52 protein-coding genes and 4 tRNA genes (1 of these 56 running past the window's edge) are annotated in these 56171 nt (G+C 71.3%); 21 read left to right on the forward strand and 35 right to left on the reverse strand.

What is annotated here, in order from left to right:
• Window positions 1-198 precede the first annotated feature (198 nt).
• Window positions 199-1479, reverse strand: a complete 1281-nt coding sequence (clpX, locus tag PIJ49_RS04350) for an ATP-dependent Clp protease ATP-binding subunit ClpX (RefSeq protein ID WP_066653131.1) — start codon at window positions 1477-1479, stop codon at window positions 199-201.
• Window positions 1480-1675: 196 nt separating this feature from the next.
• Here clpX and PIJ49_RS04355 point away from each other — a divergent pair, with 196 nt between their 5' ends.
• Together PIJ49_RS04355 and PIJ49_RS04360 are read left to right on the forward strand one after the other, a co-directional pair.
• On the forward strand, window positions 1676-2395 hold the full coding sequence (locus PIJ49_RS04355) for a YcnI family copper-binding membrane protein (RefSeq protein ID WP_271825938.1): 720 nt from the start codon (window positions 1676-1678) through the stop codon (window positions 2393-2395).
• Window positions 2396-2460: 65 nt separating this feature from the next.
• Window positions 2461-3084, forward strand: a complete 624-nt coding sequence (locus tag PIJ49_RS04360) for a copper resistance CopC family protein (protein WP_066653127.1) — start codon at window positions 2461-2463, stop codon at window positions 3082-3084.
• A 114-nt stretch (window positions 3085-3198) separates the two neighbouring features.
• On the opposite strand, the gene PIJ49_RS04365 is transcribed toward PIJ49_RS04360, so the two are convergent.
• From PIJ49_RS04365 to PIJ49_RS04385, 5 genes are all read right to left on the reverse strand, one after another.
• Window positions 3199-3858, reverse strand: coding sequence for an ATP-dependent Clp protease proteolytic subunit (locus PIJ49_RS04365; protein ID WP_066653125.1), 660 nt, complete (start codon window positions 3856-3858; stop codon window positions 3199-3201).
• Window positions 3859-3884: 26 nt separating this feature from the next.
• Window positions 3885-4511, reverse strand: coding sequence for an ATP-dependent Clp protease proteolytic subunit (locus tag PIJ49_RS04370; protein ID WP_066653123.1), 627 nt, complete (start codon window positions 4509-4511; stop codon window positions 3885-3887).
• A 158-nt stretch (window positions 4512-4669) separates the two neighbouring features.
• On the reverse strand, window positions 4670-6013 hold the full coding sequence (gene tig, locus PIJ49_RS04375; RefSeq protein ID WP_066653120.1) for a trigger factor: 1344 nt from the start codon (window positions 6011-6013) through the stop codon (window positions 4670-4672).
• A 36-nt stretch (window positions 6014-6049) separates the two neighbouring features.
• Window positions 6050-6126 (reverse strand) — tRNA-Pro (locus PIJ49_RS04380).
• A gap of 53 nt (window positions 6127-6179) precedes the next feature.
• Window positions 6180-6503 (reverse strand): hypothetical protein, encoded by a 324-nt coding sequence (locus PIJ49_RS04385; protein ID WP_271825939.1) that lies wholly within the window; start codon window positions 6501-6503, stop codon window positions 6180-6182.
• A 55-nt stretch (window positions 6504-6558) separates the two neighbouring features.
• Between PIJ49_RS04385 and PIJ49_RS04390 the strand changes: the two genes are divergently transcribed.
• A tRNA-Gly gene (locus tag PIJ49_RS04390) sits at window positions 6559-6632 on the forward strand.
• A gap of 84 nt (window positions 6633-6716) precedes the next feature.
• Here PIJ49_RS04390 and PIJ49_RS04395 read toward each other — a convergent pair.
• The 9 genes from PIJ49_RS04395 to PIJ49_RS04435 all read right to left on the reverse strand — a co-directional run bounded on the left by PIJ49_RS04395 (window position 6717) and on the right by PIJ49_RS04435 (window position 21588).
• Window positions 6717-8429: a glycosyltransferase gene (locus PIJ49_RS04395; RefSeq protein WP_251159818.1), complete on the reverse strand. Its 1713-nt coding sequence runs from the start codon at window positions 8427-8429 to the stop codon at window positions 6717-6719.
• Complete coding sequence (locus PIJ49_RS04400) at window positions 8426-9592, reverse strand: hypothetical protein (protein ID WP_271825940.1); 1167 nt, start codon at window positions 9590-9592, stop codon at window positions 8426-8428. Before PIJ49_RS04400 ends, PIJ49_RS04395 begins: the two co-directional genes overlap by 4 nt.
• Before the next feature lie 137 nt (window positions 9593-9729).
• Window positions 9730-12921: a GH92 family glycosyl hydrolase gene (locus PIJ49_RS04405; RefSeq protein ID WP_271825941.1), complete on the reverse strand. Its 3192-nt coding sequence runs from the start codon at window positions 12919-12921 to the stop codon at window positions 9730-9732.
• A gap of 13 nt (window positions 12922-12934) precedes the next feature.
• Window positions 12935-13897 (reverse strand): endo-beta-N-acetylglucosaminidase H, encoded by a 963-nt coding sequence (locus PIJ49_RS04410; protein ID WP_066653112.1) that lies wholly within the window; start codon window positions 13895-13897, stop codon window positions 12935-12937.
• An 86-nt stretch (window positions 13898-13983) separates the two neighbouring features.
• A complete protein-coding gene (locus PIJ49_RS04415) occupies window positions 13984-17013 on the reverse strand; it encodes an alpha-mannosidase (protein WP_271825942.1) in 3030 nt (1009 codons plus the stop codon).
• Window positions 17014-17079: 66 nt separating this feature from the next.
• Window positions 17080-18459 (reverse strand): glycoside hydrolase 5 family protein, encoded by a 1380-nt coding sequence (locus PIJ49_RS04420; protein WP_066653108.1) that lies wholly within the window; start codon window positions 18457-18459, stop codon window positions 17080-17082.
• Entirely contained in the window at window positions 18459-19424 is a 966-nt protein-coding gene (locus PIJ49_RS04425) for a carbohydrate ABC transporter permease (protein WP_271825943.1), read from the reverse strand. Before PIJ49_RS04425 ends, PIJ49_RS04420 begins: the two co-directional genes overlap by 1 nt.
• Window positions 19421-20293, reverse strand: a complete 873-nt coding sequence (locus PIJ49_RS04430) for a carbohydrate ABC transporter permease (RefSeq protein WP_058727596.1) — start codon at window positions 20291-20293, stop codon at window positions 19421-19423. Before PIJ49_RS04430 ends, PIJ49_RS04425 begins: the two co-directional genes overlap by 4 nt.
• A complete protein-coding gene (locus tag PIJ49_RS04435; protein ID WP_271825944.1) occupies window positions 20293-21588 on the reverse strand; it encodes an ABC transporter substrate-binding protein in 1296 nt (431 codons plus the stop codon). The genes PIJ49_RS04430 and PIJ49_RS04435 overlap by 1 nt, the downstream gene beginning before the upstream one ends.
• A 103-nt stretch (window positions 21589-21691) precedes the next feature.
• Between PIJ49_RS04435 and PIJ49_RS04440 the strand changes: the two genes are divergently transcribed.
• The 3 genes from PIJ49_RS04440 to PIJ49_RS04450 all read left to right on the forward strand — a co-directional run bounded on the left by PIJ49_RS04440 (window position 21692) and on the right by PIJ49_RS04450 (window position 23369).
• A complete protein-coding gene (locus PIJ49_RS04440; protein WP_251159824.1) occupies window positions 21692-22750 on the forward strand; it encodes a LacI family DNA-binding transcriptional regulator in 1059 nt (352 codons plus the stop codon).
• Between the two features lie 48 nt (window positions 22751-22798).
• Entirely contained in the window at window positions 22799-23116 is a 318-nt protein-coding gene (locus PIJ49_RS04445) for a hypothetical protein (RefSeq protein WP_271825945.1), read from the forward strand.
• A 100-nt stretch (window positions 23117-23216) separates the two neighbouring features.
• Window positions 23217-23369: a hypothetical protein gene (locus tag PIJ49_RS04450; protein ID WP_158407736.1), complete on the forward strand. Its 153-nt coding sequence runs from the start codon at window positions 23217-23219 to the stop codon at window positions 23367-23369.
• Window positions 23370-23405: 36 nt separating this feature from the next.
• Here the strand turns inward: PIJ49_RS04450 and PIJ49_RS04455 are convergent, their stop codons facing one another.
• The 4 genes from PIJ49_RS04455 to PIJ49_RS04470 all read right to left on the reverse strand — a co-directional run bounded on the left by PIJ49_RS04455 (window position 23406) and on the right by PIJ49_RS04470 (window position 28156).
• Entirely contained in the window at window positions 23406-24293 is an 888-nt protein-coding gene (locus PIJ49_RS04455; RefSeq protein WP_081984730.1) for an EamA family transporter, read from the reverse strand.
• A 22-nt stretch (window positions 24294-24315) separates the two neighbouring features.
• Complete coding sequence (locus PIJ49_RS04460) at window positions 24316-24978, reverse strand: response regulator transcription factor (protein WP_271825946.1); 663 nt, start codon at window positions 24976-24978, stop codon at window positions 24316-24318.
• 60 nt (window positions 24979-25038) lie between these two features.
• The gene (locus PIJ49_RS04465; protein WP_271825947.1) at window positions 25039-26655 is read right to left on the reverse strand and encodes a sensor histidine kinase; all 1617 of its coding nucleotides are present in this window, start codon (window positions 26653-26655) and stop codon (window positions 25039-25041) included.
• A gap of 94 nt (window positions 26656-26749) precedes the next feature.
• Window positions 26750-28156, reverse strand: coding sequence for a serine hydrolase domain-containing protein (locus tag PIJ49_RS04470; protein ID WP_271825948.1), 1407 nt, complete (start codon window positions 28154-28156; stop codon window positions 26750-26752).
• A gap of 33 nt (window positions 28157-28189) precedes the next feature.
• On the opposite strand from PIJ49_RS04470, the gene PIJ49_RS04475 reads away from it, so the two are divergent.
• Both PIJ49_RS04475 and PIJ49_RS04480 read left to right on the forward strand, forming a co-directional pair.
• Window positions 28190-28843, forward strand: coding sequence for an FMN-binding negative transcriptional regulator (locus PIJ49_RS04475; RefSeq protein ID WP_271825949.1), 654 nt, complete (start codon window positions 28190-28192; stop codon window positions 28841-28843).
• Complete coding sequence (locus tag PIJ49_RS04480) at window positions 28840-30318, forward strand: amidohydrolase (RefSeq protein ID WP_271825950.1); 1479 nt, start codon at window positions 28840-28842, stop codon at window positions 30316-30318. Before PIJ49_RS04475 ends, PIJ49_RS04480 begins: the two co-directional genes overlap by 4 nt.
• 46 nt (window positions 30319-30364) lie before the next feature.
• Here the strand turns inward: PIJ49_RS04480 and PIJ49_RS04485 are convergent, their stop codons facing one another.
• The 3 genes from PIJ49_RS04485 to PIJ49_RS04495 are packed head-to-tail and all read right to left on the reverse strand — an operon-like array spanning window position 30365 to window position 32465.
• Window positions 30365-31294, reverse strand: coding sequence for an Fpg/Nei family DNA glycosylase (locus PIJ49_RS04485; protein ID WP_066653089.1), 930 nt, complete (start codon window positions 31292-31294; stop codon window positions 30365-30367).
• Window positions 31295-31312: 18 nt separating this feature from the next.
• A complete protein-coding gene (locus tag PIJ49_RS04490) occupies window positions 31313-31801 on the reverse strand; it encodes a ribose-5-phosphate isomerase (protein WP_271825951.1) in 489 nt (162 codons plus the stop codon).
• 10 nt (window positions 31802-31811) lie between these two features.
• Window positions 31812-32465 carry a helix-turn-helix domain-containing protein gene (locus PIJ49_RS04495; RefSeq protein ID WP_251154768.1) on the reverse strand — a complete coding sequence of 218 codons (654 nt, stop codon included), beginning with the start codon at window positions 32463-32465 and terminating at the stop codon, window positions 31812-31814.
• On the opposite strand from PIJ49_RS04495, the gene PIJ49_RS04500 reads away from it, so the two are divergent.
• The gene (locus PIJ49_RS04500) at window positions 32464-32991 is read left to right on the forward strand and encodes a GNAT family N-acetyltransferase (protein WP_271825952.1); all 528 of its coding nucleotides are present in this window, start codon (window positions 32464-32466) and stop codon (window positions 32989-32991) included. The genes PIJ49_RS04495 and PIJ49_RS04500 overlap by 2 nt on opposite strands.
• Window positions 32992-33082: 91 nt before the next feature.
• Here the strand turns inward: PIJ49_RS04500 and PIJ49_RS04505 are convergent, their stop codons facing one another.
• Entirely contained in the window at window positions 33083-33727 is a 645-nt protein-coding gene (locus PIJ49_RS04505) for a mycothiol-dependent nitroreductase Rv2466c family protein (RefSeq protein ID WP_334212816.1), read from the reverse strand.
• Window positions 33728-33848: 121 nt separating this feature from the next.
• Between PIJ49_RS04505 and pepN the strand changes: the two genes are divergently transcribed.
• The 3 genes from pepN to PIJ49_RS04520 all read left to right on the forward strand — a co-directional run bounded on the left by pepN (window position 33849) and on the right by PIJ49_RS04520 (window position 38050).
• On the forward strand, window positions 33849-36428 hold the full coding sequence (pepN, locus tag PIJ49_RS04510) for an aminopeptidase N (protein ID WP_271825953.1): 2580 nt from the start codon (window positions 33849-33851) through the stop codon (window positions 36426-36428).
• Between the two features lie 81 nt (window positions 36429-36509).
• Window positions 36510-37595 (forward strand): mechanosensitive ion channel family protein, encoded by a 1086-nt coding sequence (locus PIJ49_RS04515; protein WP_271825954.1) that lies wholly within the window; start codon window positions 36510-36512, stop codon window positions 37593-37595.
• A 44-nt stretch (window positions 37596-37639) separates the two neighbouring features.
• Window positions 37640-38050, forward strand: coding sequence for a globin (locus tag PIJ49_RS04520; RefSeq protein WP_271826007.1), 411 nt, complete (start codon window positions 37640-37642; stop codon window positions 38048-38050).
• A gap of 226 nt (window positions 38051-38276) precedes the next feature.
• On the opposite strand, the gene PIJ49_RS04525 is transcribed toward PIJ49_RS04520, so the two are convergent.
• Window positions 38277-39119, reverse strand: coding sequence for an NAD-dependent epimerase/dehydratase family protein (locus PIJ49_RS04525; protein ID WP_271825955.1), 843 nt, complete (start codon window positions 39117-39119; stop codon window positions 38277-38279).
• 109 nt (window positions 39120-39228) lie between these two features.
• Window positions 39229-39930 (reverse strand): DUF8185 domain-containing protein, encoded by a 702-nt coding sequence (locus PIJ49_RS04530; protein ID WP_271825956.1) that lies wholly within the window; start codon window positions 39928-39930, stop codon window positions 39229-39231.
• A gap of 43 nt (window positions 39931-39973) precedes the next feature.
• Here PIJ49_RS04530 and PIJ49_RS04535 point away from each other — a divergent pair, with 43 nt between their 5' ends.
• Window positions 39974-40831 (forward strand): acyl-CoA thioesterase, encoded by an 858-nt coding sequence (locus tag PIJ49_RS04535; protein WP_209683497.1) that lies wholly within the window; start codon window positions 39974-39976, stop codon window positions 40829-40831.
• Between the two features lie 121 nt (window positions 40832-40952).
• On the opposite strand, the gene PIJ49_RS04540 is transcribed toward PIJ49_RS04535, so the two are convergent.
• The 5 genes from PIJ49_RS04540 to msrA form a co-directional block, all read right to left on the reverse strand.
• The gene (locus tag PIJ49_RS04540; protein ID WP_251154763.1) at window positions 40953-41435 is read right to left on the reverse strand and encodes an acyl-CoA thioesterase; all 483 of its coding nucleotides are present in this window, start codon (window positions 41433-41435) and stop codon (window positions 40953-40955) included.
• A gap of 3 nt (window positions 41436-41438) precedes the next feature.
• On the reverse strand, window positions 41439-43124 hold the full coding sequence (gene ettA, locus PIJ49_RS04545; RefSeq protein ID WP_209683500.1) for an energy-dependent translational throttle protein EttA: 1686 nt from the start codon (window positions 43122-43124) through the stop codon (window positions 41439-41441).
• Between the two features lie 216 nt (window positions 43125-43340).
• The gene (locus PIJ49_RS04550; protein WP_271825957.1) at window positions 43341-44051 is read right to left on the reverse strand and encodes a single-stranded DNA-binding protein; all 711 of its coding nucleotides are present in this window, start codon (window positions 44049-44051) and stop codon (window positions 43341-43343) included.
• 117 nt (window positions 44052-44168) lie between these two features.
• Window positions 44169-44372: a hypothetical protein gene (locus PIJ49_RS04555; protein WP_081984725.1), complete on the reverse strand. Its 204-nt coding sequence runs from the start codon at window positions 44370-44372 to the stop codon at window positions 44169-44171.
• Between the two features lie 37 nt (window positions 44373-44409).
• Window positions 44410-44937: a peptide-methionine (S)-S-oxide reductase MsrA gene (gene msrA / locus PIJ49_RS04560; RefSeq protein ID WP_251159833.1), complete on the reverse strand. Its 528-nt coding sequence runs from the start codon at window positions 44935-44937 to the stop codon at window positions 44410-44412.
• A gap of 173 nt (window positions 44938-45110) precedes the next feature.
• On the opposite strand from msrA, the gene PIJ49_RS04565 reads away from it, so the two are divergent.
• Window positions 45111-45377 carry a hypothetical protein gene (locus tag PIJ49_RS04565; RefSeq protein ID WP_271825958.1) on the forward strand — a complete coding sequence of 89 codons (267 nt, stop codon included), beginning with the start codon at window positions 45111-45113 and terminating at the stop codon, window positions 45375-45377.
• Window positions 45378-45546: 169 nt separating this feature from the next.
• Window positions 45547-46719 carry a hypothetical protein gene (locus tag PIJ49_RS04570; protein WP_271825959.1) on the forward strand — a complete coding sequence of 391 codons (1173 nt, stop codon included), beginning with the start codon at window positions 45547-45549 and terminating at the stop codon, window positions 46717-46719.
• Between the two features lie 59 nt (window positions 46720-46778).
• Here the strand turns inward: PIJ49_RS04570 and PIJ49_RS04575 are convergent.
• The 3 genes from PIJ49_RS04575 to PIJ49_RS04585 all read right to left on the reverse strand — a co-directional run bounded on the left by PIJ49_RS04575 (window position 46779) and on the right by PIJ49_RS04585 (window position 47893).
• Window positions 46779-46851 (reverse strand) — tRNA-Arg (locus PIJ49_RS04575).
• 461 nt (window positions 46852-47312) lie between these two features.
• The gene (locus PIJ49_RS04580; RefSeq protein WP_066653047.1) at window positions 47313-47573 is read right to left on the reverse strand and encodes a thioredoxin family protein; all 261 of its coding nucleotides are present in this window, start codon (window positions 47571-47573) and stop codon (window positions 47313-47315) included.
• 29 nt (window positions 47574-47602) lie between these two features.
• Complete coding sequence (locus PIJ49_RS04585) at window positions 47603-47893, reverse strand: hypothetical protein (protein ID WP_066653044.1); 291 nt, start codon at window positions 47891-47893, stop codon at window positions 47603-47605.
• Between the two features lie 61 nt (window positions 47894-47954).
• On the opposite strand from PIJ49_RS04585, the gene PIJ49_RS04590 reads away from it, so the two are divergent.
• From PIJ49_RS04590 to PIJ49_RS04615, 6 genes are all read left to right on the forward strand, one after another.
• On the forward strand, window positions 47955-48404 hold the full coding sequence (locus tag PIJ49_RS04590) for a MarR family winged helix-turn-helix transcriptional regulator (RefSeq protein WP_251159836.1): 450 nt from the start codon (window positions 47955-47957) through the stop codon (window positions 48402-48404).
• The gene (locus PIJ49_RS04595; RefSeq protein WP_066653039.1) at window positions 48401-49639 is read left to right on the forward strand and encodes an MFS transporter; all 1239 of its coding nucleotides are present in this window, start codon (window positions 48401-48403) and stop codon (window positions 49637-49639) included. Before PIJ49_RS04590 ends, PIJ49_RS04595 begins: the two co-directional genes overlap by 4 nt.
• 818 nt (window positions 49640-50457) lie before the next feature.
• Complete coding sequence (gene orn, locus PIJ49_RS04600; protein WP_066653036.1) at window positions 50458-51096, forward strand: oligoribonuclease; 639 nt, start codon at window positions 50458-50460, stop codon at window positions 51094-51096.
• A gap of 75 nt (window positions 51097-51171) precedes the next feature.
• Window positions 51172-51247, forward strand: a tRNA-His gene (locus PIJ49_RS04605).
• Between the two features lie 105 nt (window positions 51248-51352).
• On the forward strand, window positions 51353-53452 hold the full coding sequence (locus PIJ49_RS04610; protein ID WP_209683513.1) for an acyltransferase family protein: 2100 nt from the start codon (window positions 51353-51355) through the stop codon (window positions 53450-53452).
• Window positions 53453-53496: 44 nt separating this feature from the next.
• Window positions 53497-53841: a metallopeptidase family protein gene (locus PIJ49_RS04615; RefSeq protein ID WP_066653030.1), complete on the forward strand. Its 345-nt coding sequence runs from the start codon at window positions 53497-53499 to the stop codon at window positions 53839-53841.
• A 159-nt stretch (window positions 53842-54000) separates the two neighbouring features.
• Here the strand turns inward: PIJ49_RS04615 and PIJ49_RS04620 are convergent, their stop codons facing one another.
• Both PIJ49_RS04620 and PIJ49_RS04625 read right to left on the reverse strand, forming a co-directional pair.
• Window positions 54001-55323: an acyl-CoA dehydrogenase family protein gene (locus PIJ49_RS04620; protein ID WP_271825960.1), complete on the reverse strand. Its 1323-nt coding sequence runs from the start codon at window positions 55321-55323 to the stop codon at window positions 54001-54003.
• Window positions 55320-56171: the 3' portion of an LLM class flavin-dependent oxidoreductase gene (locus PIJ49_RS04625; RefSeq protein ID WP_066653028.1), read on the reverse strand. The gene runs 576 nt beyond the window's last position; 852 of the gene's 1428 nt are visible here — the last part of the coding sequence; the start codon falls outside the window, past its right edge; the stop codon is at window positions 55320-55322. Before PIJ49_RS04625 ends, PIJ49_RS04620 begins: the two co-directional genes overlap by 4 nt.

Consider the following 56171-nt stretch of genomic DNA (forward strand, 5'->3'; position numbering starts at 1 on the left):
CGTCGCGCCGCGGAAGTCCGCGGCGCGACGTGCTTCCGGTTGTGCAGCGGCACGTCACACCGCGGATCACCCCGGTCCGCCTGCGCACCGCTCCCACGAACGCTCCCACGAACGCACCCGCACCCGCACCCCCTCCCGCACACGGCGACGGCCCGGCCCCACGCGGGGACCGGGCCGTCGGCCTGCGGGCGTCGGACGCTACGCGGACTTCTCCACGCGCTTCGCGCGGGGACGCGGCACGATCGTCGGCGCGGCGTTCTCGAGCACGGACTCGCGGGTGATCACGACGCGCGCGACGTCGTCGTCCGACGGCACGTCGAACATGACCGGGCCGAGGACCTCTTCGAGGATGGCCCGGAGGCCGCGGGCACCGGTCTGGCGCAGCACCGCGAGGTCCGCGATGGCCTCGAGCGCCCCGCGGTCGAAGTCGAGCTCGACACCGTCGATCGCGAACATCCGCTGGTACTGCTTCACGAGCGCGTTCTTCGGCTCGGTCAGGATCTGCATGAGCGCCGCCTGGTCGAGCTGCGACACCGTCGTGACGACGGGCAGACGACCGATGAACTCGGGGATGAGCCCGAACTTGTGCAGGTCCTCGGGCAGGACGTCGGCGAACAGGTCCTGCTGGTCGAGCGGGCTGTGCAGCGGAGCGCCGAACCCGATCCCGCGCTTGCCGACGCGCGACGACACGATGTCCTCGAGTCCCGCGAACGCCCCCGCCACGATGAACAGCACGTTCGTCGTGTCGATCTGGATGAACTCCTGGTGCGGGTGCTTCCGACCGCCCTGCGGCGGGACCGACGCGGTCGTGCCCTCGAGGATCTTGAGCAGCGCCTGCTGCACGCCCTCGCCGGAGACGTCGCGCGTGATCGACGGGTTCTCCGCCTTGCGCGCGATCTTGTCGACCTCGTCGATGTAGATGATGCCCGTCTCGGCCCGCTTGACGTCGTAGTCCGCGGCCTGGATGAGCTTGAGCAGGATGTTCTCGACGTCCTCGCCCACGTACCCGGCCTCGGTCAGGGCGGTGGCGTCGGCGACGGCGAACGGCACGTTGAGCCGCTTCGCCAGGGTCTGCGCGAGGTAGGTCTTGCCGCAGCCGGTGGGCCCGATGAGCAGGATGTTCGACTTCGCGATCTCGACGTCGTCGCGGTCCTCGGCAGCGGTGATCTGCCCCTGTGCACGGATGCGCTTGTAGTGGTTGTAGACAGCCACGGCCAGCGCACGCTTCGCCGGGTCCTGGCCGATCACGTACTCCTGCAGGAAGTCGAAGATCTCGCGGGGCTTCGGCAGCTCGAAGTCGCCGCTCGTGGTGTCCTCACCCGCTTCGGCGAGGCGCTCCTCGATGATCTCGTTGCACAGCTCGACGCACTCGTCGCAGATGTACACCCCCGGCCCGGCGATGAGCTGCTGGACCTGCTTCTGGCTCTTGCCGCAGAAGGAGCACTTGAGCAGGTCAGCGCTCTCCCCGATGCGTGCCATGTCGGTGCCCTCCTTGGATGACCGGTGCAGTTCAGCGATGCAGGCTGGTGACCCGCCCGATGTGATCGACTCTAACCGCATCCGGTGACACCCACGGCGACGCCGTCCGGCCTGTCCCCACGCGTTCGCCCAGGGCGTGCACACCTGGTACCGTTGGCACGTTCCTCTACAAGTTGTAGAAAACCGGAAGGACCCCATGACGAAGCGCCTCGCCCTCCTCGGCACCGGAACCCTCGGCGTCACCGCCGCGATCGTCCTCGGCACCGCGGCCGCCGCGAGCGCACACGTCGAGGCGGATGCGACCTCGACGGCGGCGAACTCGTACACGACCGCGACGTTCTCGGTGCCGCACGGCTGCGACGGCTCCCCCACCACGAAGCTCGTCTTCCAGGTGCCCGAGTCCGTCATCGAGGTCACGCCGACCGTCAACCCGAACTGGACGATCACGAAGGCGACCGAGCCCTACACCGCCCCGTCGAGCAGCGCTGCGAGCGACGAGGAGTCCGAGGCCGGCGCCGAGCGCGTCACGAGCGTCACCTACACCGCGAAGACCCCGCTGCCCGCCGACGAGCGCGACACCTTCTCGCTGTCCTTCGCGCTGCCCGACGGCAAGCCGGGCGACCGCGTGGCCTTCCCGGTCGTGCAGACCTGCGAGCAGGGGTCGACCGACTGGGACCAGGTGCAGAAGAGCGGCGAGTCCGAGCCGGAGCACCCCGCGCCGTCGATCGTCCTGACCGCCGCCAGCGCGGCGAGCGGTGACGATGACGCGACGACGGCCACCGCGAGCGACACCACGACCACCGCGGCGCAGCCCGACCTGGTCGGTCGCTTCCTCGGCCTCGGCGGCCTGGTGGTCGGGGCCGTCGGACTGGTCGTCGCCGTCGCCGCCACGCGCCGCCGGGACGCCTCGAAGTGACCCGGACCGCACGGCCGACGCGCGCCCGTCGGTCCCCGGGTGACCGGCGTCCGGTCTGGAGGCCCGTGGCCGCGACCGCCGCGACCCTCGCCGTCGCGGGCGGCGCGGTCCTCGGGCTCGCCGCCCCCGCCAGCGCGCACAACTACCTGGTGTCGTCGACGCCGAAGGTGGGCGGGACGCTCACCGAGCTCCCCGACCGCTTCGACATCACGACGAACGACCGGCTCCTGGCGATCGGCGGGTCGGACTCGGGCTTCGCCTTCCGGGTCATCGGCCCGGACGGTCGCTACCACGAGGACGGCTGCGTCTCCGTGGACGGCCCCTCGATGACCACGAAGGCCGCCCTCGGCGACTCCGGGAAGTACGAGGTCGAGTGGCAGATCGTCTCGGCCGACGGCCACACGGTCTCCGACCGGTACGACTTCACCTGGAAGGCCCCGGCCGGCTTCTCCCCCGACCGCGGCACCGCGACGCCGGCGACCTGCGCCGACGGCAGCGGGGGCGGCTCGGGGGCCGCAGCGTCCAGCGCACCCGACGCCGCATCCGGTGACACCGGCGACTCGAGCGCGACCGACGCCCTGTTCATCGGCGCCGGTGGGATCGTCCTCGCCGGCGTCGTCGTCGCGGTCCTGCTGCTGCTCCGTCGCCGTCCCGCCGCCCCGGCGGCCGACGACCACGACGAGGACTGACACCCTCCCACCGGACCGGCACCGCGCCTCCAGGCCGGATCCGCATCCCCGACGCCGCACCGGACACGACGAAGGCCCCGCACCGATCGGTGCGGAGCCTTCGTGCGTGCAGCGCTACTTGACGAGCGCCGGCAGGTTCTTGCGGCTCGTGAGGACCTGGTCGATCAGGCCGTACTCGAGTGCCTCTTCGGCGGACATGATCTTGTCGCGTTCGATGTCGTTGTTGACCTGCTCCGGGGTCCGGTTCGAGTGCTTCGACAGCGTCTCCTCGAGCCAGGTGCGCATGCGGAGGATCTCCGCCGCCTGGATCTCGATGTCGGACGCCTGACCGCCACCCTGCTGGACGGCGGGCTGGTGGATGAGCACGCGGGCGTTCGGCAGCGCGAGACGCTTGCCGGGGGTCCCCGCGGCGAGGAGCACCGACGCGGCCGAAGCGGCCTGGCCGAGGCAGACCGTCTGGATCTGCGGACGGATGTACTGCATCGTGTCGTAGATCGCCGTCATCGCGGTGAACGAGCCACCGGGCGAGTTGATGTACATCACGATGTCGCGGTCCGGGTCCATCGACTCGAGCACGAGCAGCTGGGCCATGACGTCGTCGGCGGACGCGTCGTCCACCTGGACGCCGAGGAACACGATGCGGTCCTCGAAGAGCTTCGCGTACGGGTCCTGCCGCTTGAAGCCGTAGGCCGTGCGCTCCTCGAAGCTGGGGAGGATGTAGCGATCGGACGGAGCCGGGACGTTCTGCGCGCCACCGAGCATGGGGAGGTGCATTCTCGTTTCCTTCTCTTCGGTGGTGGTCAGTTGGACTCGGGCTCGGCTGCCGCGGTCGGCGTCTCGCCGTCGCTCACGGTGCCGCCGCCGCCGACGACCTCGACCGACGAGGCACGGAGGTGGTCGACGAAGCCGTACTCCAGGGCCTCCTGCGCCGTGAACCAGTTGTCACGGTCGTTGTCCTTGAGGACCTGCTCGATCGTCTTGCCGGTCTGCTCCGCCGTGAGCTCCGCCATCCGCTGCTTCATGTCGAGGATGACCTTCGCCTGCGTCTGGATGTCGGCAGCGGTGCCGCCGAAGCCACCGGACGGCTGGTGCAGGAGCACGCGGGCGTTCGGGGTGATGTAGCGCTTGCCCGGGGTGCCCGACGAGAGCAGGAACTGCCCCATCGAGGCGGCGAGGCCGATGCCCACGGTGACGATGTCGTTCGGCACGAACTGCATCGTGTCGTAGATCGCCATGCCCGCGGTGATCGAGCCACCGGGCGAGTTGATGTAGAGGTAGATGTCCTTCTCGGGGTCCTCGGCGGCGAGCATCAGCAGCTTCGCTGCGATCTCGTTCGAGTTGTCGTCGCGGACCTCAGAGCCGAGCCACACGATCCGGTCTCTCAGAAGGCGGTCAAAAACACTGGGGTTCAGTGTCGCTTCGGCCATGGAAAAGCTCCCGTTCAGTTGTCGCTTGATGTCGAACTTATCGGGTGCAACGCACCACTTCGCGTCTGTTCGCTCTGGGCGGTCGGATGGTGCCGGGACGACGGACGGGAGGCACGGTGCCAGCTGGCACCGTGCCTCCCGTCCGTCAGCGCGTCGCGTTACTTCGCGTCGGCCTCGGTGACCTCGTCGGCGTCGGCCGACTCGTCGTCAGCCGACTCCTGCGCCACACCGGCGGTGAAGGCGGACAGGTCGACGGCGTCGCCGTTCGTGTCCTTGACGGTGACCTTCGACAGGACGGTCGCGACCGCCTTCGAGCGGGCGACCTCGCCGACCATGCCGGGGATCTGCCCGTTCTGGTCGATCACCTTGATGAACTCGGCCGGCTCCATGCCGTACTGCGACGCCGCCTGGATGAGGTACTGCGTGAGTTCCTCCTGGGAGACCTGGATCTCCTCCTTCTCGGCGATGGCGTCGAGGAGCAGCTGCGAGCGGAAGGCCTTCTCGCTGGACTCGGAGACCTCCTTGCGGTGCTCCTCGTCCTCGAGACGGTTCTCCTGCTCGAGGTGACGGTGCACCTCGTCCTCGATGAGCTGCTCCGAGATCGGGATGTCCACGTCCTCGATGAGCTTCTCGACGAGCTTGTCGCGAGCCGCGGCGCCCTGACCGAAGGTCTTGGACTTCGCGATCTGCTCCTTCAGGTCCGCCTTGAGCTCGTCGATGGTGTCGAACTGGCTGGCGATCTGGGCGAACTCGTCGTCGGCCTCGGGGAGCTCGCGCTCCTTGACGGCGGTGACGGTGACGGCGATCTGCGCGGTCTCGCCCTCGCGGTCGCCACCGACCAGCGTGGACTCGAAGGTGGTCGACTCACCGGCGGTGAGCGACTCGAGCGCCTCGTCGATGCCCTCGAGCAGGTCGCCCGAGCCGATCTCGTAGGAGACGCCGGTGGCCGAGTCGACCTCGTCGTCACCGATGGTGGCGGTCAGGTCGATCTGGGCGAAGTCGCCGGTCTCGGCCGGGCGGTCGACCGTCACGAGCGTGCCGAAGCGGGTGCGCAGGTTCTGCAGCTCCTCCTCGATCTCGTCGTCGGAGACCTCGACGGCGTCGACCGTGAGCTCGTACTGGTCGTACGCGGGGAGGTCGAACTCGGGACGGACGTCGACCTCGAAGGTGAGGACGAGGTCGCCCGAGAAGTCCGCGACGTTCGGGAGCTCGGCGACGTCGGCCTCGGCACGGCCGAGGATGCGCAGCTCCTGCTCCTCCACCGCCTGGCGGTAGAAGGTGTCGATGGCGTCACCGACGGCGTGGTTCAGGACCTCGCCGCGGCCGACGCGCTGGTCGACGATCGCCGGCGGGACCTTGCCCTTGCGGAAGCCGGGGATGTTGATCTGCTCGGCGATGTGCTTGTAGGCGTGGTCGATGCTCGGCTTGAGATCGTCCGGCGTCACGTTCACGGTGAGCTTGACGCGGGTGTCGCTCACCTTGTCGACGGTGCTGGTGGCCAAGGGATGTACTCCTGTTGGTTGACGTTCGAGTGGACCTGGTCGGGGCGACAGGATTCGAACCTGCGACCTCCCGCTCCCAAAGCGGGCGCTCTACCAAGCTGAGCTACGCCCCGTGACTGGGCCAGGTGACCGCGCACGCCCGAGGGCACGCACGACCGCGACGAGTCTAGCGGTCCCCCGCTGCCTGGTTCCCGGGCGGCGTGCCGCGTGTGGACGGTTCCTGCTCGGCGCTGCGCCGCAGGCCCCGTCGCCACCGCACCCCGACGGCGACCTGCACCCCGAGCGCGGCGACCATGAGCGCGACGCCGAGGACGATGCGCCAGACGTGCAGCAGGGCGTGCCAGGGCTGGGCCTGCGGGTCGCCGAAGACCTCGGGACGGAGCGAGAACACCACGGCGGCGACGGCGAGCAGCGCGAACGAGAGCACCCGGGAGCGCTTGATCCGGCGCGTGTCGGGGCCGTCCGGCTGCGGCAGCACGTTCGATGGCATGTCGGGGGCCGTTCGTCCGCTACGATGGTGGCGCTGCGGACTGGTGCCGCAGTGCGGGGATGTAGCTCAATGGTAGAGCCCCAGTCTTCCAAACTGGCCACGCGGGTTCGATTCCCGTCATCCCCTCCACGTCCTCTTCACGGCTTCCGACCGGCGCTGCGCCGAAACTCGGTTCCCGTCATCCCCTCCACACCGTCGTGCCCGTCGTCGCGATCAGGCGGTCGTCTTCGTCAGGCCGTGCTCGGTCTTCTCCCAGTAGTGCGGCCGGGTGATCAGCTGCCACAGGCCCTTGTACGCGGCGACCGAGTGCAGGATCCAGTACAGCGGGTTGAGGAGCGCCCAGCCCATCAGGTCGAACCGCCCGCGCTTGTACGGCCCCATCATCGTCAGGTAGATCATCGTGGCGTTGCCGAGCAGGAAGTCGAGCACGCAGAGCCACAGCACCGGCGCCGGGAACAGCGGCGCGGTCCAGTCGGCCGGCAGCACGAGCGTCGCGATCGTCACGAGGACGCCGGGCAGCATCCCGAGGAACGTCAGCGGGGTCCCCGCGATGAGCAGGGCGAACGCGGCCGCGCGACGCGGGCCGATCTCGCGGACGAGCGCCCGGGGCCTGCGCGCGTGCACGAGGGCGGTCTGCATGTAGCCCTTGATCCACCGGGAGCGCTGCCGGACGAAGTTCGGGATCGAGGTGTTCGCCTCCTCCATCGTCGTGGAGTTGACGACGGCGACGCGGTACCCGACGGCGGACGCGCGGATGCCGAGGTCGGCGTCCTCGGTCACGTTGTAGGGGTCCCACCCGCCGAGCTCACGGAGCAGCTCGGCGCGGAAGTGGTTCGACGTCCCGCCCAGCGGGATCGGCAGCTGTCGCGCGTCGAGGCCGGCGAGCATGTAGTCGAACCAGTACGAGTACTCGAGCGTGAACATGCGCGTGAGCGCGTTCTCGTCGGCGTTGAAGTAGCTCAGCGCCGCCTGCACGCACACGGTGTCGTCCCCGGCGCGGTCGAAGGTCAGGAACACCTTCTTGAGCTGGTCGGGGTCGGGACGGTCCTCGGCGTCGTAGATGACGACGTACTCCCCCTGCGCGATGGCGAGGCCGACGTTGCAGGCGCGCGGCTTCGTCTGGGGTGACCCCGGCGGGACGATGACGATGCGCATCCAGTCCGGCGGGGCTGCGTCGATGACGGCCTCGCGGGTCTCGTGGTCCTCGGCCTCGACGAGCACCAGGACCTCGAGCCGGTCCTTCGGCCAGTCGAGCACCTCGAGGTTCCGGACGAGGTCGTGCACGATGTTCGCCTCGCGGAACACGGGCACGAGCACGGTGTAGGTCGGCAGGGCGTCGTCGTCCAGGGCGGCGACGTCCTCGGCCGAGACCTGCTCGACCAGGTCGAAGCGGGCCCCGACCATCGACACCCAGAACTTGAAGAGGATCCCGGCCAGGAACCCCAGGGAGAGCACCGCCGTCGCGACCGCGACCGTGCTGCCCGGTGCGAGGACGAGGCACACCGCGAACAGGAGCAGGGCGACCGCACCGCCGACCCGTTGTCCTCGTGAGAGGACGGTCCGTGCGGACAGGGCCGGGTTCGTCCGGGCGAGACCGTGGGCGGCGAGGTCGGCGACCTCCTCCTCGAGCTCGTACGCGATGCGCTGCCGGACGTCCGCCTCGGACGCGCTGCGGAGGACGACGGGTTCGCCGAACTCCTCGGTGAGCGCCGCCCGGAGGACGTCCGGGTCCGACCGACCGCTGGTCAGGACGAGGACGCCCTCGCGGATGCGGGCGGACGCGACCCAGCCCTCCTCGACGTGCCGCTGCACGGAGCACCGGTGCCGCGGTCGCCAGTCGACGTCCTCGCCGCGGTGCCGACCGGTCCCACCGACCACGACGGTCGGCTCGGCGTCCACCGGCGGCCGCGCTCCGACGGCGGTCACCGGAGCACCACCGCCACGACGGCGTGCATCCACTCGACGACGACCTGGCGTTCGGAGGCCGCGGCCCACGCGAGCGGGACCTGCAGGACGGCGAGGACGACGACCAGGGTGCTGGTGACCCGGCCGGCGACCGGCGGCAGGATCGCGATCGCGACGCTGAGCATCGTGACGAAGACGTTGCCGGCCGTCGCGACCGGCACGAGCCCGATCGCGTACCCGCCCACGGTCCCGACGAAGAGCGCCGCGACGAGGGCGATCGCGCCGGGCCGGCGGACGAGCAGGGCCAGGGTGGCCCCGGCGACGAGCATCGTCACCAGGAGCAGGCCGTCCGCCGAGGCGAAGAGGTGGCGCAGGCCGTCGAGTCGCTCCTCGGACACGCTGATCGTCCCGCGCAGCGCCGCGAACGGGTCGTGGAGCACCATGAGGTCGAGGACGGCCGTCGAGAGCGCGACGGCGAGGCTCGGGAACACCAGGACGAGCACGTTCGCCCGCCGGATGCCCCGCTGGTCGTGCCGTGCCAGGTCGAGCAACGGGGCGGCGAGCGCCGCGATCCCGACGTAGACGAAGCCCATCGGGTCGACCAGCGTGGACAGCATCAGCGCGAGGCCCGCGCGGAACCCCGCCTGCGTGTCCCCCCACGCGAAGAACCGCACCATGTCGACGACGGCCAGGGCGAAGAGGGTGATGCCGAGGAACGCCTGCAGGTCGTCGAGCGCGAGGAAGGCGTACAGCGGGTTGGCGCCGAGCGCGATCGTGAACGCGACGACCTCGCGCATGCGCAGGCCGCGGCGCAGCATGTCCTGCGCGAGGAGCTGGAGCAGCACGCCGGCGACGATCCCGCCGAGCACCGCGGCACCCTGCACGCCGAAGGGCATGAAGCGCAGGAGCACCCCGGAGAGCAGCGGCCAGAGCTGCCCGATGGCCGGCACCACGCCGCCGTCGAGCGCGGCCGTCGCCCGGTCGAGCGTCACCTGGTTGCCGGTCAGCCCGATGAGCGGCGTCGTCGTGATGCGCGACGCCACGAGCGCGAGGGCCACGTAGGGCAGCGCGAAGGCGGCGCGGAGCAGCCACCGGACGGCGACGGACGGCAGGGGCCGCAGCGGTGCGGGTGCCGGCACCGCACCGGTCGGCGCCGGGTGCGGGCGGGAGAGCGTGACGGTCATGCGGCTCCTCCGGGTGAAGCACGCAGGGGTGTCCTGCACCGTCCATTCCACCCCGTGTCCCCGGAGCGCGACAGCCCACGAACGGGGTACAAGCCGGTCCCCCTCGTGGCGGACCGACCAGCACCGGGTGCGCCGGGTCAGTGCACGTCGGTCCCGTCCGTGACCGTGCTGTCGGCCGCGATCAGCTGCAGCTGCGTCAGCACCACGGGTGTGGCAGCCTCGAACGCCAACGTCCCGCCGGTCACCCCGCCCGCGAACCGGAAGACCCGGGTCTGCCCGGCCCAGGTGAACGCCGCGTCCCGCTCCTCGACGGCGTGCACCACCGTGCCGTCCGCACTCCGGAGCACCGCACGCCACGAGGCCGTCACCGGCGCTGCCGCGGTCACGGTGTACAGGGACGTCCCTGCCGCGGTGACCGGCACCGTCACCGACTCCCCCGCGGCGAGCGCCACCGGGGTCAGTCCGGTGTCGTCGGTCAGGGGCGACGCCCCCACGGGCAGGACGTCGTCGGGGGTGTCCCGGAAGCCGTGCAGCTCGGACGCCGAGACCGGTCGGGTGTCCGCAGCCCACCCCGTCGGGGCCTCCGACAGGGTGACGACGATCCGCTCCGCGGCGGCGACCACCGTGTGCGGGATGCTGATCGACCCCCACATGTCACCGTCGACCGTGACGGACGCGATGAACCGTCCGTGTCCGGCGGTCTCGATGACGGTGGACGCGCCTCCCGGCCGTCGCAGGACCGTCCGCCGGACCGACGGCGGGACGAGCACGTAGGTGCCGGTCGCCGGCGCCAGCGGGTACAGGCCGATCGTGGCGAGGACGTACCAGGCGCTCATCTCGCCGTTGTCCTCGTCGCCCGGGTACCCCTGTCCGAGGTCGGAGCCGACGAAGAGCCGGTCGAGGCACTCGCGGACGATGCGGTGGGCGTCGTCGTGCCGTCCGGTGAACATCGGGAAGAACGGGATGTGGTGCGCCGGCTGGTTCGACAGGCCGAGCATCCCCGTGCGGACGTCGCGCGCCTCGGTCATCTCGTGGATGGCGAACCCGTAGGACCCGGACCGGTCGGTGGCGCCGGTCTCGGGCCGCTGCAGGAACCGCTGGAAGGCGTCGTCGAAGCCGGCCGGTCCACCGTGCAGGTCGACGATCCCGGCGCCGTCGTGCGGCGCGGTGAACATCGTGCCCCAGGCGTTGGTCTCGGTGTAGTCGCTCCCCCACACGTCCGGGTCGAAGTCGTCCCCGGACCGCCAGGCGCCGTCCGGCGTGCGGCCGATGAAGAACCCGCGCTCCCGGTCGAAGACGTTCCGGTAGCGGAGCGAGCGGCGTGCGAACCACTCGTGCTCGGCCCGGTACCGTCGCTCGCCGTCCGCGTCACCGGTGGCCGCGGCTCGCGTGGCCATCGCGTCGGCCAGGACGGCGACGCCCCAGTCGTTGATCGCGGCGTCGAGGGTCCACGACATCCCCTCGTCGGTCGCCGTGTCGACGTACCCGCGGAGGTCGCCCGGGAGGCTCCCCTTCCGCCCGACGCGTCGGTCCGGTGACGGGACGGTCGCGTTCCGCACCGCGGACCGGTACGCCTGCTCGACGTCGAAGCCGTCGACACCCTTCGCCACGAGGTCGGCGAGGACGGTGTCGCTCGTCGTGCCGGTCATCACGTCCTCGGCCCCGGGCGCACTCCACCGCGGAGTCCACCCGCCGTCGGTGAAGTGGCCGACGACCCCCTCGGCGAGGTCGGCGGCGGTGTCGGGCGTGAGCAGCGCGAGCAGCGGCCAGGCGGTCCGGTAGGTGTCCCAGAACCCGTTCGTGGTGGTGAGCGGGCCGTCGACGACCTCGGGCCCGGGCTCGTCGCGGATCGGCACGGTCAGCACGCCGCCGTACGGGGAACGGTGTCGCGGGCTCCCGGTCAGCGCGGTCTCCCCCGCCCGGGTCGGGTGGAGGAACGCCCGGTACAGGCCGGAGTACAGCGAGACGAGCTGGTCCGGGGTGGCGCCCTCGACCTGCAGTGTGTCGAGTTCGGCGGTCCAGCGTTCCTCGGCGTGCTGGTACATCGCGTCGAAGTCACCGGCGGCGTCGAGGTTCGCGACCGCGTCCTCGGCGGACACGGTGGAGATGCCGAGGAGCACGTCGGTGTCACCGGCGACCTCGACCCGTCCGCGGAGCTCGCCGTCGACGAACGTCGTCCGGTCGGCGAGGGCGTTCCCGATCCGCACGTGCACGTGGTGCGGCGGCGTCTCGGCCCGGTCGTCGAGCAGGGCGTCGACGACCGCGGTGCCGTCCTCGATGCGGACCGTGCACGAGCGGAGGACGCCGTGGTGGTCGAGGACGATGCTGCGGACGCCGGTGAACCGCCACGCGAGGGCGAACTCCCCGGCGGTCATCTCGGCGGTGACGCCTGCGTCGAGGGTGACCCGGTAGCGGTGCGGGCCGTCGGCCTCGTCGACGTGGTCGAAGCCGAGCGCGCGGGCGGTCCGGTCGAGGTCGGGGTCGGCGAGCGGGGAGGGCATGACCTGGAACACCCCGCGGTCGGCCATCCACGGCGAGGGCAGGTGACTCGTCGCGAACGCCTGGATCGTGGGCCGGTTGTCGCTCCGCCGGTTGTGCTCCTGGTAGGCGTACGGCCACCGGCTGTCGGCAGCGTCGGTCATCGGCAGGCCGAAGACACCTCCGTGCGGGAGCCCGACGAGGGGCGCGGTGTTGCCGCGCGAGAACGCGCCGGACGAGTGGGTGCCACGCGTGGTGCGGACGTGGTCGAGCGGTCGGGCACCCTCCGGCAGGTGGCCGGTCGCGCGCCCGGCGGGTCCGATCCGGACGTCGTCGAGCCAACCGCGGACGGCGGTGCCGGGGTCACCGTCGGGCGCGGGCCGGTCCGCCCGGCCGAGCCGGGCCTCCAGACGGTCCACCGTCCGGCCGACGTGCGCCGACAGGTCGACGGTCCGCCGGTTCCACTGGTCGACCCACTGCTTGCGGGCGTCGTCCTGCGCCTCGGGGGTGACGAGGTCGCCGTACTGGTCGCGGGCGCCGCCCGCGCTGAGTCGGGTGCCGTCGGTGAAGACGACGTCGAGTGCGAACGCCGTGGCGGCCCAGAACCGGTCGAGGTCCGTGGTCGTCGGCTCGGTCCGCCCGTCGGGCAGCGACCGCTCCGGGAACCAGACCCAGGTCAGGACGTCGGTCGGCCCGACGTCGTGACCTCGGTGCCCGTCGAGGACCTGCACGGTCCCCGTCGGGTCGGTCTGCTCGATCGGGGTCGCCCGCTGCGAGACGAACCCGACCCCGTTCCGGGCCGCGACCGCGGTCACGGGGCCGGTCTGGCCGCCACGGCGTTCAGCACTCATCGGTCGGTCGTCCTCACTCGTGGGTCGTGCTCTGCCCGTACAGCACGTTCGTCAGCCCGGACACGTACCCGCTGACGTCGCCGTCCGGCAGGTTGTACGTCATGAAGACGCCGTACCCGTCGGCCTTCGAGCGCTGCGCGAGCGACACCGCCGTCGACTGCGGGGTGTTCTGGATGTCGACCGCCGCCGCCGAGAGCCGGTCCTTGCCGAGCCCCGGGATCGACGGCGCCGAGTACGTGCCGTAGTAGGGGTTCCAGGCGTAGTCGAGCTGGGAGCCGATCGCGCTGCTCGACGACGACAGGGCGTCGGACGCCGGGCCGATGTCGTAGAACGAGACGAGCTTGTCGGGCATGTCGGCGCGCAGGGCGCTGACGAGCCAGCCGATCGACTGCTGGTTCGGCTGCGGGGTGCCGTCCGTGCCGTAGTCGGAGTACTCGTCGTCGAGGTCGACCCCGTCGAGGCCGTACTCCGCGACGGTCGCGGAGACCTGGGCCGCGAAGTCCTCGGCGGCGGCCTGCGTCGGGAAGTTCGCGATGCCGGTGCCCTGGTGGTTGCCGAGGATCGACAGCGACACCTTGATGCCCTTCGCCTGCAGCGGCCGGATCTGCGTGGCGGCGTCGTCGAGGGTGCGCTGCACGTTCTCGTTGGCGTACAGCACCGCGTTGCCGTCCGCGTCGCGGTTGATGTTCGCGGCGAAGATGATCGCCACGTCGAAGGCGTTCGCGCCGTTCGCGAGCCGGTAGCGGCCGACGTTCGCGAGCTGGTCGTTGTTGACCTCGACGTAGGCGATGCTCGTCGGGCCGTCCTTCGTGGGGACGTCGTGCGGCTGCTTCCCGTGGCCGACGCCGTGGTACGCGCCGACCCCGTGGGAGAGGCCGGTCGGGGACGGTGCCGCCGACGCTGCGGCCGGCACCATCGGTGCTGCGAGCATCGCGGCGAGCGCCGCCACGATGCCGATCTTCACGGACTGCTTCATGTCACTCCTCATCGAGTGGTGGCCCGGTCGACCGGTGCCGACCGGGGACCGCCGCCGGGGATCCCGAACCCCCGGCGGCGGGGGTCTCAGGCGCGCGGGTAGCGGAAGGTCCGGACCTCGTACGCGTCGACCGGGAAGGCCGCGACACCGTCGGTGAGCGCGGCGACGCCCGGCAGGGCGTCGTCGACCTCCTCGAGCAGCGTCACCTCGACCGGGTCGCCGAAGACGCCGGGCTCGGCCACGGCGATGCCGCCGGTCCCCCGCCGCCCGCTCGGCTCGTACACGCGGACGACCAGGTCGCCCGAGCGGTCGTCGGCGAGCTTGACGCTCGACAGCACGACGTCGCCCGACACCTGCACGAGCGGCTCGAACCCGTGGGCGCCCGTGAGGCGCCGTGCCGGGGCGTTCATCACGATGCCGGCCGCGGTCGCGCCGAGCTGGTCCGTCCCGACGACGATGCCGTACCGGTGGGTCTGCACGCCCTGGTCGGTCTCCGGGTCGGGGAAGCGCGGTGCGCGGAGCAGCGAGAGCCGGACGGTGGTGGTGACGTGGCCGTCGACGGCGTCACGGGTGGTGTCGAAGCCGTGGATGGACGAGTTCACGAGGGCGACCCCGAACCCGGGCTCCTCCACCAGCACGTAGCGGTGCATCGACGTCTCGAACTTCGCGGCCTCCCACGAGGTGTTCGTGTGCGTGACGCGCTTCTGCGCGCCGAACTGCGTCTCGGCGACCGTGTGCTCGGCGCGGACGTCGAGCGGGAACGCCACCTTGAGGAACTTCTCGGTCTCGTGCCAGTCGGTCGTCTGGTCGAACTCGAGCGTGCGGGAACCGGGCGCGAGCACGATCTCCTGCGTGACGGTGGAGTCCCCGAACGAGCGCGACACGACGATGCGCGCGATCCCGGCGGCGTCGACCGATGCGTCGAGCGAGTCGACGGAGACCAGGTCCTCGACCCGGTTCCGGTAGTACCGGTCGACGTCCCACGCGTCCCACATGTTCGGGAAGTCCTGGTGCAGCTGCAGCAGGTTCGCGGCCTGCCCCGGGGCGATCGCATCGCGTCCGGTGGCCAGGTCGACGGCGCTCGTGACGAGCCCCTGTGCGGTCACGACGATCCGCACCAGGTCGTTGGTGAGCACGTACCCGCCATCCTGCCGGGCCAGCGAGACCGGCTCCGCGGTGGGCACGTCGGTCGCCGGGAGCGCACCCTGCGCGGGAGCACCGGCCTGGAGGACCGGGGCCGGGTTGACGACGACGGTCTCCGTCCCGGGGCCGGCGAGTGCTGACAGCGCGTCCTCGATGATCGCGGTCAGGGCTGCGGCCGTCTCCGCGTACTTCGCGACCGCCTCGCGGTGCACCCAGGCGATCGAGGTGCCGGGGAGGATGTCGTGGAACTGCTGCAGGAGGACCTGCTGCCAGAGCGCGTCGAGCTCGTCGTACGGGTACACGAACCCGGTGCGTGCCGCGGCGGTCGTGGCCCAGAGCTCGGCCTCGATGAGCAGCTGCTCGCACCGGCGGTTGCCCTGCTTCGTCTGGTGCTGGCTGGTGAGCGTGGCGCGGTGCAGCTCGAGGTACAGCTCCCCCACCCACACCGGCGGGTCCGGCAGCTCCGACTTCGCCCGGTCGAAGAACGCGTCCGGGTGCTCCCACCGGACCTTCGCGCTGCCCTCGAGGTCGGCGAGGCGTTCGGCCGTGCCGGTCATCTCGCGCGTCGTGCCCCCGCCACCGTCACCCCACCCGACCGGGGCGATCGACCCCGTGGCGAGGCGGTTCTCACGGAACTGGCGGGAGGCCTTCGCGACCTCCTCCCCGGAGAGCCGGGAGTTGTAGGTGTCCATGGACGGGAAGTGCGAGAAGACCCGCGACCCGTCGATGCCCTCCCAGAGGAAGGTGTGGTGCGGGAACTTGTTCACCTGGTTCCACGAGATCTTCTGGGTGAAGAACCACTCGAAGCCCGCGCGGCGCATGAGCTGCGGCAGCGCCGGCGAGTACCCGAAGCTGTCCGGCAGCCAGACGCCCTTCGGCCGGATGCCGAACTCCCGCTCGAAGAACCGCTGTCCCTGCGAGAACTGCCGCACGATGCTCTCGCCCGTCGGCATCACGGTGTCGGACTCGACCCACATGCCGCCGAGGGGCAGGAAGCGACCCGCCTCGACCGCGGCCTGCACCCTCGCGTAGACCTCGGGCCGGTGCTCCTTGATCCAGGCGTACTGCTGCGCGCTCGACATGCCGTAGAGGAAGTCGTCGGTCTGGTCGATGAGCTCGGTCATCGTCGAGGTCGTCCTGGCGACCTTCCGGATCGTCTCGCGGACGGGCCACAGCCACGCGGAGTCGATGTGTGCGTGCCCGATCGCCGAGATCGTGTGCGCCGAGGCCGCTGCGGGCGCGGCGAGCACGTCGGCGAGTGCGGCGCGGGCGTCCGCTGCCGTCCCGACGATGTGCTGGAGGTCGAGCCGGTCGAGGGCGTCGTCGAGTGCCTGCAGGATCCGCATCCGCCGCGGGCCGTCGGGCAGCTGGGCCTGGAGTTCGAGGAGGACCTCGAGGTCGAGCGACAGGTCGTGCACCTCGGACGCGAACACCGCGAGGTCCATCCGGCGGCTCGTGTACAGCCGCTTCGACGACGAGGTCTGCACGTCGCCCTCCTGCGTCGGCAGGAAGGGGTGGTAGTCGAGCAGCACCGGGTTCGACGCGGCCTCGACGAAGAGCTCGACGGTCTCGCCGCCCTCGGCCCGCTCGGTGACGAGCACCCACTGGTTCCGCGGGTTGATCGACTTCACCGGCGTGCCGTCGGCCAGGTACACGAGCCCCTCGCACTGGAACCCGGGCATGTTCTCGTCGAAGCCGAGGTCGATCACCGCCTCCACGCGCTGCCCGGCGTACTCCTGCGGGATCGTGCCGGACAGCCGGAACCACGTGGTGCCCCAGGCCGCGCCCCACGGCGCCCCCACCTCGTACGGCGTGAAGTCGAGCTGCAGACCGGCGGCGGGCGGGACCGGCTCACCGGGCAGCTCGTGCCAGGCGGCTCCGAGCGGCACCGCGGTCGCGTGCACCGCGGGCAGGATCCGCTCGTGGAGGACCCGTCGGGCGCGTCCGGTGGTGAGGGGGATGTCGTCGTGCATGGGGTCCTTCCGGGTGGACGGATCGGGGCGTGGTCGGGCGGGGCGGTGGGCCGTGGTGGGCCGGGGTCAGGGCATCGTCGCGGGGTGGGCGATCGACAGCGCGGTGCCGGCGAGGTCGTCCGGCACCTCCACGGTGCTCCTGATGCCCCTGGCCGCGGTGTGCGCGGTGTCGGGCAGCCGGGAGCGCAGCACGACCTGGGGTCCGCGGCCGTCCGTGGCGGACTCGGCGCACGCGAGCCACGCGGCCGCGAACCGGCCGCCGGGGGCGCAGTCCGCACGCACCCCGTACCGGGGCGAGCCGTCCGGGAGCACGTCGTCCAGCACGACCGCGGTGGTCGGCGGCGCCGCGGGGGCGGGCAGACCGGTCCGGGCCAGGGCGGCGAACGCCTCACCCGCGGGCTTCAGCCGGCCGTCGTTCGTGAACAGCCCGAGGTCGTACTCGAGCTCCGGGAAGTCGGCGAGCGACCGTGCGACGTCGTGCGAGCACCACCAGGTCACCCCGAGCAGGTCCTGGGCGCCGGCGACGTGCCGGATGGTCCGGTCGGTGAACGCGGCGGCGTCGGCCGGGTCGACGACGTTCGTCGGGGCGCCGACCTCCTGCAGCCAGTTCGGTCGACCGGGCTCACGGTTCCAGGCCGCGGCGAGCTGGAGCAGGTACTCCCCGTGCCGCACCGACCCGGCGCCGAGTGCGCCGTGCAGGGCCGCGGACCCGTTGAACACCCACGAGTGCGTGACCGTCGCGTCGCCGTGGTCCGCCGCGTGGGCCGGACCGAAGGGCTGCGTGTCGTCGTACCAGGCCGCGTCGTACTGCGCGACGGTGACCAGCGGCGCAGGACGCGACCCGGGGGCGGCAGGAGCCGACGAGGCGGACGCGGGTGGTGCCTCCCGGCCGGCCGACGACCCGACCGTGGACCCACCGGACAGCCCGCGCCGCGCCGCCGCGACCATCGCCGCGGCCCACGCGTGTCCCTGTTCCGCGGTGATGTCGTGCGGTGCGGGGTGCGGTGCGTGCGCGAACTGGTTGACCTCGTTGCCGATCGAGATGCCGAGCAGGTTCGGCTTGTCGGCGACCGCCGCGGCGAGTGCCTCGACGTACGCGGCCGTCGACGCGACCACGTCCGGGTCGGTGAACATGTTCCGGCGGTGCCAGCTGTCGAGCCACGACGGCACGAAGTCGAAGCTCGACAGGTGCCCCTGCAGCGCGTCGACGTTCACGTCGAGCCCGAAGGAGCCGGCGATGTCGACGACGGTGGCGACGTCGCGCAACGCCGCCTCCCGGATGAGCGTCCGGTTCGGCTGGACGACCGGCCACAGCGGGAAGATCCGCACGTGGTCGGCACCGAGCGAGGCGATCTGCTCCATGTCCCGCGCGGTGTCCGCCGGCGAGAAGTCGAGCCACGAGTGGAACCAGCCGACCGACGGGGTGTGGTTGACACCGAAGCGCATCAGCCCTTCACCCCGCCCTCTTCGACGCCCTTGAAGAAGAAGCGCTGCAGGACGGCGAAGATCACGGCGATCGGGATGAAGGCGATCATGGTGCCGGCGGCGATCATGCGCTGGTCGGTCGCGAACGTGCCCTGCAGGTACTGGAGTCCCACCGTCAGCGTGAGGTTCTCGGGCGACTGCAGCACGATGAGCGGCCAGAGGAAGTCGTCCCACGCACCGATGAACGAGAAGATCGCGATCACGGCGATGGTCCCCTGCACGGCGGGCAGGGAGATGTACCGGAGGCGCTGCATCGCGTTCGCGCCGTCCACCACCGCGGCCTGGTCGATCTCCTCGGGGATCTGCCGGAACGCGTTGAACATGAGCAGCACGTTGAGGGCGGCGATCATGCCCGGCAGCGCGACGCCGACCAGGTTGTCGGCGAGCCCGAGGTCCTTGACCGTGACGAACTGGCTGATGATGGTCGCCTCGCCCGGCAGCACCAGGGTGGCCAGGAAGAGGCCGAGCACGACCTTCCGGAAGCGCCACTGCAGGCGGGCGAGGGCGAACCCGGCGAGGGTGGCGAACACGATGTTGCCGAACACGTCGATCGCGGCGACGAGCAGCGAGTTGCCGATGTACCGGAAGACCGGGATCGCCGCCGCCACCTTGAGGTAGTTGTCGAACGTCGGCTCGCTCGGGATGAACGACGGGTTCGCGGTGTAGATGTCCTCGCCCGCACCCTTGAGCGAGGTGGAGAACTGCCAGAGGAACGGGCCGATCGTGATGAAGAGGACCACCACGAGCAGGACGTAGCGGACGACCTTCTCACGGGTGGACATGACACCCCAGACCCGGCGGCGCTTCCGCGGTGTCGGACCGGAGGCGCGTCCGCGTGCCGTCGCGCCGGTCACGTCCGGTGCGGGTGCGGCGACGCCGGCGGCGCCCCCGATCACGGGTTCCGTGGTGCTGGTCGTGTTCGTCACTTGTCCGCCTTGCTGTTCATGCGCGCCAGGGCGAGCATCGGCACGAGGGTCACCACGAAGAGCAGCAGGCTGAGCGCGGACGCGTAGCCGAGGTTGCCGGTGAAGCCGCGGGCGTACTGCTGGATGAGCATGACGAGCGAGTTGTCCTGCCCGCCGGGTCCGCCGGTGCCGTTGGTGAGGATGTAGAGCTCGCTGAACACGCGGAGTGCGCTGACGCACACCAGGATGCCGACGAGCGTCATGGTGCCGCGGACACCGGGCATGGTCACGGACCAGAAGCGGCGGACCGACCCGGCACCGTCGAGGGCGGCGGCCTCGTGCAGGTCCTTGCCGACGTTCCCGAGCGCCGCGAGGAAGATGATCATGTAGTAGCCGAGGCCCTTCCAGACCGTCAGGCTGATCGCGCTGATGAGCAGCAGCCACCGGTCGGTGAGGAACGGGATGCCCGCGCCACCGAGCGCCTTCACGATCTCGTTCACCACGCCGCGGTCGTCGAGGATCCACGTCCAGATGAGCCCGACCACGACGGCCGAGGCGATCACGGGCGTGTAGTACGCCGTACGGAAGAACGCGATCCCGGGGAGCTTCTGCTGCACGAGCACCGCGATGAGCAGCGGCAGGACGGTGAGCAGCGGCAGGCAGATCGCCATGTAGATGACGCTGTTGAGCAACGCCTCCCACACCTGCGGGTCGGCGAGCAGGGTCTGGAAGTTGCGGACGCCCACCCACTGGCTCACGCCCCCGAGCGGGCTGGCGTTCGTGAACGACAACCGGACGGTGTTGATCGACGGCCAGAGGCTGAACGCGAGGAGCCAGACGAGTGCCGGCAGGACGAGCAGCCAGGGCGTGAACCAGCGGTTGGCGCGCATCAGCCGTTGGCCAGGAGCGAGTTCATCTTGTCCTGCGCGGTCTGCAGGGCCTTCTCCGGCGAGACCTGCCCCTTCATGGCGAGGGCGATCTGCTGGTCGAGGAAGTCCGTCATCGCGGAGTTCGCCTCGACCGGGTTGAGGACCTTCGCCTCCTTGAGCGCCTCGTTCGCGAGCACGCGGGCCTTGCCGTTCACGGTGCCGTCGTCCTTCGAGAAGTACGGGTCGGACTGCGACGACACGGTCGACGGGAAGATGTTCACCTGGTGGGCGAACGCCTCCTGGTTCTTCGCGTTCGTCATGTACTGCGCGAACGCCTCGGCGGTGGCGAGGTGCTTCGACTTGCTGGACACCGACAGGCCCTGCACGTACAGCGGCGGGGTGTCGAGCGCCGGGCTGACGGTGACGTTGCCCGTGAGCGACGGGTTGCTCTTCTCCATGTCGGCGAGCGCGGTCGCACCACCGGTGGTCCAGGCGACCTTGCCCTGCGTGAAGAGCGTCGAGTTGCCGAGGTAGTCGCTGTTGAGGACGTTCGACGGCATGTAGCCGTCCTGGTACGCCGTCCTGTACCGGTCGATCAGGTCGGCGGCCTTCGACGAGTCCGCGAACGTGAACTTCGTCCCGTCCCCGTTGACCACCTTCACGCCGGCGAGCGTGAAGTCACCGAGCCCGGGCTTCCGGCTCATCAGGTAGTCGTCCGGGCACTTCTCGTGCATCGTCTTCGCCTGCGTGAACAGCTCGTCGGTGGTCTTCGGCGGGTCGTTCGCGTCGAGCCCGCACTTCGCGAACATCGACGAGTTCCAGTAGTCGACGTCGGTGTTGAGGTACCAGGGGTAGCCGTAGGTGCCGTCGAGTCCCTTGTACTCGTACGAGTCCAACGCGCCGGCGACGTACGTGCTGCTCAGCGTGCTGTCGTCCTTCGAGACGTCCTGCAGGAACCCGCGCTTCGCGAGCGGCAGCGCGATGTCCGGCGGCAGGTTGATGACGTCCGGCAGCGAGTTCGACGACGCCTGGCTGAGCACCTTGTCCGCGTAGCCGTCGCCCGGCTGGTCCTGCAGCTTCACCTTCGCGTCGGGGTGTTCCTGCTCGAAGCCGTCGATGACGCCCTGCAGGTAGTCCGTGTAGGTCGGCGTGAGCGCCCAGGTCTGCAGGGTGATGGTGCCCTCGACCTTGCCGTTCCCTCCGCCGGTCGCGCCGCTGCTGCCGCTCGAGCAGCCGGTCAGGACGAGGGCGGTGGACGCCGCGGTCGCGAGCAGCGCTGCCGCGCGGCCCCTCGTCGGTCGTGGTGTGGTCCTCATGGCGTTGTGACTCCTTCGTCATCCTGCTCAAGCGGTTCAGCCATCGTGTGCTGCAACCGGGTTGCGTGCCACTGTGCGGGACTAAAGCGTTATAGTCAACCCCGTGCAACCAAAGCGTCGGACGACGATCGCCGACATCGCCGCCCGAGCCGGCGTGTCCATCAGCGCGGTGTCGTTCGCGCTCAACGACCGACCGGGCGTCTCCCCGGAGACCCGTCGACGGGTGCAGGAGATCGCGCGCGAGCTCGACTGGCAGCCGCACACCGCGGCGCGCGCGCTCGGTGGAGCCCGGGCGGGCTCGATCGGGTTCGTGCTGAACCGGCCCGCACGCACCCTCGGGACGGAGTCGTTCTTCGGCGACCTGATCTCCGGGATCCAGCTCGGTCTCGCGGGCACCCACGTCGGCATGACCCTGCTCGTGGCGCGGGATGCGGACGAGGAGCTCCAGACGTACCGGGACTGGTGGCGAGGCCACCGGGTCGACGGCGTCGTCGTGATCGACCCGAGACAGGACGACGACCGCCTGGCCCTGCTCGCCGAGCTCGGGATGCCGGCCGTCGTCGTCGGGTCCCACCCGTCACCGGCGGGTGCGGCGCCGAGCGTCTGGATCGACGACTCCGACGCCACCGAGACCGTCCTGCGCTACCTGCACGCCCTCGGTCACCGCCGCATCGCCCACGTCGCCGGTCCTCCGGAGTTCGAGCACACGGCGATGCGCACGGCGCGCCTCGAGACGTTCGCCGCAACCGAGGGGCTCGAGCGGACGGTGTCGATCCCGACGGACTACTCCGCGGAGGCCGGCGCCCGTGCGACGCGGACGCTGCTGTCCGGCACCGACCGGCCGACCGCGATCGTGTACGACAACGACGTGCTCGCCGTCGCCGGCCTCGGCGTCACGAGCGAGATGGGGATCGCGGTCCCCCGCGCGGTGTCGATCGTCTCGTTCGACGACTCCGCGATGATCCGCCTCGTGCGACCCGCGATCACGTCCCTGACCCGCGACACGGTCGAGCTCGGGCAGCGGGCCGCCGTGCTCCTGCGCGAGCAGATCGACTCGGGCGCGGTCCTGCCCTCACGCCCCGGCCCCTCGTTGACCCTGAGCGTGCGCGACTCCACCGGTCGCGCACCGACACGCCCGCACGGCGGCCGTTCCACACGCTGACCGCGCGGCTGACTTGACGCCGGTTCGAACACACGTTCGAATACCCCTGTGGGACGGCGTCGCGAGAACCGGTGGCAGCCCCCGGAACACCCGGAGGTCGAACGCCCGCGCGCCTACTCCCTGTCGGAGGATGCCCGCGGGCCCGACGTCTGCCACGCGGTCACCCCCGCACCCGTGTGGGCGTGGATCCAGTTCCCCACGTTCCACATCCGCGTGAAGGGCTTCGCGAAGAGCTGGACCCGTGACGCCGTGCTCGTCGAGTGGGCGCAGTTCGGGCAGCAGGCCCACGCCTGGGTCTGGCGGTCGGCCGTGAAGCACCGCACGCTCCGCGCCGACCCACGGCATCCGGGGAACGCACCGCATTGACTTCCACCCGCATCACGAGGATCGTTCTGCCCGTACCGCTTCGTCGAACTACACGATCATCGAGAAGTTCGACGGCCACGACCCGACGAGAGGAGGCACTGTGAAGAGGAACGAGGTGCCGTCCTGGGTCGCCCACGTGCTCACCCCGCCGGAGGTCATCGCGGCCTACGTCGAGCGCCGGATCAACGATCCGGCCCTGCTGTCGGGTGTGCAGTCGGAACCCACGTACGCGGACTTCCTGCGCGCCGAGTAGGCGGTCGGCCGGGAGGCACGACGGACGTCCCCGACGTCAGGGAACCTGCCCCGCGCCTCCCGTCCGACCCGCGTCCGGTCGCGCGCGACCGCGTCGCGCCGACAGGGTGACCCCGACGCTGGCGACGCTCACGCAGGCCAGGGCGACGACCTCCTGCACCGCGAGCTCCTCGTGCAGCACCACGAGGCCCGCCAGGGCCGCGATCGCCGGACCGAGGCTCTGCAGCACACCGAACACCCGGGTGGGCATCCGGCGGAGCGCGAGCATCTCGAGGGCGTACGGCAGCACGGTCGAGAGCAGCGCGACACCCGCGAACACGAGCAGCAGCGACGGGTCCCCGACCACGCCGTCGACGGCCGGACGGAGTCCGGTCGGCAGCGACACGAGCATCGCGACGACCATCGACACCGCCAGCCCGTCGACCCCGGGGATGGCGGCACCGACCCGACGGTTCATCACGATGTAGCCCGCCCAGCACGCGGCAGCGGCGATCGCGGCGACGACGCCCCCGACCGCGGTGACCGCGGCCGGACCGACACCGAGCAGCACGACCCCGGCGAGCGCGAGGGCCGCCCACGTGACGTCCCGCCACCGTCGGGTGTGCGCGAGCGACAGGGTGAGCGGTCCGAGGAACTCGATCGTCACGGCGACGCCGATCGGGATGCTCGCGAAGGCCACGTAGATGAAGACGTTCATCCCGCCGAGCGCGAGGCCGAGCAGCACCGCCGCCGTCCACTGCCCGCGGGTCCAGTGCCGGACGCGCGGGCGCACGACGAGCAGGAGCACGAGCGCACCGATGACGAGCCGGAGCGCAGCGGCACCGACCGACCCGACCTCGTCGAAGCGGGTCTTCGCCAGCGCGGCACCGATCTGCACCGAGAGCATCGCGGCGAGGGCGAGCACCGGTGCGGGGACGCGGGTCACGGTGCGGTCGCCATGCGTCGGGTCAGCCGAGGTACGCGAGCACGGCGAGGACGCGGCGGTGGTCCTCACCGGTGTCCTCCAGGGCGAGCTTGCCGAAGATGCTCGACACGTGCTTCTCGACGGCTCCGGTGCCGATCACGAGCGCACGGGCGATGGCGGCGTTCGTGCGCCCCTCGGCCATCAGCCCGAGGACCTCGCGCTCGCGGGGCGTCAGGGCGGCGAGCGGGTCCCGCCGGCGACCCATGAGCTGCGTGACGACCTCGGGGTCGAGCACGGTGCCGCCCGCGGCGATGCGCCGGACGGCGTCGTCGATCTCCTCGAGCCGGGTCACGCGGTCCTTGAGCAGGTACCCGATGCCGGTCGCCCCTGCGGCCAGGACGTCCTCGGCGTAGGTGGCCTCGACGTACTGGGACAGCAGCAGGACCCCGGTGCGGGGTGCGAGGCGGCGGGTGGCGACGGCGGCGCGCACACCCTCGTCGGTGAAGGTCGGCGGCATCCGCACGTCCATGACGACCACGTCGGGGGCACCGTCGGGCAGCGTGGCGAGGAAGGCGTCCGCGTCGGCGTACTGGCCGACGACGTCGATGCCGGCCTCGTCGAGCACGCGGGCGAGCCCCTCGCGCAGGAGCACCGCGTCGTCGACGACGACGGCCCGGATGCGTGCTGCACCCGGGCCGTCGCTCATGCCGACCAGCCTAGTGGGAGCGGGTGCGCCGACGGTGGCGCCGGGCCGCTCCCGACGCCGTCACCCGCGGACGACGGGGACGCCGTTCAGGGCTCCGAGCGGGATCCGGGCGGTGGCCTCGGTCGGACCACCCTCGGGGCTGTTCACGACGAGTTCGCCGTCGAGGGCGCGCATCCGACCCATCAGGCCCTCGATGCCGTGGCCCTCCTGCGGTCGTGCGCCACCACGGCCGTCGTCGGTGACGCTGACCGTCAGGTACCAGAGGCCCGAGGCGTCGACGATGAGCCCGAGGTACACGCCGGCCGTCGAGGCACCGGCGTGCTTCGTCGTGTTCGTCAGGAGCTCGCTCACCGTGAAGTAGACGTTGCGCTGGATCTCCGTCGCGAGCTCGAGCCCCTCGGGCAGGCGGACGTCGAGCCCGACGGGGATCGGCGTCCGGGCGACCAGTGCCTCGAGCGCTGCCACGAGTCCGCGGTCGAGCAGGATCGGCGGTGCGAAGCCGCGGGACAGGGCGCGGAGCTCGTCGAGGGCGTCCTGCGCGTGCTCGGTCGCCTCGCCGATGAGCCGCTTCGCCTTCTCCGGGTCGCGGTCGAAGGCGCGCTCGGCAGCGGCGAGGTCCATGCGGAGCCGGACGAGCCGCTGCTGCGGACCGTCGTGCAGGTCGCGCTCGATCTGGCGCAGAGCCTGGCCCTCGGCCGTCACGGCACCGGCGCGGGAGGCCTGCAGCCCGGCGACGCGCTGCTCGAGCTGCTCGGCACGGAAGCCACCGAGCAGACCGAGGTCGATCCAGTAGTGGGCGAGCACGGAGCCACGTGCCCAGAGGGGCAGGAGCGCCACCGACGCGGCCATCGACAGCAGGCTGAGGAGTCCGATCGCGAGCAGCGCACCACTGTCCGAGCTGGGCAGGTACATGCCGCCCACGCCGAGGAAGCCCCATGCGACGGCGATCACGAACGGCCAGGCGAACCCGGCGAGGAGCACGACACCGGCTCCCACGGTCACGAGTGCCGCGAGCGGGTAGACCACGGCCGCGTGCAGCAGGTACAGCCAGTAGTGCGGGTTCGCCACCGCGGACCCGGTGCGCGTCCACCAGTTCTGCTGCCACCGCGGCGTCCAGTCCACCGGACGGATCGGCCGGGGGTCTGCCCACCCGATGCGGGTCTTCTCGAACTGGCCGAGCCACCGCGCCACGAACAGCGCGATGAAGAACATCAGGAGCACGAACGGGTTGAACAGGTCGCGCAGGCCCCGTCCGAACAGCGCCGCGGGGAACGCTGCGTACAGCGTGCAGAGCAGCACGGCCGTCAGCGCCATGTAGCCGAAGTCGCGCGGCAGGCGACGCCAGGCCTCGCGGTAGAAGCGACCGGCGGTCATGCCGGAGCCGGCACCACCCCCGTTGCCCGGCGCGCCAGCGGCGGCGAAGGGCGGCTGCGCCGCTGCGCCCGCGGGGGCGAAGGGCTGCTCCCCCGGAGCGGACGCCCGCCCCGTGGTCGGTGTCGCGCCCCATCCCGAGGGCGCCGAGGACGGGCCGCCGTCGGGCGTGCGGGGCTGTTCGGGCATCGGCTTCGTGGCTCCCTGGGGCACGGCTCCGTCGAGCGGGACGGTCTGTGCACGATCGGCGGCGTGGTCGTCCAGCGGGACGGTCTCGGCTTGGTCGAGGCGGTCGGTGTCGGTCATGGGTCCAGCCTCACGGAGCCCGTCCCCGCGTCCCATCCTGCCGTCTCCCGGATCGGGGGTGGGGTTGTCCCCACCCCCTGTGCCCGTCGCGCCGTCAGACGAGGGCGGCGGCGACCTCCGGGGACTCCTCGGGGACCGACCACGGGCGGTGCGTCATGCCGCTGTCCCCGCGGAACGACACGACGGTGCCGTCCTCGCCGCGCGCGTAGGTGATGCGCTCGTCCACCGAGCCGAAGCGGTTCCCCGACGCCATCAGGAGCGTGTCCTCGTCGACGACGGCCAGGCGCACCGGGGACTCGGTCGGCACCGGCTGCGTCGGGTCGATCGCGAGCAACCGGTCCCCCACCCGTGCGACGTCGGTGATCCCCTCGAAGGTCGTGAACCGTCCGGTGTACCGCGTGGTGTCGACATCTGCGGGCAGCTCCGGGCCGGGGGCGTGCTCGTCGGCCGCGGCGTCGAGCAGGTGCACGATGCCCGTCGCGAGCATCCCCGCCGGGCCGGTCGCGCTGCTCGTCAGGACGGAGACGACGAGCGACGACGCCGGGTCGAACACCGTCTGGGTGATCTGTCCGGGGAAGCCGCCGGAGTGCCCACGGACCTCGCGCCCGCCGATCCGGTCGACGATGAAGCCCGCGCCGTAGCCGCGCGCGGCCGGATCGGTGTCGAGCGCGCTCCAGGCCTTCCGCTGCGCCAGGCGCTTCGCGTGGTCGGACAGCAGGGAACCCCGGCCGGGCACGTGCGCCGAGAAGTACCGGACGAGGTCGGACGCGGTGCCGTGGAAGCCCGTCGCCGCGGCGAGCGCCCCGGTCGTGACGTGCGGGACACGCTGGCGGGTGCGGGCGGTGTGCAGGCCCGTGTAGCCGACGACGAACTCGTCCTCGCGCGCCGGGTCGTACTCCGGCCCGGTGCCGGTGAGTCCGAGCGGCTCGACGATCGCACGCCGCACGTGCTCGGCGTAGGTCGTGCCGGTGACGGCCTCGATGACGAGTCCGAGCAGGCCGTAGCCGAGGTTCGAGTAGTTGAAGGCCGAGCCGACGGGGACCTTCGCGCCGCCCTCGACCACGAGCGCGACGAGCTGGTCGGCGTCCGGGAACGGGTGGTCGAGCGCCCAGTGGTCGCCGTCGGCACCGTCACGCACGACACCGCCGCCCATCTCCATGAGCTCGCGCACCGTCGCGTCGGCGATCGGCGACCCGGCGTCGACGAGGGCGGGCACGAACGACCCGACGGTGTCGTCGAGCCGCAGCGCGCCGGCGTCGGCGAGCTGCAGCAGCGCGGTCGCGGTGAAGGTCTTCGAGTGCGACGCGATCCGGAACAGGTCCGTGGTCGTCAGGCGCCGTCCGGCCTCGACGTCCGCGTGACCCCAGGCCTCGGAGAACAGCACCTCGTCCTCGAATCCGATCGCGACCTGCACGCCCGGGAGCCGGAGCTGCCACACCTTGTAGTCGATCCACTCACGGACGTAGGGCAGGACGGACTCGTACGCGGCGCGCTTCTCCATGCCGACCAGCCTCGCATGTGCCACGCTCGTCGCATGCGGCACACACCCCACTTCCTCATGACCGACGTCGACGAGGTGCGACGCCTGATCGACGGGCACCCGTGGGCGACGATCGTGTCGCACACCGCCGCCGGGCTCGTCGCCTCGCACTACCCGTTCCTGCTCGAGGCGCCGGGACCGGACGACGATCCCGACGCGCTCGTCCTCGTGTCGCACGTCGGCCGGCCGGACGAGGTCGCGCACGAGCTCGGCCAGCACGAGGTCCTCGTCGTGTTCCAGGGCCCGCACGGCTACGTCTCCCCCGCCTGGTACCCACCGGAGCAGTTCGTCCCGACCTGGGACCACGTGACGGCGCACTGCTGGGGCACGCCGGAGATCCTGTCCGACGAGGAGAACTTCCGGGTGCTCGGCGAGCTGGTCGACCACTTCGAGCGCGTGATGCCCGAGCCGGTGTCCCTCGACGTCGACCCCGCGACCGCCCGCCGCGCGGCGAAGGGCACCGTCGGCATCCGCATCCGGGTCACCCGGTTCGACGCCCGCGCGAAGCTCTCGCAGAACAAGGCTCCCGAGGTCGTCGAGCGGATCGTCGCCGGGCTCCGCGGCGACGGCCCGTACGCCTCGCCAGCGCTCGCCGACGCCGTCGAGCGCGCCCAGGTGGCGCGCCGGGACGACCGGGAGGCATCGTGACCGACGTCCTGCTCCGCACCGTCCGCCGGGTGGGCACCGCCGGTGCGCCGTGCGACGTGCGCATCGTCGGCGGCCGCGTCGACGCGGTCGCCCCCGCCGGCACGCTCGACCCGCCCCCGGGCGCCGACACCGACGTCGTCGAGACCGACGGCGCGTGGCTCGGTCCGGGGCTCGTCGACCACCACGTGCACTTCGACCAGTGGGCCCTGGTCCGCCGGCGCGTCGACGTGTCCGCCTGCACGTCGGCGGAGGCGACGGCCGAGTCGCTCGCCGCGGTCGCGCGCACCGGGGTGTCGGACCTGGTGCTCGTCGGCCACGGCTACCGCGACGGGACCTGGCCGCGCCCCGCACGACGCGAGCTGCTCGACGGAGCCGCACCGGGCCTCCCGGTCGTCGTCATCAGCGCCGACCTGCACGCCGTGTGGTGCAACGCGCTCGCGCTCGCCCACTGCTCGGCGCTCGTCGGACGGCCGCTCGCCGCCGGGGACGACGGCGTCCTGCGCGAGCAGGACGCCTTCGACGTGACCGCGGTGCTGTCCCGGGTGCCGGACGACGTGCTCGACGACTGGGCGGCGGAGGCGGTCGACGCAGCGGCCGCCCGCGGCGTGACGCGTGTGGTCGACCTCGAGATGGTGTCCGGACTCGACCGCTGGACGCGACGGGTCCGCGCCGGCACCGACGGCCTGCGGGTGGACTGCGGGGTGTACCCGGGCGACCTCGACGCGGCGATCGCCCGTGGTCTCCGGACCGGCGACGTCGTGGACGGTACCCGTGGTCTGGTCCGGACGGGTCCGTTCAAGGTGATCACCGACGGCTCGCTCGGCACCCGGACCGCCGCGTTGACGTCGGGCGAGGGGGTGCTCGCGTACCCGTTCGAGGACCTCGTCGCGATGGTCCGGCGCGCGGTCGACGCCGGACTCGTCCCCGCCGTGCACGCGATCGGCGACCGGGCGAACACCCTGGCGCTCGACGTGTTCGAGGCCGTGGGCGCCCGGGGCAGCATCGAGCACGCCCAGCTGCTCGTCGACACCGACGTCGACCGGTTCGCCCGGCTCGGGGTCGCTGCGTCCGTCCAGCCCGAGCACGCGATGGACGACCGGGACATCGCGGACCGGTACTGGGCGGGCATGACCGACCGGGCCTTCCCGTTCGCGTCGCTGCACCGGGCCGGTGCGGAGCTCCGGCTCGGGTCGGATGCTCCCGTGGCGCCGCTCGACCCGTGGGTGTCGATGGCGGCCGCGGTCGGGAGGGACCGCGACGGACGCACACCGTGGCACCCGTCCGAGCGGCTGGCGGCGCTGACCGCGTGGCGCGGCTCGACCGAGGGCGGTCGGGTCGGGGTGTCCGTCGGCGACGTCGCCGACCTGGTGCTGCTCGCCGCGGACCCGCTGGCGGTCGCCGACTCGGCGTCGCTGCGGCACGCCGAGGTGCTCGGGACCGCGATCGCGGGACGGTTCACGCACCGCGACCTGTAGCGGCGCCGGCTCGTCCTGGTCCCCTGGCTCCTCCTGGTCCCCGGCGTTACTCCTGGTCCTTCGGGCACCAGTAGAGCTTGCGTCCGGCCATGTCCGCCATCCGGATCTCGGTGCCGCACACCCGGCAGGGCTCCCCCTCGCGGTGGTACACCCAGTGACGGTCCTTCCGCGAGCGCACGGCCTTCGCCTGGTCGGCCTCGGACAGGTCGTCCATCGTCAGCATGAGGCCGTCACGGACCCCCGCGTGCAGCAGCTTCGACCAGTCCTGCCAGAGCGCCTTCGCCTGCTCGACGGTGATCTTCCTGCCGGGCTTGTACGGGTCGATGCGCTGCCGGAAGAGCAGCTCGGCCCGGTAGATGTTGCCGATGCCCGCGACGACGGCCTGGTCCATGAGCAGCTGCCCGATCGCGACGTTCCGCTTCCGGACGTTGTCGACGAAGGTCTGCTCGGCCTCCGGGCCGTCGTCGTTGATCGGGTCCGGCCCGAGCTTGTCGAGCGCGCGCTGCACCCCGGCCGGGTCCTCGACGACGCAGGCCGTCGGTCCGCGGAGGTCGGCGACGGTGTCCTCGGTCAGGATGCGGACGCGCACCTGCCCGACCGGGTCCGGCGGGAAGGACTCGATCGGGTCCTCCGACTTCTCCTGCTCGGCCATCCGGTACCGGGCGAGCCGCGGGGCGCCGATCGACGACAGCGACTCCTCGCCGTCGCCGTCCTCGGACAGGGCCTCGGCCGACGAGATCACGCCCGCGAAGTCCCACGCCCCGTAGAGCCCGAGGTGGACGCGGAGGAACAGGTCGTCCTCGAACTCGAGGAACATCTGCTTCGCCACGGCCCGGGCGGCGACCATGCGCTTGCCGTCGAGCTGGGCGGCACCGGCGGCGAACCGCCCCTGCGGACTGGAGACCTCGCAGCGCTTGCCGACGAAGTGCCGGGAGAACTGGTTCGCGATGCGGTGGACGGAGTGACCCTCTGGCATCGGTCCTGTCTACCCGGACTACTCGTCGATCTGCCGACCGGCGATGTGCCCCGTCGTCTCGTACTCGGCCAGCTGCGCGATGCGGCGAGCGTGACGCTCCTCGCCCGAGAAGGGCTCGGCGACGAAGAGGTCGACGAAGCGCATCGCTTCCTCCTCGGTGTGCTGGCGCGCGCCGATCGAGATGACGTTCGCGTCGTTGTGCTGGCGGGCGAGGAGCGCGGTCGACTCGTTCCAGACCAGCGCGGCGCGGACGCCCTCCACCTTGTTCGCGGCGATCTGCTCGCCGTTGCCCGACCCGCCGAAGACGACGCCGAGCGCCTCGACGCCCGCGCGCTGGTCCTGCACGACGGCGTGCGCGGCGTTGATGCAGAACGACGGGTAGTCGTCCAGCGCGTCGTACTCGGTCGGCCCGTGGTCGACGACCTCGTGCCCCGCCTCGGTGAGGTGCTGGGCGAGGGTCTTGGTGAACTCGAGGCCGGCGTGGTCCGTTCCGAGGTGGATGCGCATGGCTCCGATCCTATTCCCGGCCCCGAGGGGCCCGGACCACCACGACGACGTACCGCACGGGCTCCGCGCCGGGGTTCCGGTAGACCACGTCGGCGGGCTCACCGAGCTCGATGCGGTCGCCGGCACCGAGCCGGGTGGGCTCGTCGCCGACGACGACCTCGAGCACGCCGTCGACCACCCAGATGCAGTGCCGGAGGAACGCGTAGGCGGACGCCGGGTACGCCACCTGTTCACCGGCCGGGAGGCGCACCTCGGTGACGTCCGCGGGGAAGTCGGCACTCGAGACCGGACGACGGCGGTACCCGGTCTCGGGATCGGTCCAGGAGTCGGCGGTCACCCCGCGCTGGACGCCACGCGCCTCGTCCGGGTCGGTCGCCCTGGGCACCTCGTGGTCGAGTGCCTCGTCGAGGAGCTGCGAGATCGTGAGTCCGAACGCCCCGGACAGCCGCCCGAGGATCGTCGCCGTCGGGCTGGACACCCCGCGCTCGACGCGGTTGATCATCGCGCGGGAGACACCGGACTCCTCGGCGAGCTCGGTCAGGCTCCACTTCCGCTCGGTGCGGAGGCGCTGCAGTCGCTCCCCCAGGCGACGCTGGTCGGCGTCGTCCGGGTGCTCGGTGACCGGTTCCACCGTCGCCGAGAAGTCGTCTACGATCTGAGACATGGCGACAGCATATGCGACGGAGTCCGCGTCCTCGGTCACGGTCCGCGACTGCGAGCCGCGTGACCTCGACGTCGTCCACGCCCTGCACGTCGACGCCGTGCTGCACTCGACCGCGATCTGGCAGGAGGAGCCGCACACGCGGGAGTACTTCGACGGCTGGCTCGCGGAGCGCCGGGCTGCCGGGCTGCCCGTCCTGGTCGCCGAGGTCGACGGCGCCGTCGCCGGGTACGTCACCTACAGCGCCTTCCGGCCGCACCAGGGGTACCGGCACACCGTGGAGCACAGCGTCTACGTCGTCCCGGCGTTCCGCGGTCGGCGCATCGCCACCGTGCTCATGGACGCGCTCGTCGCGCACGCCCGCTCGGCCGGCGTGCACGTCCTGATGGCGGGCATCTGCTCGACGAACACCGGCTCGATCGCCCTCCACGAGCGACTCGGCTTCACCACCGTCGGCGTGCTGCCCGAGGTCGGGCGGAAGTTCGACCGGTGGCTCGACCTGACCTTGATGCGGTTGCCCCTGTCCTGACGGGGCGTCGGACGGACGGCAGGCGCGGGGCGGAGCCGCACCGCGCCTCCCGTCCGTCCGTCCACCGGTCGCGTCGTGGACGCCGGCCGGGCTACTCGACGGTGTCGAAGATCGGACCGACCGTCCGCGAACGCTTGAGCTCGAAGAAGCCGGGGACCTTCGCGACGGCGGCGACGCCGTCCCACAGGTCGAGCGCCTCCTGGCCCTTCGGCGCCGGGGAGATGACGGGGCCGAAGAACGCGGTGCCCTCGACGGCGATGACCGGGGTACCGACGTCCTGACCGACCCGGTCGATGCCGTCCTGGTGGCTCGCACGGACGGCCTGGTCGACCTCGTCGGTCCACGCGTACTCGAGCAGGTCCTCGTCGAGGTCGAGCTCGCGGAGCACGGCGGGCACGACCTGGTCGGGGTCGGACTCCTGGCGGTGGTGGACGTGCTCGCCGAGCGCGTCGTACAGCGGCTTGACGACGTCCTGGCCGTGGCGGAGCAGCGCGGCGGTGACGATGCGCGGGTAGAGCTGTCCCTTGTGGATGCGCTCCCGGTAATCGTCCGGGATGTCCTGGTCCTCGTTGAGGACGAAGAGGCTCATCACCTTCCAGGTCACGTCGATCGGGCGCTGGCGCTCGACCTCGCCGACCCAGCGGCTCGTCATCCAGGCCCACGGGCAGTTCGGGTCGAACCAGAACTCCACGGCGGTGCGGGCGGTCTCGGTGTTGTCCACAGTCGTCTCGGTCACGCTGCGAGCGTACGCGCGCTCGCTAGGCTGATCCCATCGTCCCGACGGCGCACGACGCCTGCCGGGATCCCCCTCACCGCGGACATCGATCGTCCGCGCCGCAAGCGAAGTTGGAGCGTCCGTGCCCGGAGAGAACCTCACCAGAACCGAAGCCCAGGAACGCGCCGCGATCGTCGACGTGCAGACGTACGACGTCGAGCTGGACCTGACCCGCGGGGCCGAGACCTTCGGCAGCACCACGCGCGTCCGGTTCACCGCGACGCCCGGTGCCTCGACCTTCATCGACGCGATCACGAAGACCGTGCACTCGATCACCCTGAACGGCTCGGCGCTCGACGTCGCCTCGGTGAACGACGGCGTGCGCATCCAGCTCGACGACCTGCAGGAGCAGAACGAGCTCGTGGTCGTCGCCGACGCGATGTACACGAACACGGGCGAGGGCCTGCACCGCTTCGTCGACCCGGTCGACGACGAGGTCTACCTGTACTCCCAGTTCGAGGTCCCGGACTCGCGCCGGATGTTCGCGGTGTTCGAGCAGCCCGACCTCAAGGCCGAGTTCTCCTTCACCGTCACGGCACCGTCGCGCTGGCAGGTCGTCTCGAACTCCCCGACGCCCGAGCCCCACGTCGACGGCGAGATCGCCACGTGGGCGTTCAGCCCGACCGCGACGATCTCGAGCTACATCACCGCGCTCGTCGCCGGCCCGTACGAGGTCGTCCGCGACGAGCTCACGAGCCGCGACGGTCGGACCATCCCGCTCGGCGTCTTCGCGCGGCGCTCGCTCGCCGAGTACCTCGACCCCGAGTACGTGTTCGAGACGACCAAGAAGGGCTTCGCCTACTACGAGGAGAAGTTCGACGTCCCGTACCCGTTCGAGAAGTACGACCAGCTCTTCGTGCCGGAGTTCAACGCCGGCGCGATGGAGAACGCGGGCTGCGTGACCTTCACCGAGACCTACGTCTTCCGCTCGAAGGTCACCGACGCCATCAAGGAGCGCCGGGTCGTCACGATCCTGCACGAGCTCGCGCACATGTGGTTCGGCGACCTCGTCACCATGAAGTGGTGGAACGACCTGTGGCTGAACGAGTCGTTCGCCGAGTGGGCGTCGACCATCGCCACGGCCGAGGCCACCGAGTGGACCGAGGCGTGGACCACCTTCCAGGCGATGGAGAAGTCCTGGGCCTACCGCCAGGACCAGCTCCCCTCGACGCACCCGATCGTCGCGACGATCAACGACCTCGAGGACGTCCAGGTCAACTTCGACGGCATCACCTACGCCAAGGGCGGTTCCGTCCTCAAGCAGCTCGTGGCGTGGGTCGGCATCGACGCGTTCTTCGCGGGCGTCTCGGCCTACTTCACGAAGCACCACCACGGCAACACCGAGCTCCGCGACCTGCTCGTCGAGCTCGAGGCGACCAGCGGCCGCGACCTGTCCGAGTGGTCGCAGCTGTGGCTCGAGACCGCCGGCGTGAACACGCTGCGCCCCGAGATCGAGGTCGACGAGTCCGGCGTGATCACGTCCTTCGCCGTGCTGCAGGAGGCTCCGGCCGACCACCCGACGCTCCGCCCGCATCGCCTGGCGATCGGCGTCTACGGCTTCACGACGGACGAGTCGGCGCCCTTCGGTGCCGACACCGCGTCGGCCGGCGGCAAGCTCGAGCGCACGCACCGCGTCGAGATCGACGTCGACGGTGCCCGCACCGAGGTCCCCGAGCTCGTCGGCGTGCACCGCGGCGACCTCGTGCTCCTCAACGACGACGACCTGGCCTACGCCAAGATCCGTCTCGACGAGCAGTCCCGCCGCACCGCGATCGAGCACCTCGCCGCGATCGCGAACCCGCTCGCCCGCTCCATCGTCTGGGGCGCGATGTGGGACGCCACGCGCGACGCCGAGTCGCCCGCGAGCGACTACGTCCGCCTGGTGCTCGGCAACATCGCGACCGAGACCGAGTCGACGACGATCCGCACCACGCTCTCGCAGCTGCTGCTGACCGCCCGGAGCTACGTGGCACCGGCGAAGGTCGACACCACCGTCCGCACCGTGGGCGACACCCTCTGGCAGCTGGCCTCCTCGGCCGAGGCCGGGTCCGACGCCCAGTTCCAGTTCGTGAAGTTCTTCGCGCAGATCGCCTCGACGCCGGAGCACGTCACGACCCTGCAGGGCCTGCGCGACGGGTCCGTCACACTGCAGGGCCTGGAGATCGACACCGACCTGCGCTGGGAGCTGCTCGAGGGCCTCGTCCTCGCCGGTGCTGCCGGTGACGCCGAGGTCGACGCCGAGCTCGCCGCCGACAAGACGGCCTCGGGCGAGCAGGCCGCCGCCCGGGCGCGGGCGACGATCCCGACCGCCGAGGGCAAGCTCGCGGCGTTCTCGTCGCTCGTCGACTCGTCCGAGGCGCCGAACGCCATCGTCCGCCAGACGACCGTCGGCTTCCAGCACACCAACAGCCCGGTCGTCCTCGAGGGGCTCGTGTCGCGGTACTTCGACGTGCTGACCCGCATCTGGGCCGAGCGGAGCTACCACATCGCCGACACGATCGTCAGCGGCCTCTACCCGGCGCCGCTCGCGTCGGTCGAGCTCCGCGACGCCGCGAACGCCTGGCTCGAGGCACACCCGGAGACCCCGGCGCTCCGCCGCATCGTGTCCGAGAACCTCGCGGGCACCGAGCGTGCGCTGCGTGTCCAGGCGGCCGACGCCTGATCCTCGACCGACGGCAGTGCAGGGGCGGGGCCTCGGTGATCCTCAAGGGTCGCCGAGGCCCCGCCCTCTAGCATCGTCCGGATGATGAACTCGGCAGCGAACACGACCGACGACGTCTCGAAGTGGGCGTCGAACGCATTCACCCAGTTCGTCGACACCTGGCAAGCACCGATCACGATCGTCATCACGGTGATCGCGGCGATCATCCTGCGGCTGATCCTCCGGCGCGTGATCAAGGGCGTCGTCGACCAGGTGGTCAACGGGGCGAAGCGCCGCCAGAACGTCGACGACACCCAGGCGCTCATCGCCTCGCCGGTGCAGACAGCCCGCGTCGTGCAACGGACCCGGACCCTCGGCAGTGTGCTCGAGAACCTGGCGACCGTCGTCGTCGTGGTCATCGCGCTGATCGTCATCGTCACCGCCGTGTGGCAGGGCGCGGCCGTCGGGATCGTCGGTGGCGCCTCGCTGATCGCCGCGGGCCTCGCCGTCGGTGCGCAGAGCATCGTGAAGGACCTGCTGTCCGGCGTCTTCATGATCCTCGAGGACCAGGCCGGCGTCGGGGACGTCGTCGACACCGGGCAGGCCACCGGCGTGGTCGAGAACGTGGGACTCCGCGTCATGCAGATCCGCGACGTGAACGGCATCCTGTGGTTCGTCCCGAACGGGCAGATCCTGCGCGTCGGCAACCTGTCCCAGGGCTGGTCGCGCGTGCTGGTCGACATCACCGTCCCGTACGACACCGACATCGACGCCGTGCAGGACGCCCTCCTCCGTGCCGCGGTGACGATGTCCCAGGAGCCGCGCTGGCGTCAGCGGATCGTCGAGAAGCCGGAGATCTGGGGCCTCCAGTCGATCTCGGACGCCGGGATGGTGTTCCGTCTCGTCGTCAAGACCCGTGCGTCCGAGCTCGACGTCGTCGGGCGCGAGATGCGCGTGCGGCTGAAGCGCGCCGTCGACGAGCTCGGCGTCACGCTGCCCGCCATGGCGATGATCATGCCCGAGGGGTGGGAGAACGCCACCTCGATCAACGGCCTCCGGTCGGTCCGGACGCAACCGACGCCCGCACCGACGAAGTCGCGCGGCGGGAAGCGTGGGAACCTGTTCGGACGGGCGATCCGCACCGACGACGCCGACCGCGGCCAGGACCCCGGGAAGGACCACCAGTGAGCGACCTCACCCCTCCGGACCGGGGCGGCGTACCGGCGCAGCCGATCACGCTCCGCGTCGGCGAGCACGGCGCCAGCGCGACCGGCTCCCTGTACGAAAGCATCGGCGGTGCTCCCACCTTCGACCGGCTGGTCCGACGCTTCTACGAGGGTGTGCAGCAGGACGAGGTCATCTGGCCGATGTACCCGGCTGACGACCTCGACGGTGCGATCTGGCGGCTGTCGGCGTTCCTGCAGCAGTACTGGGGTGGCCCCGGCACGTACAGCGAGGAGCGCGGGCACCCTCGGCTCCGGATGCGCCACAACCCGTTCCGCATCACCTCCGAAGCCCGGGAACGCTGGCTCCACCACATGCACGAGGCCGTCGAGTCGCTGGGGTTGGCGCCCCTCGACGAGGCCGAACTGTGGGCGTACCTCGACCGGGCGGCACATGCGATGACGAACACGTTCGACTGAGCGTCCTCTCGCTCGACGCCGGGCCGGTCCGGTCGAAACCGGGCCGGTCCGCTCGGTAGCCGGCCGGTCCGCTCGGTATCCGGCTGGTCCGCTCGGTATCCGGCTGGTCCGCTCGATGCCGAGCCGGACAGCGGGTTCGTCCTGTGGCGGTCGCTGCCGGGCGGGACGCGGTCGGGTGGCCCGTGGCGGGGGCGCCACGGGCCTCCCGTCCGCCCCGCACCTGGGTTCAGCGGGCGGAGGACCCGCTGGCGAGGTCCTCGACCAGTGTCGGTCGGGTCGGGTTCCAGCCGAAGGCGGCGCGCGCGTGCGCGCCCGACGCCTCCTGGTGCAGCAGCAGGGCGTCTGCGTACGTGCGACCGAGCCGCTCCCGACTGTCGTCGGCACTCTCGGCGACGACCGGCGACCCGTGCGCGCCCGCTTCGGCGATCTCGCGCACGGTCGGGTTGTCACCGGTCGCGGCGACGACGTAGCCGTCCTGCTCCCCGCGCTGCACGGCGAGGACGTACAGTTCGCCGAGGTCGTCGACGTGCACCGTCGTCCACCGCTGTGACCCGTCGCCCACCAGCCGGACCTCGTGCTCCCCGTCGCCGACGAACATCGCCGGGATGCCCGCGCCACGGCCGTACACGATGCCCGGCGCGACGATCGTCGTCCGTGCGTCGCTCGCGCGGACCCGCGCCTCGATCGGGGCGCGCCACGCCGTGAGCTCCGGCGGGTCGACGGGCGACTGCTCCGAGATGTCGGTCGAGTCGCCGAACGTGAAGATGCCGCCCGTGTGCACGAACGGCTTCGACGTCCCCGAGAACGCCTCGGTCACCGTCGCCGTGAAGTCCGGGTCCACCGACTCGGCCGACGCGGTGTGGACGACGGCATCGCTCTCGTGCGCGAGTCGGCGCACGAGCTCGGTGTCGGACAGGTCGCCGACGACCGCCTGGCCGTCGGCGTCACGGACCGCCTGCGCCTTCTGGTCGGAACGGACGACCGCGGTGACCTGGTGCCCGTGGGCGAGGAGTGCGCGGAGGACTGATGACCCGATGTACCCGGATGCGCCGGTGAGGAAGACGTGCATGACGCAACCCAACCATGCCGCTCACGGCGTTGACCGGGTGCCCGTCGGAGGTGTGGACGGACGAGGGCTCGTGCGCGACCGTGCAGGGATCGGCAGTGCCGCGGCGGCACTAGTGGTCGAGGCTCCAGGCGCGTCGCTTCACCAGGATGTGCCCGCGCGACGTCGTCAAGCGGCTCCAGGGGCCGGTCTCGAACAGCCGGACCGGATCGTGCCCGAGGAAGCCGAGGCTCTCCCCCGCGAACCCGGCTGCTGCGGGGACGTGCTCGATCCCGGGGACGGGACGGCCCCAGACCTCGGCGCGGATGCGGCGGACGATGGCGTCACCGGCGTTCGACGGGACGGCGTCCGCGACCTCGGCGATCCCGTCGCGGGCAGCGCGGCGGAGCAGCTCCGGCGAGACATCGGGCAGCGGCACCCATCCCCCGCGGGGCGGCGAGATCGCGGCCCACGTCACGGTGTTCACCTCGTGCGGCAGCCCGACCTCGATCGGGGTCGGTCGCGTCGGGTCGGCACCGTCGGCACCGGCGGCGTCCTGTTCCTCGGCCAGCACACGGAGCCGCTCCCGCAGGGAGGCGAGCGGGACGACCGCGTCGATCGTCGCTGGCTCGGTCAGCGAGAAGGTGCGGAGACCGAGCACGGTCGGCAGCTCGTCGAGGAGCCCGACCGGGTAGAGGATCGCGGCGTAGACGGCGAGGACGCCGGAGTCGGCGATGAGCCGCACGGAGCCGTCCTCGATCCGGGCAGCGCGTCCGAGGTAGGTGCGGAGGTCGCCGAGCGAAGCGGCGTCGGGAAGCGTGAACGAGGTGCCCATGTCGACACCGATCCTACCGGCGACGGGTTCGTAGACTGCGGGGGTGAACGGCGAACCCGACTTCCTCAGCACCCTCCGCCTGCAGGACACCGGCGCGAGCACGGGCGAGACGATCCTCACCGGTGCCAGCCACTGGTCGCCCGGCGGCCGGGTCTTCGGCGGACAGGTGCTCGCGCAGTGCATCGTCGCCGCGCAGCACACGATCGAGGACCGCGACATCCACTCGATGCACGGGTACTTCCTGCGTCCCGGTGACATCGACGTGCCCATCACCTTCGCCGTCGAGCGCATCCACGACGGCCGCTCGTTCGCCACGCGCCGTGTCCAGGCCTACCAACGCGGTGTGCCGATCTTCTCGATGATCGCCTCCTTCCAGCGACCGGACGACGGACTCGAGCACCAGGACCCGTTCCCCGTCGGTACCCCCGATCCCGAGTCGTTGCCCTCGGCTGCGTCGATCCTGTCCGCGATCGACCACCCCGTGGCGCAGGCCTGGGCGGAACGCTCGATCGACCTGCGGCACGTCGAGGGCCCGGTGTTCGTCGACGTGCAGGGCGAGCGCGTCCCGCACCAGGCGGTGTGGTTCCGCGTCGACGGTGACCTGCCGGAGGACCCGTCGCTGCACCGGGCCGTGCTCGGCTACGCGAGCGACATGTCGATCCTGGAGCCGATCATGCGGCGGCACGGCGTCGCCTGGGGCACGCCGGGAGTGAAGAGCGCGAGCCTCGACCACGCGATGTGGTGGCACCGCGACGGCCGTGCCGACGACTGGGTCCTGTACGCACAGGAGTCCCCGAGCGCCCAGGGCGGCCGGGGACTGGCGTTCGGGCGGATGTTCGCGCGCGACGGTCGGCTGCTGGCCTCGGTGGCGCAGGAGGGGATGCTGCGCGTGCCGCGCTGACGGCTGCCCTGCCCGCTCCTGGCGGACACACGGTGCCGCCCGTGCTGGCCGCTACGGGCTCGAGAACTGCGCCGGGGGTCCCGCCGCTACGGGCTCGAGAACTGCGCCGGCGGTCCCGCCGCTACGGGCGGGAGAACTGCACGGGCGCTTCGACGAACGGCGCACAGGCGGCGCGCTCGGCCTCGGACAGGCGACGGGGCCGGTTCGAGGCCGCGTCGACCATCACCAGGGCGGTCGTGGCGCGCGTGTAGAGCACCTGCGGCTCGACTCCGACGGGTGACCAGATCTCGTACGACACGTCGATGCTCGCGCCACCGATGCGTCCGATCCACATCTGCACGTCGAGGGGCCGGCGCAGGTACGGGATCGATGCGAGGTACTCGAGACGTTGTGCAGCGATGACCGTCATCGTCCCGGAGCCGGGCCGGCCGTCGATGATCGGGTCCGGCAGGTCGTCCTCCGGCGCGACGTCGGCGGGGTCGTGGCCCCAGAACCCCGCGATGCGCGCCTCCTCGAGGAGGCGCAGCATCGCGGAGTTGTTGACGTGGCCGTACGCGTCGATGTCGCTCCACCGGATGCGGACGGGAGCGTGCAGCCTCGCCACGGGTCAGTCGCGGGTGAGCTTGCGGTACGTCGAGCGACCGGGCTTGTTCGCGTCCGGGCCGAGGCGCACGAGCTTGTTCTCCTCGTAGGCCTCGAAGTTGCCCTCGAACCAGTACCAGTTCGGGGTACCGTCCTCGTTCACGCCCTCCCACGCGAGGATGTGCGTCGCGATGCGGTCGAGGAACCACCGGTCGTGGGTGATGACCACGGCACAGCCGGGGAACTCGAGCAGGGCGTTCTCGAGGCTGCCGAGGGTCTCGACGTCGAGGTCGTTGGTCGGCTCGTCGAGGAGCAGGAGGTTGCCGCCCTGCTTGAGCGTGAGCGCCAGGTTCAGGCGGTTGCGCTCACCACCGGAGAGCACACCGGCCTTCTTCTGCTGGTCCGGACCCTTGAACCCGAACTGCGAGACGTAGGCGCGGGACGGGATCTCGGTCTTGCCGACCTGGATGAAGTCCAGGCCGTCGGAGACGACCTCCCACAGGTTCTTGTTCGGGTCGATGCCGCCGCGGCTCTGGTCGACGTACGAGATGTCGACCGTGTCGCCGATCCGCAGCTGGCCGCCGTCGAGCGGCTCGAGGCCGACGATGGTCTTGAACAGCGTGGTCTTGCCGACGCCGTTCGGACCGATGACCCCGACGATGCCGTTGCGGGGCAGCGTGAAGGACAGGCCGTCGATGATGACGCGCTCACCGAACTGCTTCTGGAGCTTCTCGGCGTCGATCACCTGCGAGCCCAGACGCGGGCCCACGGGGATGACGATCTCCTCGAAGTCGAGCTTCCGCGTGCGCTCGGCCTCGGCAGCCATCTCCTCGTACCGGGCGAGACGGGCCTTCGACTTCGCCTGGCGGCCCTTCGAGTTGCTCCGGACCCACTCGAGTTCGCTGGACAGACGCTTGGCGAGCTTGGCGTCCTTCTTGCCCTGGACCTCGAGACGCTCGCGCTTCTTCTCGAGGTAGGTCGAGTAGTTGCCCTCGTACGGGTACAGGCGACCACGGTCGACCTCGGCGATCCACTGTGCGACGTGGTCGAGGAAGTACCGGTCGTGCGTGACGGCGAGCACTGCGCCGGGGTACTTCGACAGGTGCTGCTCGAGCCACAGCACGGACTCGGCGTCGAGGTGGTTGGTGGGCTCGTCGAGGAGGAGCAGGTCGGGCTTCTCGAGGAGCAGCTTGCAGAGCGCCACGCGGCGCTTCTCGCCACCCGAGAGGTTGGCGATCTGCGCGTCAGCCGGCGGACACTGCAGCGCGTCCATGGCCTGCTCGAGCTGGGAGTCGAGGTCCCACGCGTCGGCCGCGTCGATCTCCTCCTGCAGGGTGCCCATCTCGGCCAGGAGGGCGTCGAAGTCGGCGTCCGGCTCCGCCATCAGCGCGGAGATCTCGTTGAAGCGGTCGAGCTTGCCCTTGATCGCACCGACGCCCATCTGGACGTTCTCGAGCACGGTCTTGGATTCGTCGAGCTCGGGCTCCTGCATGAGGATGCCGACGGAGAAGCCCGGCGTGAGCTTCGCCTCGCCGTTGGACGGCTGGTCGAGACCCGCCATGATCTTCAGGATCGTCGACTTGCCCGCGCCGTTCGGCCCCACGACGCCGATCTTGGCGCCGGGGATGAACGACATCGTGACGTCGTCGAGGATCAGCTTGTCGCCGACCGTCTTGCGGGCGCGGACCATCTGGTAGATGTACTCAGCCATATCGGCGCAAGTCTACTGACCCGGGCACGTCACCGCTCCCCCCTGCGCCGCGGCGCAGGGGGCGCGGGTCGGCGGCGCCGACAGGACCACGGTGGGGCGCGCGCCGAGGCGGCCGGCACCGGCAGGACGCGTGTGCCTCGCGCCGAGACGGCCGGCATGGGCAGGGCGCGGTTGTCGTGCGCCGCCGACGGTCCCGGGGATGACCCGTGCGACGACTCATGCGACGGCACGGGCGTCGGCGTCGCCGTCTGCCCCCGGCTCGGGCTCTCGGGATCCGGGCGCGACCGGGGCGACCCCTCCGGCTGCCCGCGCCCCGCTGTCACCCGGGTCGCCGCCGTCCGCGACGCCGCCGCCCGGGATGCCGTCGCTCAGGACGCCGCCGTCCCGGACGCCGTGGCGCGCCAGCACGGTCCCGTCTGCTGCCCCGGGCAGCGCATCGTCGCCGTCCCCGCCGAGCACGGGCGTCGCGTGGTCGTCCTCGGACACCGTGCCCGTCACCTCGCCGGTGTCCGGGTCCACCGTCGGCACCCCCGGCGGCACCCCGGGACCCGCGTTGGAGTCGCCGACGTGCCGCGGGACGCGGATCCAGTTGCTGATGCCCCAGGCGAGGTCGTGCCCGATGCCGTCGGCGTCGATCTCGACCGCGGTCCCGTTCCGTCCGTCACGCTCCCAGGTGCGGATCCGGACGCGTCCGGTCACGAGGATGCGATCGCCCTTCTTCAGCGACTTGTGGACGTTCGCCGCGAGGGACCGGAAGGCGGTGACCGTGTACCAGTTCGTCGGACCGTTCGTCCACGACGACGTGCTGCGGTCCCAGCGACGGGAGGGGGACGCCAGACGCATGCTCGAGATGGCGATGCCGGTGTCGGTGACGAGGTGCCGGGGTTCGGTCGCGACGATGCCGCAGACGGTGATCGTGTCGTTCATGACTCGATCGTCTGCGAGCCCCGTGCCGCACTGGCGGCCCGGGGCTCGATCTGTGAGCAGCCGACTCGTCGAGGTGGGCTGTGGAGGAATACTCCCCCGAGCCTCCGGGCCGGCGGGTCAGTGCGCGCGGAACTCGGGACGGTCGGCGAGGGGTCCGAGCGCCGCGTGGACCGCACCCTTCGCGGTCTCCAGCGACGGGTAGGTCCCACCTCGGCCCCGCCGACCGTAGAGCTCGACGTGGAAGCCGTCCGACGCGCGGCGGATGCTCCCGACCGCGCCCGCCGGACCGACGGCCACCCAGGTCCCGGTGTTGTCCATCATCGTTCGACCACCTCCTCGTGGCCCCGACGTCCGTGCCTCAGGACGCCAGGATGTACTGACTGTAGGCCTTGCGGACCTTGTTCACCTTGGGCAGCGCGACCGCGAGGCAGTAGCCCTGACCGGGGTTCTTCGCGAAGAAGTCCTGGTGGTGCTCCTCCGCACGGAAGAACGTACCGAGCGGCTCGATCGTCGTCACGATCCCGCCGTCCCACATGTCTGCAGCGCGCTGCACCGCGTGCTCGAACAGCGCTCGCTGCTCGTCGTCCGCCGGGAACATCGCCGAGCGGTACTGGGTGCCGACGTCCGCGCCCTGGCGGTTCAGCTGCCGCGGGTCGTGGAGCGTGAAGAAGACGTCGAGGACGACGTCGGCGGGGATGACCGACTCGTCGAAGGTCACCGCGACCGCCTCGGCGTGACCGGTCGCACCGGTGCAGACCGCTTCGTACGTCGGGTCCTCGACCACGCCGCCGGTGTAGCCCGACACCACGTCCTGCACACCCTGCAACGTGCGGTACACCGCGTCGAGGCACCAGAAGCATCCACCTGCGAGCACGAACGTCGTCATGCGCGCCACCGTACCCTCCTGCGCTCACGGAACACGGGGCCGGGGTACGTCTCCTGCACAGCATCGCCCTCGCCGTGAGCGCTCCCCTGACGCCACTGCACGGCCGTGGAGTGTCGGTGGTCAGCCGTACCGTCGAGGCAACGAAGACCACGACGAATCAGCAGGAGGCACCCGTGCAGACCAGCACCGAACCAGCGTTCCGGATCCGTTCCACGCCGGTCGCACGCAGCCGTGGCGACCTGCGCGTGCTCGACGTGCGGGACGACCTCAGCCGGGTCACCCGCACCAACGGCGAGATCGTCGGGTACGTCGACCGCGTGGACGTCGCGGGCGGCACGGCCTACCGCGCCCGTCGCTACGTGGCGGTCGAGCGACGGTTCGTCGAGCTGCCGAACGTGTGGTCGGCGGACGACGCCGTCGACTGCCTGCGCTGGGGCTGACCAGCCGCCCGCGCACTTCGACCGCGCCGCTCGAAGGAACACCGCTGCGCGTGAGCGAACGCCGCCCCGATCGACGGAGCGCAGCCCGGCTCGACGGAGCGCAGCCCGGCTCGACGGAACGCCGTCCGACCTCCGCGGTTCTGCGTCGCACGCTGCGTAGGGTTCGCCCATGGACTGGTGGAACGACCTGACCGACTGGACGGCATCCGACGAGGGATGGCGCGTGCTGTCCGGCGCGATCATCCCCTTCGTCGCGATCGTCGTCGCCGGAGTGATCGCCGCGCTGATCGGACGCGCGGCAACGAAGCGCGTCGTCGCGCTCCACGACCGCGAGAGCCGGAACGCAGCGGTGGCGGGCGTGGTCACCGCGGCGCGCAAGGCCTCACGCTGGGGAGCACTCGGACACGAGGAACGTGCCTACGCCGACCACCTCGCCGAGGACGCCGACGTGCGGCTGCGCCTCCTGCCGGTGAGCGGTGCTCCGCTGGCCGCCGACTGGGTGCAGCACGAGATCGCCGACATCAAGCGGAACTCCTCGACCTTCACCTCGCAGGCAGACCAGTCGCTCGGCGAACTCCGCGACCGTCTGCTCGAGTGGAACGGCAAGCCAGGTCGCGCGAAGAAGCTGTTCAAGGCCGATCTCGAACGCTGGAAGTTCGATTCTCCGGACCCCGACGCCGACCTCATCGCCCGCCAGCAGGACTGGAACGCCGGTCAGCAGCAGCAGCGGTCTGCCGAGGCAGACGCCAGCACGGCCCCGTCGCGCCCGACGCCGACCACCACCTCGCTCCGTCCTGCGCCGCAGCAGTCTCCCGTCGGTTCCCCTGCGGCCGCGACGTCGGCGGGCCGCACCTCGGGTCCGACCGTTGCGCCGGAGGTCGACCAGGACGCCACCACCCCGATCGACGACGTCCGAGGTGCTGCCGACAACCGGACGCGCCCCTACGGCGACCGCGAGACGGTCCAGCTCGACGGCACGCCGGTCCGCCCTCCGCTCGGGTCGCCGATCGCGTCGGCGCGTCCGGGGAGCGGCACGACTCCGAGCGCTCGGAACGACCTCGGCTCGCGCAGCGACGACTCCTCGGACTCCGGCGAGGTCGACGTGACCGATCGTGGCGGTGATGCCCGCTCCGACGACCGGCCGACCTCCGTGCCCCGGGTCGCGAGCCCGACGTCGGCTGACGCCCACGTGAACCGTGCCGCAGCGTCAGCGACCGGGCTCGACCGGCCCGGGGCGGCGAACGCGACGCCGGGTGCTCGAGATGACGACGACGACGCCTCGCCGTACACCCAGCCCATCAGCGCGAGCGAGCTGCGACGCCGAGCAGCCGAGGACGACTGAGACCTCCCCCGTTCGACGAGAGGCCGCCATCCCGACGGATGGCGGCCTCTCGTCGCGTGTGCCCCCGGCAGGAATCGAACCCGCGACACGGAGGGTAGAAACCACCTGCTCTATCCACTGAGCTACGGAGGCGAGCGGCGACGATTCTACCGCCGTCGGTCGTCGGGGCGCTGCACTGCCACGCACGAGGCCGGTGCTCGGCGATCGCGCCCGACTGCTCCGTTAGTCCCGAGCGGGCGGAAGGGGTGCGGCGCGTGCCGCCGGTGAGCACGAAGGGCCCGCCCGCCGGGGTCGCACCGGTCAGCCCGGACGACCAACGCACCGAGCGGGCGGAACCGGTCCGTTCGGCTCCGCTGGACAGCAGGGAACGCCCGCTCGCGCGGAGAAGCCCGGTCAGCCCGGACGACCGGCGCACCGAGCAGGCGGAACCGGTCCGCGCGGCACCGCCGGACAGCAGGGAACGCCCGCTCGCGCGAGGGCGCGCGTTGCCGGCGCGACCGACGTGGCGGACATGCACCGCGCCTCCTGGCCGAACACGCCTGCACGGTGACCGGACGAGGCGGACGTGCCCCGTGCCTCCCGACCGGGTCCGTTCAGAGCGCCTTCGCGACCGCCACCAGCAGCTGGTCCCGTGAGGGGACGCCCGGCGAACGGAAGACCTCGGCACCGTCGTCCCGACGCACGATGATCGTGGGGGTCGATCGGATGCCGAGGTCCTCTGCAGTGTCAGGGTGTGCCGCGACGTCGCGTTCGGTGACCCGGAGCCCGGGGACGAGGGCCGCTGCCTCACCGCTCACACGGCGGGCGGCTGCGCACGGGGCGCAGAAGGCGGAGGTCCAGAGGTCGAGCTGCACGGGACGGTGCAACGTGCGCGGCGCGCGATCTACTCCCGGTCGAACTCGCCGCTGCGGTCCCCGCGGTCCTGCAGGTCGTCGACCGGATCGGAGTCCGCGGCGTCGTACTCGTACTCGACCGAGGTCTGGTCGAGCACCTGACGGGTCTTGGTGGCCTTGTAGGCGAAGGCCGTCTGCAGGCCCTCGACGTCCGCGTACACCGTGACCTCGTCGTCGACCGCGTCGCTCGTGGCGGTGCGGGTGTCGGTCGTGCCGTCGAAGGGACCGCCGTGGAAGATCGCGGTGTACTCGTCGCCCTCGTGGATGGTGATGTCGCTCATGCGTCCCTTCTACCAGGGGTGCCCTGTTGACGGATGTATAGCACCGCTATATAGTTCAGACATGGAAGCATCGCGGGCGCAGGCACTGGAGACGCTGATCATCTCGGTCAACCGCTTGGTCCGTGCTGCGGCGCAGGCCTCCGGCGACGCCACCTCGGCCGCGGTCTGGCGCACGCTCGGCATCCTCGAGACCGAGCAGCCGCTGCGCCTCGGTGAGCTCGCCGCCGCGTCCCGTGTGGCACAGCCCACGATGACCCGGATCGTCGCCGGCATGCTCGCCGACGGTCTGCTCTCGCGCACCGTCGACCCCGACGACTCTCGCGGGCAGCTCATCGAGCTCACCGACGCGGGGCGCGAGCGGCTCGCCACCTGGCGTGCGACGATCGCCGACTCCGTCGGGCCGGTCTTCGCCGACCTCGACGACGATGACTGGGACGTCCTGCGCGACGCCGCCGCCATCATCGCCTCGCGCACCACCACGAACCCCACCAGAACGGAGATCCACGCGTGAACGCCCACGCACCCGCTGCGTCCGGCAGCATCCTCAAGCAGTCGTCCGCCGTCTGGGCGATCGCGTTCGCCTGCGTCGTCGCCTTCATGGGCATCGGCCTGGTCGACCCGATCCTCCCCGCGATCGCGACGTCGCTGCACGCCACCGCCGCGCAGACCGAACTGCTCTTCACGAGCTACCTCGCGGTCACCGGCGTCGCCATGTTCTTCACCAGCTGGGTGTCGAGCCGCATCGGTGCGAAGAACACCCTGCTCATCGGGCTCGCGCTCATCGTGGTCTTCTCGGTGCTCGCAGCGACCTCGGGCAGCGTCTGGAACATCATCGGCTTCCGCGCCGGTTGGGGTCTGGGCAACGCGCTCTTCATCTCCACCGCACTCGCGACCATCGTCGGTGCAGCGTCCGGTGGTACGGCGTCGGCGATCATCCTCTACGAGGCAGCGCTCGGCCTCGGCATCGCCGTCGGGCCCCTGGTCGGCGGACTGCTCGGGTCGGTGAGCTGGCGCGGTCCCTTCTTCGGCGTCACCACCCTGATGGCGATCGCGTTCATCGCCGTCGTCGCGCTGCTCAAGACCTCCGGACTCGAGAAGCCCACTCCGACCAAGCTCTCGGCACCGTTCCGCGCCCTCGGACAGCCGGCGCTCGCGGCCCTCGCGGTGACCGCGCTCTTCTACAACATCGGCTTCTTCGTGCTGCTCGCGTACACGCCGTTCCCGCTCGGCTTCGGCGCACTCGGCATCGGTTTCACCTTCTTCGGGTGGGGAGTCGGGCTCGCGATCACCTCCGTGTGGGTCGCCCCGATGCTGACCGCGCGCATGCGCCGCACGACCGTGCTGAAGATCGCGCTGCCGCTCCTCGCCCTCGACCTGTTCGCCGCGGCGGTCGTCGTGACCTCGCAGGCCGGGCTCATCATCTGCGTGGTCATCGGCGGCCTCGTGCTCGGTGTCCTCAACACGGTGCTCACCGAGTGCGTGATGGAGGCGACGGACCTCCCCCGCTCGGTGGCGTCGAGCGCGTACTCCGCTGTGCGCTTCATCGGCGGTGCGATCGCCCCGCCCGTGGCGACGCTGCTCGCCGACTCGTTCTCGCCGTCGGCGGCCTACGTGTTCGCCGGGGTCTCGGTGGCGGTCGCGTTCGTGGTCGTGGTGCTGACCACCAAGGTGCTGCGGCGGGTCGACGACGGGGCCGAGCCGGAGCGTGTCGAGGCAGAGGCGATCTCGGCGGGCGAGATGGTCTGAGTCGACACGAGCGCGGGTGGGCGGTGAGCCCGCTCGCGCTCGGTGCGAGCGCGGGTGGGCGATGAGCCCGCTCGCGCTCGGTGCGAGCGCGGGTGGGCGATGAGCCTGCTCGCGCTCGGTGCGCTTCGCTGCGGGCGAGGGCTGCGGTCGGGACTCCGGTCCGGTCGCGGGTCTCGCCCGTTCGTCATGTGCGGACGCGCGTGGGCGAGTGGATGGAGATCCAGGGGTGGACCCCTCGGGCGCACGGGGGGGGTCCTCGGGGCCGAGTGCGCTCGGCAGGCCGCGCGAGCGGGCAGGACGCGCCGGGCCGGCGCCGTCCGCCCGACCGGTTCCGCCCGCTGGGCAACCGGAGGACGGGCTGGAGCGGACCGTCTGACGCGGGTCGAGCCTCCAGACCGGTGGTGAGGGCAGCCGCGTGAACGCGAGCGGGCGGATCCTGCCGCCGTTCCGGATCGCAGCTGCCGGTTCCGCCCGCTCACGGACCGACCGGGAGGCACGGCGCCCGTCGAGCCGCACCGCGCGCCGCGAGCGGGCGGATCCTGCCGCCGTTCCGGATCGCGGCTGCCGGTTCCGCCCGCTCACAGACCGACCGGGAGGCACGGCCCACCTGGATCCGGACCGCGCGCGCCGCGAGCGGGCGGATCCTGCAGACGGGCCGTCTCGCGGCTGCCGGTTCCGCCCGCTCGGCCAGGGGCAGCCGTGTGTCCACGGCGTCCCGGTGTCGCCTCGAGCGGAGCCGGCACGGTGCCGACCTGGATCGCTCCACAGCCTCGGGTCCGGGCGCGGGAGCGTCACCCGTGCGGAATAGGATCGAGGACATGGCAACTGCGAACGACCGCCTCGTCTGGATCGACTGCGAGATGACCGGCCTCGACGTCGAGGTCGACCAACTCGTCGAGGTGGCCGTCGTCGTCACGGACTTCGACCTCGTCCCCGTGCACCCCGGGTTCGACATCGTGATCAAGCCCGACCAGTCGGCGCTCGACAACATGAACGAGTTCGTCACGAACATGCACGCGACTTCGGGCCTCGCCGAGGCGATCCCGGACGGTGTCTCGCTGGCGGACGCCGAGTACCAGGTGCTCGAGTACATCCTCCAGCACGTCCCGGCCGAGGGCAGCGCGCCGCTGGCCGGCAACACGATCGGCACGGACCGCGCCTTCCTGTCGAAGTACATGCCCCGCGTCGACGGGCACCTGCACTACCGCAGCGTCGACGTGTCGAGCATCAAGGAACTCTGCCGCCGCTGGTTCCCGCGCGTGTACTTCAACGCGCCGGAGAAGCACGGCGGCCACCGTGCCCTCGCGGACATCCTCGAGTCGATCCGCGAGCTCGAGTACTACCGTCGCGCCGGCTTCATCCCGGAGCCCGGCCCGACGACCGAGGACGTCCGCGCCGTCGCGGCCGAGGTGGTCGAGAAGTGGGAGCCGCGGCTCGGGCAGCCCACGGCGGAGTAGCGACACGCGTGGTCGTCGCGGCCTCCGGCATGTACTACTATTGAGTGGTCGCGCCGGTCAGCCGGTTCGGACATGGTGGATATAGCTCAGTTGGTAGAGCGCCTGGTTGTGGTCTAGGAGGTCGCGGGTTCGAGACCCGTTATTCACCCCAGTAGGACCGTCCCCGTTAGCGCGGGGACGGTCCTTTTTTGCAATCTCTCCACAGTGGAATATCACCTTCTGGAACTGACGTACCAGCTCGGCCTAGTCTCGCTACATGACCTCAGCGAACAAGCGCCGGCCGGACATCGAGGGGCTTCGGGGGATCGCGGTCCTCATGGTGCTGCTGGAACACACCTTCGCAACGCCGGTCGGGGGTTTCCTCGGAGTCGATGTGTTCTTCGTCATCTCCGGTTTCGTCGTCGGACGGGGGCTCCTGAACGAGGGCGCGACCCACGGCCAGATCCGGATCATCGACTTCTTCCGGCGTCGGGCGCGACGTCTCGCGCCGACCGCCCTCCTCGTGATCGGCCTCAGCATGGCCGTCTCCGCGCTGTTCCTCCGAGGCTCGCGGCGGGAGCAAACACTGTTCGACGGACTCGCCGGGCTCCTCGGCACAGCCAACTGGCGGTTCATCACAAGTGACGCTGGCTACTTCGACGGCGTATCGGCTCCGTCGCCCTTCCGTCACCTGTGGTCCCTCGGTGTCGAAGAGCAATGCTACTTCCTCCTCCCGCTGGCACTCCTGCTCGTCATCAGACGACGACGGCTTGGTCTGTTCGTCATCACCGCCGTGGTGGTCGCGTCCTTTGCCGCAGTCGTCGCGACCACCGCACCGCAGCCTGTCTTCGCGTTCTACTCGACAGTGACACGCTTGTGGCAGCTCGGAACCGGCGTCGGACTGGCACTGGTGGCGCACCGTCTCGAGGGGCTGGGGCCGGCACCGGCACGCGCGCTGCGAAGGACAGCAGTCATGGCAGTGTCCGGTCTCCTCCTGCTGGTAGCTTCCGCACTCCTGACCCGACCCGACGTCGGTGTTCCGTTCCCCGCTGGTCTCGCTCCGGCAGCGGGAACCGCGATGATCATCGCTGCAGGTTGCCGTGCGCCCACGATGGTGACGAAGCTGCTTGGCGCACGGCCGCTCGTCCTCGTCGGCGAGCGGAGCTACGCGCTCTACATGTGGCACTGGCCGGTCCTCGTCCTCGCTCCGGCCGTACTCGGGACGGAGCCGGTGGTCGCGCTCGCGGTCGCGGTCGCCGCAGCTGTGCTGTCCCATGCCTTCGTCGAACGACCGATCCGACGGAGGGGCTCAGCAAATTCGCAGCCGACACTCGTCCATGGGCACAGGTCGGCCAGGCTCGAGCAGTCGGCCGGAGCCGTTGTCGCCCTCGCGATCATCGCCACGGTCACGACTGCCTCGGCCGTCAGCCGGTACGAGGCGACCGCTCCACCCGCCCCGGAGCCGAACGCGGTCGACCCTTCAGATCCGGGACCAGCAACCGTGGAGACCGAGCGCCGACGAGCTGTCGAGCAAGGTCTGTCGCTCCGGTCGTGGCCCGATTCCCTGCAGCCTCGACTCGACGAACTGCGTGGTCACGACTACCTTCCCGCGCTCGAGCAGGACACTCGCTTCGAGCAGGTCGCTCGGTGCGCCGAGCCAGGGCAGAACCACACGGTGGAGCAGTGCACGCTCGGAGACGGCTCGAAGTCACTGATGATCGTGGGCGACTCGACCGCGGAGTTCCTCACACCAGCATTCCGCCGGATGACCGAACACCGATCTGGATGGAAGCTGATCGCAGGCGCGCGGTACGGCTGTCCGTTCAGCACGCTGGAACTCGCGCACGGCGACACCGACTGTTCGAAGGCCCGTGAGGAGGTACTGGCACACATCGCTCAGGCGTCACCGGATGTCCTCGTCGTCATGAACGTCCTGGGCCCCCTGCAGTTGCACGGCACGGATGTTCCAGAGAGCGATCGGGCCGCAGGCGTGATCGCCAGGATCGACGAAGTGCGCGCCGCGGTCGGATCAGTCGCAATCGTGGGCCCCAACGTCCCCGGTCCGAAGTGGGACGACTGCGGAAGTGCCCTGATCGGCCCGGAAGCCTGCACGGGCACGACGCAGCGGTGGCGCCCGTCGATCTCGGCGGATCAGGACGCAGCCAGGCGCAGTCACATCCCCTACATCGATCCGACGGCCCTCTGGTGTGCTGGTGGCCGGTGTCCGGCGGTCATCGATGATCGCGCCGTCTCGTTCGACGGGACGCACGCGACGTTCGAAGCAGCCGAGGACGTCGCCCCGGCCCTGGAAGACGCGCTCGTGAGCGCAGGGGTCCTGCCCCCGCAGGACGGGAGCACCGGCGGCGCAGCGGGGTGATCGCTCGCTGCCGTCCAGGCGGATGTGTCACGATCAGCCTCGTGATGGAGATGTCCGCCGACGAGTTCGAGCAGCTCGTGACCGACGAGCTCGACCGGCTGCCCGACGAGATGGTCGACGGGCTGGACAACGTGGTGTTCGTCGTCGAGGACGAGCCGGAGGACGGCTCCGACCTGTTCGGGTACTACGACGGGGTCGCCGCGACCGAGCGCGGGCAGTACGGGTTCGGTGAGCTCCCCGACCGGATCGTGGTGTTCCGGAAGCAGCACCTCGAGGAGTGCGACACCGTCGAGGAACTCCGGGACGAGGTGCACACCACGCTCGTCCACGAGATCGGGCACTTCTACGGCATCGACGACGCTCGGTTGCACGAGCTCGGCTGGGCGTAGAGGCGCCCGGCTGCCGGCTGCCGGCTGCCGGCTCCCGACTCCCGCTGAGCCGAGACTCGCGCTGGCGGACGGTTTCGCGGCTCCGAAGACGCGAACGTGTCCGCGGGGCCGAGACTCGCGCTGGCGGCACGCGCCGCGCGCGGCGCGCGCGCGGCGCCCTCAGAACCGCGTCGGCCCCACCTCGTGGTACCGCTCCCACGCGTCCACCGGCCCCCGCCCGTGCAGCACGTACTCCCCCACGAGTCGCTCCTTGTAGACGGCAGGGTTGTGCGACGCCACCACCCGGGCGTTCCGCCAGTGCCGGTCGAGCGCCCGCGTCCGGTCGGCCGCCGAGGCCCCACCGACCTCGAACAACTCCGTGGCCGCCTGCAGCACCCGCGGCCCGACCTCGACCTGCGCCTGGTAGACGGCGTTCTCGGCGGCATCGAGCAGTGCGTGGTCGACGCCCACCCCTGGCTCGTTCGTCGCCACGACCCCGTCGAGCAGCCCGGCCGCCGCGACGACGAGCGACCGCGCGGTGAACGCCCCCGCCGACAGCCGTCCGAGCACGGCCAGCACCTGCGGGTCCTCCCCCGGTACGGCGGCGTTCGCGTGGATGTACGTGCGGGTCCGCGGCCGGACGAACGCCACGGCGTCGTCGACGACGGCCTGTCCGATCCCGGCGAGGACCGCCAGCAGGTACAGCTGGTAGAAGGCCTGGATGTGCGAGAGCGGCGCGTCCCGGTAGGCCGAGACCACCGCCGGGTCGACCGCGACGCCGTCGAAGACGGTCGTCCCCGAAGCGGTGAGGCGCTGCCCGAAGCCGTCCCAGTCGTCGACGCCGGTCACACCCGGTGCACCGGTCGGCACGGCGAAGGTCACCCGCTCGCCGTCGCGGTCGGCCGCCAGGTAGATCCAGTCGGCGTAGAGCGTGCCGGTCGAGTAGAACTTCCGCCCGTCGAGCCGCCACGTGCCGGAGTCGTCGGGAGCGACGGTCGTCGAGATGTCCGCCAGCGTCGTGCCGGTCCGCTCCGAGGTCGCGTTCCCCACGATCGCCCCGTCGACGATGCGCTGGAGCCACTCGTCCCGAGCGGGCGAGTCCGGACGCAGGAGCACGAGCTCCGTGTACCCGAAGTGTCCCCGCCACAGGTGCGCGATGTTCGAGTCCGCCGCCGCGAGGTCCGCCACCAGGTTCGCGAGCTCGACGAGCGTCACGCCGAAGCCACCGCGTTCCTCGGGCACGCGCAGCCGCCCGAAGCCCGCGTCCGCCAGCGCGCGCACCTCGGCGTGCGGGAGGTCGCGGTCGCCAGGGGTGCCGGACGCCAGCTCGCGCGCGACCGCGCCCTCGCGGATCGCCTCGACGACCGGCGCGAAGCGCGCACGCAGGACTGCGAGACGGTCGACCGGGAGGCACGGCGCACCCCCGGCGCTCACTGTCACGTCGTCCGGACGGTCGCTCGGGAGGCCCGGCGCACCCCCGGCGCTCGTCGTCACGTCCGTCATGCGGTCACCTCCACGGCGTCGCGCGCCTCGTCCGCGCCGGTCCCGGCCGCGCCGCCGGAGAACGCGCCGCGCCACCGCCTCGCCGGGTGCGAGTCGGGCAGCTGCGCGTGGCCGAAGAGCTTCTCGCGGAGGGTGCCCTCCCGGTACTCCGACTGCATGAGTCCGCGCTCCTGCAGGGTCGGCGCGATGTGGTCGACGAACTCCTCGTACGAGCCGGGCAGCGTCCAGTTGATGACGTTCACGCCGTCGACCCCGACCCGCTGCCACGCGGCGAGCTCGTCCGCGATCTGCTCGGGCGTCCCGACGACCCGGGCGCGGAGCTTGGCGGAGAGCCGGGCGAGGTCGGCGATGGTCGGCTCGCGGTCGCCGGCGGCCTCGCGGAGCCACTGCAGGTGCGACTGCCCGGCCTGGGTCCGGACCTCGGACAGCGGCGTCGCCGGGTCGAGCGGCTCGCCGGTGTCCGGGTCGAAGCCGAGGTTCGAGTGCACGAGGAAGCCGTCGGCGGCCAGGTACTCGTCGATCTCCGCTTCCTTCGCCTTCGCCTCGGCCTCGGTGGATCCCGTGACGAAGGTCAGGCCGAGGAAGAACGCGATGTCCTCGCGGCGTCGGCCCACGGCGGCGGCGAGGTCGCGGGTCTCGCGGATGAGCTGCTCGGTGGCGTCCCGGTTCGAGGTGAGGATGAACTGCGCCTCGGCGTTCCGCGCGGCGAAGGCCCGGCCGGCCGGCGAGGACCCGGCCTGGAACAACACGGGCGTCCGCTGGGGCGAGGGCGCGCTGAGGTGCGGCCCCTGCACGTCGTACCGCTTGCCGTGGTGGTCGATGCGGTGCACCAGCTCCGGGTCCGCGTA

Source organism: Curtobacterium uvaldense (assembly GCF_028307415.1).
Classification (GTDB): Bacteria; Actinomycetota; Actinomycetes; order Actinomycetales; family Microbacteriaceae; genus Curtobacterium.

What these genes read in the sequence shown, in the direction of transcription:
- PIJ49_RS04415 (WP_271825942.1), bottom strand. Translation starts at nt 17,013, where the DNA reads ATGCACGACGACATCCCCCTCACCACCGGACGCGCCCGACGGGTCCTC.
- PIJ49_RS04385 (WP_271825939.1), bottom strand. Translation starts at nt 6,503, where the DNA reads ATGCCATCGAACGTGCTGCCGCAGCCGGACGGCCCCGACACGCGCCGG.
- PIJ49_RS04435 (WP_271825944.1), bottom strand. Translation starts at nt 21,588, where the DNA reads ATGAGGACCACACCACGACCGACGAGGGGCCGCGCGGCAGCGCTGCTC.
- PIJ49_RS04585 (WP_066653044.1), bottom strand. Translation starts at nt 47,893, where the DNA reads ATGAGCGACATCACCATCCACGAGGGCGACGAGTACACCGCGATCTTC.
- PIJ49_RS04515 (WP_271825954.1), top strand. Translation starts at nt 36,510, where the DNA reads ATGATGAACTCGGCAGCGAACACGACCGACGACGTCTCGAAGTGGGCG.
- PIJ49_RS04610 (WP_209683513.1), top strand. Translation starts at nt 51,353, where the DNA reads ATGACCTCAGCGAACAAGCGCCGGCCGGACATCGAGGGGCTTCGGGGG.
- PIJ49_RS04370 (WP_066653123.1), bottom strand. Translation starts at nt 4,511, where the DNA reads ATGGCCGAAGCGACACTGAACCCCAGTGTTTTTGACCGCCTTCTGAGA.
- clpX (WP_066653131.1), bottom strand. Translation starts at nt 1,479, where the DNA reads ATGGCACGCATCGGGGAGAGCGCTGACCTGCTCAAGTGCTCCTTCTGC.
- PIJ49_RS04460 (WP_271825946.1), bottom strand. Translation starts at nt 24,978, where the DNA reads ATGAGCGACGGCCCGGGTGCAGCACGCATCCGGGCCGTCGTCGTCGAC.
- PIJ49_RS04485 (WP_066653089.1), bottom strand. Translation starts at nt 31,294, where the DNA reads ATGCCAGAGGGTCACTCCGTCCACCGCATCGCGAACCAGTTCTCCCGG.
- PIJ49_RS04470 (WP_271825948.1), bottom strand. Translation starts at nt 28,156, where the DNA reads ATGGAGAAGCGCGCCGCGTACGAGTCCGTCCTGCCCTACGTCCGTGAG.
- PIJ49_RS04570 (WP_271825959.1), top strand. Translation starts at nt 45,547, where the DNA reads ATGGACTGGTGGAACGACCTGACCGACTGGACGGCATCCGACGAGGGA.
- PIJ49_RS04495 (WP_251154768.1), bottom strand. Translation starts at nt 32,465, where the DNA reads ATGTCTCAGATCGTAGACGACTTCTCGGCGACGGTGGAACCGGTCACC.
- PIJ49_RS04405 (WP_271825941.1), bottom strand. Translation starts at nt 12,921, where the DNA reads ATGAGTGCTGAACGCCGTGGCGGCCAGACCGGCCCCGTGACCGCGGTC.
- PIJ49_RS04550 (WP_271825957.1), bottom strand. Translation starts at nt 44,051, where the DNA reads ATGAACGACACGATCACCGTCTGCGGCATCGTCGCGACCGAACCCCGG.
- PIJ49_RS04400 (WP_271825940.1), bottom strand. Translation starts at nt 9,592, where the DNA reads ATGACCGTCACGCTCTCCCGCCCGCACCCGGCGCCGACCGGTGCGGTG.
- PIJ49_RS04355 (WP_271825938.1), top strand. Translation starts at nt 1,676, where the DNA reads ATGACGAAGCGCCTCGCCCTCCTCGGCACCGGAACCCTCGGCGTCACC.
- PIJ49_RS04590 (WP_251159836.1), top strand. Translation starts at nt 47,955, where the DNA reads ATGGAAGCATCGCGGGCGCAGGCACTGGAGACGCTGATCATCTCGGTC.
- PIJ49_RS04465 (WP_271825947.1), bottom strand. Translation starts at nt 26,655, where the DNA reads ATGACCGACACCGACCGCCTCGACCAAGCCGAGACCGTCCCGCTGGAC.
- PIJ49_RS04525 (WP_271825955.1), bottom strand. Translation starts at nt 39,119, where the DNA reads ATGCACGTCTTCCTCACCGGCGCATCCGGGTACATCGGGTCATCAGTC.
- PIJ49_RS04615 (WP_066653030.1), top strand. Translation starts at nt 53,497, where the DNA reads ATGGAGATGTCCGCCGACGAGTTCGAGCAGCTCGTGACCGACGAGCTC.
- PIJ49_RS04475 (WP_271825949.1), top strand. Translation starts at nt 28,190, where the DNA reads ATGCGGCACACACCCCACTTCCTCATGACCGACGTCGACGAGGTGCGA.
- PIJ49_RS04500 (WP_271825952.1), top strand. Translation starts at nt 32,464, where the DNA reads ATGGCGACAGCATATGCGACGGAGTCCGCGTCCTCGGTCACGGTCCGC.
- PIJ49_RS04490 (WP_271825951.1), bottom strand. Translation starts at nt 31,801, where the DNA reads ATGCGCATCCACCTCGGAACGGACCACGCCGGCCTCGAGTTCACCAAG.
- PIJ49_RS04620 (WP_271825960.1), bottom strand. Translation starts at nt 55,323, where the DNA reads ATGACGGACGTGACGACGAGCGCCGGGGGTGCGCCGGGCCTCCCGAGC.
- orn (WP_066653036.1), top strand. Translation starts at nt 50,458, where the DNA reads ATGGCAACTGCGAACGACCGCCTCGTCTGGATCGACTGCGAGATGACC.
- PIJ49_RS04530 (WP_271825956.1), bottom strand. Translation starts at nt 39,930, where the DNA reads ATGGGCACCTCGTTCACGCTTCCCGACGCCGCTTCGCTCGGCGACCTC.
- ettA (WP_209683500.1), bottom strand. Translation starts at nt 43,124, where the DNA reads ATGGCTGAGTACATCTACCAGATGGTCCGCGCCCGCAAGACGGTCGGC.
- PIJ49_RS04410 (WP_066653112.1), bottom strand. Translation starts at nt 13,897, where the DNA reads ATGAAGCAGTCCGTGAAGATCGGCATCGTGGCGGCGCTCGCCGCGATG.
- PIJ49_RS04420 (WP_066653108.1), bottom strand. Translation starts at nt 18,459, where the DNA reads ATGCGCTTCGGTGTCAACCACACCCCGTCGGTCGGCTGGTTCCACTCG.
- PIJ49_RS04555 (WP_081984725.1), bottom strand. Translation starts at nt 44,372, where the DNA reads ATGATGGACAACACCGGGACCTGGGTGGCCGTCGGTCCGGCGGGCGCG.
- msrA (WP_251159833.1), bottom strand. Translation starts at nt 44,937, where the DNA reads ATGACGACGTTCGTGCTCGCAGGTGGATGCTTCTGGTGCCTCGACGCG.
- PIJ49_RS04430 (WP_058727596.1), bottom strand. Translation starts at nt 20,293, where the DNA reads ATGCGCGCCAACCGCTGGTTCACGCCCTGGCTGCTCGTCCTGCCGGCA.
- PIJ49_RS04365 (WP_066653125.1), bottom strand. Translation starts at nt 3,858, where the DNA reads ATGCACCTCCCCATGCTCGGTGGCGCGCAGAACGTCCCGGCTCCGTCC.